The organism is Pseudomonas folii (assembly GCF_014357575.1).
Classification (GTDB): Bacteria; Pseudomonadota; Gammaproteobacteria; order Pseudomonadales; family Pseudomonadaceae; genus Aquipseudomonas; species Aquipseudomonas folii.
This window is the reverse complement of the sequence record NZ_JACONW010000023.1, coordinates 1-52,509: the sequence shown is the minus strand read 5'-3', so window position 1 is coordinate 52,509 and position 52,509 is coordinate 1. Positions and strand designations below refer to the sequence as shown.

46 protein-coding genes and 1 pseudogene are annotated in these 52,509 nt (G+C 57.4%); 25 read left to right on the top strand and 22 right to left on the bottom strand.

The window, feature by feature from the left end:
• Window positions 1–152: 152 nt before the first annotated feature.
• Complete coding sequence (pvdQ, locus tag H8S59_RS07580; protein WP_187521006.1) at window positions 153–2,486, bottom strand: bifunctional acylase PvdQ; 2,334 nt, start codon at window positions 2,484–2,486, stop codon at window positions 153–155.
• A 223-nt stretch (window positions 2,487–2,709) separates the two neighbouring features.
• On the opposite strand from pvdQ, the gene H8S59_RS07575 reads away from it, so the two are divergent.
• The gene (locus H8S59_RS07575; RefSeq protein WP_095095742.1) at window positions 2,710–3,099 is read left to right on the top strand and encodes a Fe2+/Zn2+ uptake regulation protein; all 390 of its coding nucleotides are present in this window, start codon (window positions 2,710–2,712) and stop codon (window positions 3,097–3,099) included.
• Between the two features lie 35 nt (window positions 3,100–3,134).
• On the opposite strand, the gene H8S59_RS07570 is transcribed toward H8S59_RS07575, so the two are convergent.
• Complete coding sequence (locus H8S59_RS07570; RefSeq protein WP_095096077.1) at window positions 3,135–3,323, bottom strand: hypothetical protein; 189 nt, start codon at window positions 3,321–3,323, stop codon at window positions 3,135–3,137.
• Window positions 3,324–3,567: 244 nt separating this feature from the next.
• On the opposite strand from H8S59_RS07570, the gene H8S59_RS07565 reads away from it, so the two are divergent.
• Window positions 3,568–5,376 (top strand): monovalent cation:proton antiporter-2 (CPA2) family protein, encoded by a 1,809-nt coding sequence (locus tag H8S59_RS07565; protein ID WP_187521005.1) that lies wholly within the window; start codon window positions 3,568–3,570, stop codon window positions 5,374–5,376.
• A gap of 220 nt (window positions 5,377–5,596) precedes the next feature.
• Here the strand turns inward: H8S59_RS07565 and H8S59_RS07560 are convergent, their stop codons facing one another.
• The 3 genes from H8S59_RS07560 to moaB all read right to left on the bottom strand — a co-directional run bounded on the left by H8S59_RS07560 (window position 5,597) and on the right by moaB (window position 8,372).
• A complete protein-coding gene (locus tag H8S59_RS07560; protein ID WP_187521004.1) occupies window positions 5,597–6,523 on the bottom strand; it encodes a glycosyltransferase family 2 protein in 927 nt (308 codons plus the stop codon).
• A gap of 99 nt (window positions 6,524–6,622) precedes the next feature.
• Complete coding sequence (locus H8S59_RS07555; RefSeq protein WP_187521003.1) at window positions 6,623–7,825, bottom strand: molybdopterin molybdotransferase MoeA; 1,203 nt, start codon at window positions 7,823–7,825, stop codon at window positions 6,623–6,625.
• 7 nt (window positions 7,826–7,832) lie between these two features.
• Entirely contained in the window at window positions 7,833–8,372 is a 540-nt protein-coding gene (gene moaB, locus H8S59_RS07550) for a molybdenum cofactor biosynthesis protein B (protein ID WP_027898187.1), read from the bottom strand.
• A gap of 77 nt (window positions 8,373–8,449) precedes the next feature.
• On the opposite strand from moaB, the gene mobA reads away from it, so the two are divergent.
• Window positions 8,450–9,043 (top strand): molybdenum cofactor guanylyltransferase MobA, encoded by a 594-nt coding sequence (gene mobA / locus H8S59_RS07545; protein WP_187521002.1) that lies wholly within the window; start codon window positions 8,450–8,452, stop codon window positions 9,041–9,043.
• A gap of 96 nt (window positions 9,044–9,139) precedes the next feature.
• Window positions 9,140–9,364, top strand: a complete 225-nt coding sequence (locus tag H8S59_RS07540; protein ID WP_027898189.1) for a YgdI/YgdR family lipoprotein — start codon at window positions 9,140–9,142, stop codon at window positions 9,362–9,364.
• Window positions 9,365–9,433: 69 nt separating this feature from the next.
• On the opposite strand, the gene H8S59_RS07535 is transcribed toward H8S59_RS07540, so the two are convergent.
• The 5 genes from H8S59_RS07535 to H8S59_RS07515 form a co-directional block, all read right to left on the bottom strand.
• Window positions 9,434–10,324 carry a pseudouridine synthase gene (locus H8S59_RS07535; RefSeq protein ID WP_187521001.1) on the bottom strand — a complete coding sequence of 297 codons (891 nt, stop codon included), beginning with the start codon at window positions 10,322–10,324 and terminating at the stop codon, window positions 9,434–9,436.
• Between the two features lie 82 nt (window positions 10,325–10,406).
• Window positions 10,407–10,928, bottom strand: coding sequence for a superoxide dismutase family protein (gene sodC, locus H8S59_RS07530; protein WP_187521011.1), 522 nt, complete (start codon window positions 10,926–10,928; stop codon window positions 10,407–10,409).
• Window positions 10,929–11,233: 305 nt separating this feature from the next.
• A complete protein-coding gene (locus tag H8S59_RS07525; protein ID WP_095095721.1) occupies window positions 11,234–11,470 on the bottom strand; it encodes a glutaredoxin family protein in 237 nt (78 codons plus the stop codon).
• Window positions 11,471–11,546: 76 nt separating this feature from the next.
• A complete protein-coding gene (locus H8S59_RS07520; RefSeq protein WP_343073044.1) occupies window positions 11,547–12,173 on the bottom strand; it encodes a hypothetical protein in 627 nt (208 codons plus the stop codon).
• A 34-nt stretch (window positions 12,174–12,207) separates the two neighbouring features.
• Window positions 12,208–13,299 (bottom strand): acyltransferase family protein, encoded by a 1,092-nt coding sequence (locus H8S59_RS07515; protein ID WP_187521009.1) that lies wholly within the window; start codon window positions 13,297–13,299, stop codon window positions 12,208–12,210.
• 464 nt (window positions 13,300–13,763) lie between these two features.
• On the opposite strand from H8S59_RS07515, the gene H8S59_RS07510 reads away from it, so the two are divergent.
• The 8 genes from H8S59_RS07510 (at window position 13,764) to H8S59_RS07475 (ending at window position 22,883) form a co-directional block, all read left to right on the top strand.
• Window positions 13,764–14,078 (top strand): ElaB/YgaM/YqjD family protein, encoded by a 315-nt coding sequence (locus H8S59_RS07510; RefSeq protein WP_187521000.1) that lies wholly within the window; start codon window positions 13,764–13,766, stop codon window positions 14,076–14,078.
• A gap of 5 nt (window positions 14,079–14,083) precedes the next feature.
• Window positions 14,084–14,476 carry a phage holin family protein gene (locus H8S59_RS07505; RefSeq protein ID WP_187520999.1) on the top strand — a complete coding sequence of 131 codons (393 nt, stop codon included), beginning with the start codon at window positions 14,084–14,086 and terminating at the stop codon, window positions 14,474–14,476.
• Window positions 14,473–14,811 carry a hypothetical protein gene (locus tag H8S59_RS07500; RefSeq protein WP_095095712.1) on the top strand — a complete coding sequence of 113 codons (339 nt, stop codon included), beginning with the start codon at window positions 14,473–14,475 and terminating at the stop codon, window positions 14,809–14,811. The genes H8S59_RS07505 and H8S59_RS07500 overlap by 4 nt, the downstream gene beginning before the upstream one ends.
• 176 nt (window positions 14,812–14,987) lie before the next feature.
• Window positions 14,988–16,145: an EAL domain-containing protein gene (locus H8S59_RS07495; RefSeq protein WP_095095709.1), complete on the top strand. Its 1,158-nt coding sequence runs from the start codon at window positions 14,988–14,990 to the stop codon at window positions 16,143–16,145.
• A gap of 62 nt (window positions 16,146–16,207) precedes the next feature.
• The gene (locus tag H8S59_RS07490; RefSeq protein ID WP_095095706.1) at window positions 16,208–17,539 is read left to right on the top strand and encodes a deoxyguanosinetriphosphate triphosphohydrolase; all 1,332 of its coding nucleotides are present in this window, start codon (window positions 16,208–16,210) and stop codon (window positions 17,537–17,539) included.
• A 324-nt stretch (window positions 17,540–17,863) separates the two neighbouring features.
• On the top strand, window positions 17,864–18,262 hold the full coding sequence (locus tag H8S59_RS07485; RefSeq protein WP_187521008.1) for a response regulator: 399 nt from the start codon (window positions 17,864–17,866) through the stop codon (window positions 18,260–18,262).
• A gap of 335 nt (window positions 18,263–18,597) precedes the next feature.
• Window positions 18,598–19,224: a response regulator transcription factor gene (locus H8S59_RS07480; protein ID WP_176469880.1), complete on the top strand. Its 627-nt coding sequence runs from the start codon at window positions 18,598–18,600 to the stop codon at window positions 19,222–19,224.
• Between the two features lie 8 nt (window positions 19,225–19,232).
• Entirely contained in the window at window positions 19,233–22,883 is a 3,651-nt protein-coding gene (locus H8S59_RS07475; protein WP_187520998.1) for a transporter substrate-binding domain-containing protein, read from the top strand.
• 43 nt (window positions 22,884–22,926) lie between these two features.
• On the opposite strand, the gene H8S59_RS07470 is transcribed toward H8S59_RS07475, so the two are convergent.
• A complete protein-coding gene (locus tag H8S59_RS07470; protein WP_027898748.1) occupies window positions 22,927–23,271 on the bottom strand; it encodes a YggL family protein in 345 nt (114 codons plus the stop codon).
• Here H8S59_RS07470 and H8S59_RS07465 point away from each other — a divergent pair.
• On the top strand, window positions 23,264–23,503 hold the full coding sequence (locus H8S59_RS07465) for a hypothetical protein (protein WP_187520997.1): 240 nt from the start codon (window positions 23,264–23,266) through the stop codon (window positions 23,501–23,503). The genes H8S59_RS07470 and H8S59_RS07465 overlap by 8 nt on opposite strands.
• Before the next feature lie 87 nt (window positions 23,504–23,590).
• Window positions 23,591–25,057 carry a D-alanyl-D-alanine carboxypeptidase/D-alanyl-D-alanine endopeptidase gene (gene dacB, locus H8S59_RS07460; protein WP_095095698.1) on the top strand — a complete coding sequence of 489 codons (1,467 nt, stop codon included), beginning with the start codon at window positions 23,591–23,593 and terminating at the stop codon, window positions 25,055–25,057.
• 169 nt (window positions 25,058–25,226) lie between these two features.
• Here the strand turns inward: dacB and H8S59_RS07455 are convergent, their stop codons facing one another.
• Together H8S59_RS07455 and rlmKL are read right to left on the bottom strand one after the other, a co-directional pair.
• On the bottom strand, window positions 25,227–27,638 hold the full coding sequence (locus tag H8S59_RS07455) for a sensor domain-containing diguanylate cyclase (protein ID WP_187521007.1): 2,412 nt from the start codon (window positions 27,636–27,638) through the stop codon (window positions 25,227–25,229).
• Between the two features lie 151 nt (window positions 27,639–27,789).
• Window positions 27,790–30,060 (bottom strand): bifunctional 23S rRNA (guanine(2069)-N(7))-methyltransferase RlmK/23S rRNA (guanine(2445)-N(2))-methyltransferase RlmL, encoded by a 2,271-nt coding sequence (rlmKL, locus tag H8S59_RS07450; protein ID WP_187520996.1) that lies wholly within the window; start codon window positions 30,058–30,060, stop codon window positions 27,790–27,792.
• Window positions 30,061–30,132: 72 nt separating this feature from the next.
• Between rlmKL and H8S59_RS07445 the strand changes: the two genes are divergently transcribed.
• Complete coding sequence (locus H8S59_RS07445) at window positions 30,133–30,387, top strand: hypothetical protein (RefSeq protein ID WP_187520995.1); 255 nt, start codon at window positions 30,133–30,135, stop codon at window positions 30,385–30,387.
• 240 nt (window positions 30,388–30,627) lie between these two features.
• A complete protein-coding gene (rmf, locus tag H8S59_RS07440) occupies window positions 30,628–30,843 on the top strand; it encodes a ribosome modulation factor (protein ID WP_002553055.1) in 216 nt (71 codons plus the stop codon).
• Window positions 30,844–30,961: 118 nt separating this feature from the next.
• Here the strand turns inward: rmf and H8S59_RS07435 are convergent, their stop codons facing one another.
• Window positions 30,962–31,987 carry a quinone-dependent dihydroorotate dehydrogenase gene (locus H8S59_RS07435; RefSeq protein ID WP_187520994.1) on the bottom strand — a complete coding sequence of 342 codons (1,026 nt, stop codon included), beginning with the start codon at window positions 31,985–31,987 and terminating at the stop codon, window positions 30,962–30,964.
• 1,177 nt (window positions 31,988–33,164) lie between these two features.
• On the opposite strand from H8S59_RS07435, the gene H8S59_RS07430 reads away from it, so the two are divergent.
• The 7 genes and pseudogenes from H8S59_RS07430 to cobA all read left to right on the top strand — a co-directional run bounded on the left by H8S59_RS07430 (window position 33,165) and on the right by cobA (window position 43,314).
• The gene (locus H8S59_RS07430) at window positions 33,165–34,373 is read left to right on the top strand and encodes a CmpA/NrtA family ABC transporter substrate-binding protein (RefSeq protein WP_187520993.1); all 1,209 of its coding nucleotides are present in this window, start codon (window positions 33,165–33,167) and stop codon (window positions 34,371–34,373) included.
• Window positions 34,374–34,386: 13 nt separating this feature from the next.
• Complete coding sequence (locus tag H8S59_RS07425) at window positions 34,387–34,962, top strand: ANTAR domain-containing response regulator (protein WP_027902728.1); 576 nt, start codon at window positions 34,387–34,389, stop codon at window positions 34,960–34,962.
• 418 nt (window positions 34,963–35,380) lie between these two features.
• Window positions 35,381–36,592, top strand: coding sequence for a nitrate/nitrite transporter (locus H8S59_RS07420; protein WP_095095682.1), 1,212 nt, complete (start codon window positions 35,381–35,383; stop codon window positions 36,590–36,592).
• Window positions 36,593–36,600: 8 nt separating this feature from the next.
• Window positions 36,601–38,259 (top strand): bifunctional protein-serine/threonine kinase/phosphatase, encoded by a 1,659-nt coding sequence (locus H8S59_RS07415; RefSeq protein ID WP_187520992.1) that lies wholly within the window; start codon window positions 36,601–36,603, stop codon window positions 38,257–38,259.
• A gap of 333 nt (window positions 38,260–38,592) precedes the next feature.
• Window positions 38,593–39,792: pseudogene (locus H8S59_RS07410) on the top strand (NAD(P)/FAD-dependent oxidoreductase); the annotation flags it as partial.
• Between the two features lie 29 nt (window positions 39,793–39,821).
• Entirely contained in the window at window positions 39,822–42,551 is a 2,730-nt protein-coding gene (locus H8S59_RS07405) for a nitrate reductase (RefSeq protein WP_187520990.1), read from the top strand.
• Between the two features lie 13 nt (window positions 42,552–42,564).
• Window positions 42,565–43,314, top strand: a complete 750-nt coding sequence (gene cobA / locus H8S59_RS07400; RefSeq protein ID WP_187520989.1) for a uroporphyrinogen-III C-methyltransferase — start codon at window positions 42,565–42,567, stop codon at window positions 43,312–43,314.
• Between the two features lie 78 nt (window positions 43,315–43,392).
• Here the strand turns inward: cobA and H8S59_RS07395 are convergent, their stop codons facing one another.
• From H8S59_RS07395 to ppsA, 8 genes are all read right to left on the bottom strand, one after another.
• Window positions 43,393–44,427, bottom strand: coding sequence for an OmpA family protein (locus tag H8S59_RS07395; protein ID WP_095095667.1), 1,035 nt, complete (start codon window positions 44,425–44,427; stop codon window positions 43,393–43,395).
• A gap of 106 nt (window positions 44,428–44,533) precedes the next feature.
• Window positions 44,534–45,124 carry an RNA polymerase sigma factor SigX gene (gene sigX / locus H8S59_RS07390; RefSeq protein WP_027902735.1) on the bottom strand — a complete coding sequence of 197 codons (591 nt, stop codon included), beginning with the start codon at window positions 45,122–45,124 and terminating at the stop codon, window positions 44,534–44,536.
• A gap of 86 nt (window positions 45,125–45,210) precedes the next feature.
• A complete protein-coding gene (locus tag H8S59_RS07385) occupies window positions 45,211–46,035 on the bottom strand; it encodes a mechanosensitive ion channel family protein (protein WP_095095664.1) in 825 nt (274 codons plus the stop codon).
• A gap of 2 nt (window positions 46,036–46,037) precedes the next feature.
• Entirely contained in the window at window positions 46,038–46,286 is a 249-nt protein-coding gene (locus tag H8S59_RS07380; protein WP_095095661.1) for a CrfX protein, read from the bottom strand.
• A gap of 87 nt (window positions 46,287–46,373) precedes the next feature.
• Complete coding sequence (locus H8S59_RS07375; protein ID WP_187520988.1) at window positions 46,374–47,369, bottom strand: zinc transporter ZntB; 996 nt, start codon at window positions 47,367–47,369, stop codon at window positions 46,374–46,376.
• Between the two features lie 11 nt (window positions 47,370–47,380).
• Window positions 47,381–47,869, bottom strand: a complete 489-nt coding sequence (rraA, locus tag H8S59_RS07370) for a ribonuclease E activity regulator RraA (RefSeq protein ID WP_187520987.1) — start codon at window positions 47,867–47,869, stop codon at window positions 47,381–47,383.
• Between the two features lie 174 nt (window positions 47,870–48,043).
• Entirely contained in the window at window positions 48,044–49,036 is a 993-nt protein-coding gene (locus H8S59_RS07365; RefSeq protein WP_187520986.1) for an alpha/beta fold hydrolase, read from the bottom strand.
• Window positions 49,037–49,133: 97 nt separating this feature from the next.
• Window positions 49,134–51,509, bottom strand: a complete 2,376-nt coding sequence (gene ppsA / locus H8S59_RS07360) for a phosphoenolpyruvate synthase (RefSeq protein ID WP_095095650.1) — start codon at window positions 51,507–51,509, stop codon at window positions 49,134–49,136.
• On the opposite strand from ppsA, the gene H8S59_RS27150 reads away from it, so the two are divergent.
• The gene (locus tag H8S59_RS27150; RefSeq protein WP_343073043.1) at window positions 51,456–51,665 is read left to right on the top strand and encodes a hypothetical protein; all 210 of its coding nucleotides are present in this window, start codon (window positions 51,456–51,458) and stop codon (window positions 51,663–51,665) included. The two genes, ppsA and H8S59_RS27150, sit on opposite strands and share 54 nt — an antisense overlap.
• Window positions 51,666–51,704: 39 nt before the next feature.
• Window positions 51,705–52,509, top strand: an 805-nt coding sequence (gene ppsR, locus H8S59_RS07355) for a posphoenolpyruvate synthetase regulatory kinase/phosphorylase PpsR (protein WP_187520985.1), incomplete at its 3' end; no start/stop codon positions are given.

The following is a 52,509-nucleotide window of genomic DNA, read 5'->3' as shown; positions in this document are numbered from 1 at the left end:
TATGCTGGCCTGCAAGCTGGTCCCACGACTTCACTCCAATATCCAGGATTGCGCAGGTCGTGTGGGAGCTGAGCCTGGTCTGGGCAGCATTCAGACAATAAGGCTGGCTGCGATCCAAAGCAGATCGCGCTCAGCCTTACTCCTCCCTGAGATTATTTCTGCCCTTCCTTGATCACCTGCAACCGATAAGCCGGATCAGCCTGGATCTGCTGCTCGGTGAACGGCAACACAGCCCATTGTTTTCTGGAGAACGCCTCAGTCTGATCCCGACGATACGGCGACTCGGGGCGGGTTGATTCCGAAGGCGCCAGCAAGCCTTGAGCATGGGGGCCACGCTCATCGAAACTCACGACTTGCAAATAACTGCTGCCGCTGACCACTTCACGCTTGCCGTCACCACGCGGGACGGTCTGCATCGCGTTGTACACGCCCAAGATGCCCAGGCCACCATGAATCGGCGTCTGTTGCGTGCCCGCAGTTGAAACCTGAATATCCCCCCACCGACTGTCTGCCGTCAGCCCCGCCTTGCTCAATTGCTCCGCCGATTCCAGTATTGCCGCGTGCAACGCTTCGGTTACGCCCGCCTGCTGCACGTCCAGGCCGCGTGGCGTATGGATCGGATTGGCCGGATCAAATGCGATACGCCAGGCATTCGGCACACTTTGCAGCGCCTTGGCGATGTTCTGAAAATGCACGTAGCCTACGCCAGCGTCCAGATTGGCGCTGCGGTCCCACTGACTCATGCTCGTACAAACACTTTTGACTGTCGCGACGTCAGCACCCGAATACCCGGCGCAGTATTGCAGCAGGTCATCCAGCAGCCCGCCCGCCTCGGCCATGTACACTCGGTTATCCATGACCATCGCCTGCAAGTCGGCAAGGGTAACTTTGCCAGCCTGTTGCAGGCTGGCCAGTCGATCCACCGCAAAGCGCGTGCGCGGGCCCAGTGGCTGGGCGTCACGACTGATCAGCGGCGAGAACCCCGTCAACGGCTGCGCCGGGTTGGTCATCCACGCCGAGTCATTGGAATTCTGCAGGTAGTCGCTGCGGCTCAGTGCTGGCAACGCCGACACCGGGAAGATACCGGCCTGCGCCGCTGTCGGGTCGTTATCCCAGGCGCAGGCACTGCGGGAGCCGTCGAGCACAATCATCTCCAGCCCGGCAGCAGGATCGCTGCATTGGGCGAGCTTCTGCTCGCTGACATTCGGGACGACTGAATAGTTGGTGTAAAGCGTCTGCCCCTGATCATCGACCGCAAGGGTGTTGACCCAGGGGATGCCCTGTATTTTCTGCAACGCACCTTTTAGATCAGCGAGACTTCCGGCGCGGTTCATCGCGTACCACTGCTGTATGACCCGGTCATTGCCCAGATTTGCATCACGCAGGCTGTAAGCATATTCGTGATTCCAGTCCAGCTTGCCCGGCCATTGCACCACCGGACCGAACTCGGACTGATAGATCTCACGGGATTGCTGTTGCGGCTTGCCATCCTTGTCAGCCAGCGTAACGCTGACGGTGGCCTTCTTCAGCGGTCGGGACTGACCGTCAACGATATAACGCGTGGCATTCCCGGGATCGAGCTTGAGGCGGTACAACGTAAAGTGTTTCGAGGTATCCACCGTATGGGTCCAGGCCAGATGCTGGCTGAAACCGATATTGATCAGCGGCAAACCAGGCAGCGCAGCGCCCATCACGTCGAGTTTGCCGGGGATGGTCAGGTGCATCTGATAAAAACGCATGCCGCCGACCCACGGGAAATGCGGATTGGCCAGCAGCATGCCCCGCCCGTTATCCGACCGGTCACGTCCGATCGCCACCGCGTTGCTGCCTCGCTCGAGCGCAAAATCCTGATCATGGGCAGCGGCACTGGCGAATGACATCGAATCTATCGAGCGACTCGCAACACTGGCGGCAGGCGGCGCTGCGGCTGCCAGCGCCTCAGCAAAGCGCCCAACGCCGCCTTCTACCAACAAGCGACGGGTGAGCCTGACCTGATCCTCGACAGTGATCGGGCGTAGCCACTGCGCCTGCAGGCATTCACCCTGGGTGCCGGCCTCCCGTGTTTCCGCGAGGAACCGGTTGTAACCCGCGACGTACCCTTCAACCAATTGGCGGACCTGTGGCGTCTGGGCCTTCCAGAATTCGGCCACGGCCTCGGGCGTGTTCAGCCAGTTGAAAAACACATCGCTGGCCATGTTGTTGCGTTTTTCGAAGGTCTGTTGCTCAGGACCAAAGTAACGTGAGCGCTCGCCGTTGACGGTGACCACTTCATTGGCCAACAGGCAGAGATTGTCCTGTGCGTACGCATAACCGATGCCATAACCAAGGCCGCGCTCGTTCTGTGCGCGAATGTGCGGCACGCCAAAGGTGGTCCTGCGGACTTCGGCGCTGGCCTGTTGCGCGGGCAACTGCGCATGGGCGCTGACACTCAGGCCGAACAACAATCCGGAAATACATAACGTCGGTACGCGCTTGAAAATGATCACTCTGACTCCTGATGACTGGCTTACAGACACGCACAGCCGAGAGGGGCTGTCGCTCACTTAGAGACGAAGAACGACGGGGAAATTTAGTGCGCAGCGCGCTGCCGGGCAGCCGTCGAAGCGATGACCGGTAAAGTTTTTTTCGAAAACGATTGAGGATTTGCAGCGCTCATACGTCTTACTCAGTGAGGCAAGCATTTTTTAGAGCCTGAAAAGGAATTTGCGCATGTTGAATCGTCAAGCCACCACCACCCGAACGATGCTGCGCCAGTCAGCCATTGCAGCGCAGGCGCAGGCGCCTGCCACTGATACAGAGCGCCAGGGCAACGAACCTATCAGGAAGTTGCTCAAAAGCTTTGGTCTGCGGACCAGCCTGGTCCGGTTGAAAGTCCTGGATGCACTGCTCCAGGCCACCAGCGAAGGCCAGCCTCTGGGCGTACGTGGTGTGCACAGTCAAATGCTCAAGCTGGATATCCCGCTGTCCTTTCTGAGCGTGCGGGAGGTGCTTAAACGCCTCTGCGATGAAGGCGTTATTTTTCTCAATCCGGATAAAAGCTACAGCCTGCATCCTCAGGCCATGGAACAACTCAACGAACCGGGCAAGTCGACGCAATGAAATGACGGCCCGGCGGTGATCCGGGCCGAAAGCCGTCAGCGCTTGACCTTGCGACGTATCACGCCGTTGATGACCACAACCAGAATGGCAACGGCGATAGCGATGTACTGGAAAGTCTTCTCGCTGATGACGCCGCTGGCCTGCAACTGTGAGAGGCCCAGCATGACCGCCAGTACTACAAGGGCAATCAGCAGCGAATAAATCAAACGTTGTTTATTGGTCATTGCAGGGTTCCTGAAATCTTCATGGACAGCATTCGTTGCGCACGAATGCGCGCCCATCTTACGCTGATGTGCCAAGCCTGACATCGGCATCCTCCATGCACCCTCCGCGTCATGCCTTCCTCAGCATTGCTTTAAAGCCCATGCCAGAGCACATCCGGACAACGCCGGTTACAATTCGCGTGGTTTAATAGCGCCCTTTCAAGGCCGTCCATTCGGTCTCTTCGTGTTTAGCAAGGAGTCAACCATGCCCCATGAAGGCAGCCTGTTGCAGGCCGCAGTCGTGTTCCTGTTCGCCGCGGTTCTGACCGTGCCACTGGCCAAGCGGCTTCAACTGGGCGCCGTGATCGGTTACCTGTTCGCTGGTGTGATCATCGGCCCATCGGTACTGGGGTTAATCGGCAATCCCGAAAGCGTGAGCCATATTTCTGAACTTGGCGTTGTGCTGTTGCTGTTCATCATCGGCCTCGAACTTTCGCCCAAGCGTCTATGGGTGATGCGCAAAGCTGTGTTCGGCGTCGGCATGGCGCAGGTATTGTTGACCGGGCTGGTCATCGGCGTCTTGGCCCTGCTCGCTTTCGGCCAGCCACTGAATACCGCCGTTGTGCTGGGACTGGGCCTGGCACTGTCGTCCACCGCCTTCGGTCTGCAAAGCCTGGCCGAGCGCAAGGAACTGAACAGCCCTCACGGCCGGCTGGCGTTTGCCATTCTGCTGTTCCAGGACATCGCCGCTATCCCGCTGATTGCCATGGTGCCGCTGCTTGCCGGTACTGACGACAAACTCAGCGCCAGCGATGGCCTGACTCACGGCCTGGAAGTTCTGGGCGTCATTGCGATTGTGGTGGTAGGTGGTCGCTATTTGCTGCGTCCGGTATTCCGCATCGTGGCCAAGACCAAAATCCAGGAAGTGTCCACGGCCACCGCTTTGCTGGTAGTTATCGGCACTGCATGGCTGATGGATCTGGTCGGCGTGTCCATGGCACTGGGGGCTTTCCTTGCCGGACTGCTGCTGGCCGACTCGGAGTACCGCCACGAGCTGGAATCGCAGATCGAACCGTTCAAAGGCCTTTTGCTTGGGCTGTTCTTCATGAGCGTGGGCATGGGTGCCAATCTCGGATTGTTGCTCAGCGAACCCCTGGTCGTGCTGGGGCTGACACTGCTACTGATCTTCATCAAATTGCCGATGCTGTTTATTGTCGGGCGCCTGGCGGGAGGATTAGGCAAAGAAAGCGCGCTACGACTGGGCATCGTGCTCGCTGCGGGTGGTGAGTTCGCCTTTGTAGTGTTCAAGATCGGCAGTGATCAGGGCCTGTTCGACGCTCAGTTATACGACACGCTGGTACTGACCATCACGCTGTCCATGGCCCTGACACCGCTGTTGCTACTGGGCATAGCCCGTTGGCTCAAACCCAAGCCAGTCACTGTGGAAGTCCCGGACGAGTACCGGGACATCAGCACCGACGCGCCGCGCGTCGTTATCGCGGGCATGGGTCGCATGGGCCAGATTGTTGCGCGGATTCTGCGCGCCCAGAACATCCCTTTTGTCGCCCTGGATACCGCCGTGGAATCCATCGAGTTTTCGCGCAGTTTCGGTAATGTTCCGGTGTTCTACGGCGATCCGTTGCGCCCGGAAATCCTTCGCGCAGCAAAGGTTGAACAGGCAGAGTTTTTCATCATTGCGACGGATGATCCTGATATCAACATCAAGACTGCCGAGCTGGTTAACAAGCTGTACCCGAACATCAAGATCATTGCCCGCGCTCGCAACCGGCAGCATGTTCACCGTCTGATCGATGTCGGCGCGCAGGCAGTTCGGGAAACCTTCTATTCCAGTCTGGAAATGAGTCGGCAGACCCTGATCGGCCTGGGCTTGACCCAGACTCAGGCGGATGCACGTATCAGTCGCTTCAAACGCCACGATGAGCAGGTTCTGGCAGCGCAGCATCTGGTGTATGACGACGCAGCGAAGGTACTACAGACGGCCCGGGAAGCCAGGAAAGAACTGGCACAGTTGTTCGAGGCGGATAGACAGGAAGAGGAAGCCGGGAAGGATTGATAGGGCTGGCATCCGAAGGTCAGGTCTGCCTGTAACATCCTCTTCGCGGACGAGCACCGTTCCCACAGGATCATTGATGACATGGGAGCGGCCGGACAGCGTTCCGTTTCAGACGGGAAGGCGGTATTTCTGCAGATGAAGATTCAGCGTCTGTCCCGGCCTCTTCCCGGCTAAAGCGGTCCCACGTCGTGTACTGGCGCATGGACGCAACAACCCACCGCTAGCCAAACGGCCCATCCCAATACCGGCCATGCATGCCCAGCTTTTTCTTGAGACGCTTCGGCAGATGTTTTTCCTGTTTGCTGAGTTTGTAAGCCATCAGCTTTGCAGCATTGCGAATGAACGAAAGCGGCCAGAGCAGGAAGCGCCGAGGTCCGAGGAATTTGAGTTCTGACTTGACGTAGCGCATCCCCTCTCCACCGACGCCGCCGAACGTGGCGTAGATCCAGGCTTCCCGCGACTGGAACACACCGATATCGAAGTAGCGCCGAAACTCCTCCCAAATCGTGTAGTTATGGGAATGCCGACACACTGCGGAGCCTTCATAAGCAACTTTCCAGCCTCCCATCAGCATTTTCGCCGTGACGTACATGTCTTCGGACAAGATCACATGCTGGGGAAAGCCACCAATATCCAGCAAGGCGTCACGGCGGTAGGCCGCAAACGAGTTGGACATGAACGGTGTCTTGATACCCAGGACAGGCGCATCGTCCAGCGTCTTGATCTGCGACACCGGCGGGTAATTGAACAAGCGGGCATGCTGGGCCAGCAGGCTGGCGTCTTTATGGGGTAACTGGCGCCCACAGACGGCACCGACTTTCGGGTCGGCGAAAGGCAGCAGTATGTTGGCGATGGCCTGCACATCCTCGACGTACGCGTCCTGTGTCATATAGACGTAGACGTCGTAATCAGGGTTGAACTCAACCATCATTTGCCGCGTGCCGCCGTGGTTGAATTCCTTGCTGTCAATGCGGGTCACGTTCGCGCAACGCGAACGAGCCAACTCAAGCGTTCCATCGCTGGAGCTTGAGTCAACGATCAGGGTGTCGAAAACAGCGGTCTGGGTTGCCAGAGAATCCAGCAATCGCTCCAGGTCTTTTCGACCGTTATAAGTAGGGATGACACAAGCCACTCTCAAAGACGGCATAACAAAACTCCAGGGCGAAACCGAAATGCCCAACTTGTCAGCGTTTTTGAGGGTAGCTCATGCCTCGCGGATAGACCATCCGGACTGGTAAAAACCCACTCAGCCGAGCACTTCACTCAAAGGAATGAAGTTGACCCAGTCGTCCTCGGCGACGGTGCTGCCTTCGCGAACCTCAATCAAGCCATCAGCCCAGGCCGCACTGCGCAGCACACCAGAACTCTGGTTTTTGTAAAACACCGCCCGCCCCTGCTCCAGCCTGCCGCGTAAATACTCACGTCGGTTGCCCGGTTTGGTCCAGGCGAAACCTGCCGGTACTGGAAACTGCAGCGGCGTGACATCGACCACACCTTGGCGGCGCAACAGATATGGACGGGCCAACAGGGCGAAAGTAACCAGAGTCGATGCAGGATTACCCGGCAGGCCGATCACCGGAACACCGCGAAAATGCCCGAACGTCAGCGGCTTTCCGGGCTTGATAGCCAGTTTCCACAGCGACAATTCGCCCTCTTCGCGCAATGCGCGCCCGAGGAAGTCAGCCTCCCCTACCGAAACGCCGCCAGTCGACAGGATCAAGTCCACGTCGTTGAGCGCACCCAATGCCGTACGGGTCTTCTCCAGGTCATCGGGCAGAATCCCGGCGTCCACCACGTCGCACTCCAGCCTTTTCAGCCAACTGCACAACAACACGCGGTTGCTGTTGTAGATCTGCCCCGGCCCCAACGGCTGACCCGGTTCGATCAGTTCATCCCCCGTCGAGAGCACAGCAACCCGAACGCGCCTTATCACTTGCAACTCCGCCAGCCCCAGCGAAGCCGTCAGCCCCAGTTCGATAGGCCCCAGGCGCGTGCCTGCAGCAAGGACCTTGTCACCTGTACGGGTTTCCTGGCCTTGGGGGCGGATGTTCTGGCCCATCTGTAGAGGCTCGGTAAAGCCCACGCGCTGATCGGGAAAGACTTCAGCGTTTTCCTGCATCTCGACACAATCGGCCCCCGCAGGAACCGGTGCGCCGGTGAAAATCCGCGCGCAGGTACCGGGTGCCAACGGCTCCGGCGCCTGGCCAGCGAAAATACGCTGACTGACGACCAGCGGCTCACCTTTCCAGTCCGCCAGACTCAAGGCATAACCGTCCATGGCGCTGTTGGGCCAGGGTGGCAGGTCAAGCGTTGCAATCATGTCCCGGGCCAGCACGCGACCTTGTGCCTGCGCCAGCGGCACGGTCTCGGACTCCGTCACGGGCGCGGCTTCAGCCATTTCCAGCAAGCGTGCCAACGCCTGTTCGACCGGCATCAAGGGTTTGTTCATCGCTGTCTTATCCACGTGTTGCGCAAGGCTCGGCTTGCTTCAAATGCGGCACGAAGTTGCAGGGACGAAAACGGTTGTCCAATTGCTGGGCGAGAATGCCGTCCCAACCGGTACGCACCGCGTTGGTAGAGCCCGGCAGGCAGCAGACCAGCGTGCCATTGGCCAGACCGGCAAGGGCCCTGGACTGAATAGTGGAGGTGCCGATATCAGGAACGGATATCTGGCGGAACAATTCACCGAAGCCATCGACCTGCTTATCCAGCAGGCAAGCCACGGCTTCCGGCGTGCTGTCACGGCCGGTGAAACCTGTGCCGCCGGTAATCAACACCACCTGCACTTCATCATCGGCAATCCAGCCAGCGACCTTCGCGCGGATCTTGTACAAGTCATCCTTGAGCAGAACGCGCTCGATCAGGCTGTGACCGGCCTCAGTGAGACGATCGACAAACATCTGACCGGATGTATCGGTTTCTCGGGTGCGTGTGTCACTGACCGTCAAAACGGCAATATTCAGCGGTACGAAGGGAGTGTCAGCCTTGGCTTTCATCGCTCTATCCAGTTGTAGAGAAAACAGGCCGGTGTTATATCACAGCACCCCATTCCACTGCTTCGGTCGAGTCGTTCATGCCAGATGCCATCACCCTTCCCCCCTGTTCCATCCTGCTGTTGGCCGGTGGTCAGGGTCAGCGTATGGGTGGACGGGACAAAGGTCTGATTCTCTGGAACGGTGAGCCGCTGATCCAGCATTTACACCGGCTGACCCGCCCGCTGACGGATGACTTGCTGATCTCCTGCAATCGCAACCTGGAGCAATACGCGAATTATGCCGATCGACTGGTGCAGGATGGCAACGATGAATTTCATGGACCGTTCGCCGGTATCCGCGCCGCTCTGCCCCTGGCGCGCCATGCGCATCTGCTGATCCTGCCCTGCGACGTGCCCTTGATTGACCACTCATTGCTGCAGGAACTGCGGGAGACCGCATTCAGGCATCCTCGCCAGCCAGTGATGGTGCGCAGCGGCGAGCACTGGCAACCCTTGCTCTGCGTGGTTCCGACTTGCCACCTACAGGCCTTCGAAGCCGCGTGGCAAAGCGGAGAACGCAGCCCGCGCAAGGTGATGGAGAGACTGAATGCTGTTGCCGTTCAGTGTGAAACCGATGATCCCCGTCTCGCCAATCTCAATACCCCGGACTTGCTGAACCAGACCACAGGCTAGGGTAAGCCCTGGGCTGTGATTAATATTGTTTGAACTTGCTGCAAGCAGATACGTCTTAAACGTCAGTTAACCAAGAATCGATCAGGAGACACCGTAATGAAACAACGGACCCTTCCCGCTGCCTTTTTGCTCGCACTGGGCCTGGCATCCCTCGCAGGCTGTGCATCGCCGACCGTGATCACTCTGACCGATGGCCGGGAAATCCAGGCTGTCGACACGCCGAAGTATGATGAAGATTCGGGCTTCTACGAGTTCAAGCAACTCGACGGTAAAGAAACCCGCGTCAACAAAGATCAGGTGCGTACTGTCAAGGATCTGTAACTCAGAGCCCGACGCAGCAGACGTAAAAAAACCCGCCCAGTGCGGGTTTTTTATTGGCTGACGACCGAGTTACCATTCCAGATGAATTTCACTCTCGAACCGCCGCTGCTGGCGGGTTACCGGGTCGACAAAACGCAGGCTTTGAGCGAGTAATTTCAACGGCCTGGCGTAGTCATCTACCGCATCCTTGAGCACGTTCGGGTAGAACGGATCATTGCAGATGCCTGCCCCCAAAGCGGCCATGTGCACGCGCAACTGATGTTTCTTGCCCGTGACCGGATACAGCGCGTAACGCCAGAGGTCCCCGTTGCGCTCACAGACCTCCATGGCGGTTTCTGTATTGCTGACGCCCTCGCCTTCCTGCATGCGAAAAAACGGCTCGCCATCAATCAATCGACTTTTGTGCACTCTGGGAAACTCGACACCTGGCAACGCGGGCGCAATGGCCTCGTAGCGCTTGTCGATCTGCCGGGTCGGGAACAATGATTGATACGCCGAGCGCGTTTGTTTGCTGGCCGAGAACAGCACCAGCCCGGCTGTATGTCGATCAATACGGTGCAATGGCACCAGGTCAGGATTATCCAGGCGACGGATCAAACGGCGCAGCAGCGTCTGTTCGACGTATTCGCCAGCGGGTGTCACCGGCAGGAAATGTGGCTTGTCGGCAACCACCAGATGTTCATCGGAATAAAGAATCGACTCATGCACCGGGATTGGCGTTTCATTGGGCACTTCGCGAAAGTAGTGAATCCGCAGCCCTTCCCGATAGGCCAGATCCGCCCCGACAGGTTTACCGTTGGCATCCAGCACACGCCCCCGGGCAATACGGTCAAGCCACTGTTCACGGCTGATTGCGCTGAAATGCGCGCACAGACAATCGAGCACAGTGAGCCACTTCCCTGGCGGCAGGTAGAGGGTGCTGGCCTGGCTGTTGGCAGCGGAAAAAGCAGACTCGGACATACGCGGGCTCGTGGGAGACTCTTGGGTGAATAGCGCAGCATTATCACCCAAGAGCCTTGCAACGGCTAATCGACTGACCGTTTCAGATCACGCCGCAAGCAGCCCGATCACCGCCACCGCCCAAAGGCTTGGGCATGTCGGAATGGTTATCCGCGCCTGCGTGAACCATCAACGCATGACCTTTTACATCCTTCAGTTTTTTCAGACGTGGCGCGAGGACCGGGTAGTTGGCCATGCCGTCTTCTGTGACGTAGATAGCCGGAAGGTCACCCAAGTGACCGTTGGCATAAGGCCCGAGGTGTTTGCCGGTCTTTTTCGGGTCCCAGTGGCCACCTGCAGCTTGAGCGGCGATTTTTACGCCGTCTTTCTCGGCGGGTTCACAGCTCGGGTTTTCATGGATGTGGAAGCCATGAACACCGGCTGGCAACGAGGTCAGGTTGGGAGTGAAAAGAAGGCCATATTCAGTTTCGGTGATAATGACTTCGCCAATCGGCTTCGCCGCCTCCGTCGCACTCACGAGATTCATCGGTACAGACGCCGATTCGGCGAATGCCGTGTTCAGGGAAAAAGCGCCTACAAGGCCAAGCCAGAGATAAGATTTCATCATTCGTCCATTTGCTGAGAAAAGTGCAAGGCAGTCCAAAAAAAGCCTGCCGGGATGAAGGTCGTACCTGATCTTGTACCAGCTTGACGGCAAATTAGTTCCGCGGAATGTGTGTACGGGTGTTTACCTGCCCTTGTCGCGGCCAGGCCTCGCTTATTAGATGCGTTATCCAAATATTGGCAATGGCGTGGGACCGGCTTTAGCCGGGAAGAGGACGGGACAGTCATTACATTGTCGTCGTCAGGAACGCCGACTTCCCGGCTAAAGCCGGTCCCACGTCGTGAACTGCCCCACAAGCTCAACACCTACAACAGAAAACTGACCACCTGCTCCGCACTGAACGGCCAGTCCAGTTCCTCGCCGGTATCGACACGACGCAACACCGGAATGCGCAGACCATAGGTTTCGAACAACCGCTCGCTCTCAGCGATATCCACCAGTTCCACCAGTAATCCGTGCTCCACCAACGGCATTAATTCGGCTTCGGCGACCTCACACAGATGGCACCCCAACGTGCCAAACAACTGACATTCAGGAGGCATACCCACGACCCTCGGCGCAGAAAATGAACGATTATCTTAGGCCTGCCAAAGATAGTCGTCGAGATGAACCGGCAGATCAGAGCGGCTCCCCGGGTACCCGCCATTCCGGTGCTTTGTAGACTTGCCCCGCACCGGAAATCCGCATTGAAATACGATCCAGAATCGACTCCGCAGTGTATTTGGGCGTCGTCGCATTGAAGGCGATGAACAACAAGCCGATCACCACGGCTGCCGAAGGAATCCGGCCCGGCTGGAAATTTTCCAGACCCAACAGAAAAAAGCCTGCCGCCAATGAGCCCAGCAAGGCACCAGCAATCGCTTCAGGCAACGGATGAATGAACGGCGCAACGCAGTAGATACTGAACAGCCACCCCACGGTCAGACCAAACGCGGCAGCAGGCCAACTCAATACCGGATGCACCTGCCGGGCGAGCAGACTCAAGCCCACCGTGAGCACCAGACACGTGTTCATCGCATGGCCGCTCAGCACATAAACCCCGAGACTTTCCAGCGCCACGCCCCAGCCTTTGAAGAGGATTTTACTGACGGCCACGATCGAGTAGACCGCAAAAACAGTGGCCATCCACAGCAGCGCCGAGCGACGCGAGCGGGTCAGCCAGAGCCAACCGGTGATGACGATTGCAGCGGGCAGCATGACCGTAATGCCGCCATACGGGGTGAGTGAAGCAAGGTGTATATCCAACGGTGACTCCAGACACGTAGCACGCCGCCAAATCTTACTGCGCACGCTCCAGGCCAGATGAGCGCGCTCGAAAGTATTTACGGGCAAACGCATTGGCCCGATCCAGCACCGGCTTCTCGAAACAGCGATAACCGACCCAGCCGTAACATAACACCGCACTCATCATCAGTGCTGCGAAGAAAATGTTGTCCATCAGCGTCCCCGGCCAACCGCCCAGCAATTGCCAGATACGCCCGATAACCCCTAACACCAGCAGATGGGACAAGTAGACGGTGTAAGACATGTCGCCGATCAATACCAGTCCCTTGGGCGTGGACAGGTGTTTACGCCGTTCCAACAATGCCAGCGTGAACACGAGCAAGCCAAACACCAGACCCACCACCAGCATCCGCACCAAACCATGACCTTCAAACAATCCGTACAGGCCGATCAGGGGAGTACCCAGCAGCAATGCCCCCGCCAATAAGCCCCAGACCGCAAAGTCGGGAATACGAACGCTGTGTCGGCTGTAAAATAACAGCGCCAGTAGCGCTCCAGCGATGAACTCCAGCGCATAAGGATGCAGAACCACTGCCAGCACAGGCGAGTACGCCTGCCAGTCCTCCAGCATGTTGAACGCCAGTAACACCAGTGCCCAGACTGCCAGCAGCCACGGGAGGTAGCGCTCCTTGAAAAACAGCAGGACGCTGAACACCAGATAGAACCACAACTCAAACACCAGCGACCACGCCACCATGACCAATAGAACCTTGTCACTGGGCAGCAACAAAAAAGACAGCCACAGGTTGGACTCTCCATGACCACTGTTGACCATCCCTGGCTGAAGCAGATAAACCGCCAGCGTGATGAAAAAATACAGCCAGTAGGTCGGATAAATACGCGAGACGCGATTGAACAGGAATCGTCGGCTTTCAACGCCACTCTGAAAACGTCCCCGGCTGACGATGACCATCACGAAACCGCTGATGACGAAAAACAGATCGACCCCTAACTGAAAGAAATCCAGCCAGCCAGGCAAGAGCCTGTCGCCCCCCGAATACTTCAATTCAACAGCCGTCATATGGAAAAGCACTACGCCCAGCACTGCCAGGCCCCTCAGCCCTTGAAGGGAATACAGCCGCTCCATGTCACTCTCCAGCCCATGCCCGAGCGCCAACCGCGGCGTCAGTACTTCCATGAATTTACCGAGGCTCAATCGCCTGAATCAGCAGGCCTTGAGACGTGCAAAGTCATCAGAATAATGACCTGACGGCACTCCACGATTCAGCATCGGGTTACAGCATAGCCAAGTCTCGCGTGGTTGAGGTCGTCGCGTCGCAGCTATTGCGATAATCCAGGCGATGCAAGCCTGCCGGTATGCGCACCGAGACAGAGACGGAAAAATAATGGAAACTCCTGACGCAGCGCTGCAGCGGTATAAGCAAACCAGTACCGCCCTTGTGCGCTCCTGATGAGCGCACAGCGAAAGACAGCGCACCAACACACCGCAAAACGCCTTGCAGGCCCATCCAACGATTTCATGCGGCATTGGAGTGAACCTTCAGCAACGCCCTGTACTCGAAACCCCATACGTACTTAATGGAGAGAAAAATGGCACGCCAAACAGCACAGAACGCCCAGGAAATATTGATGGCTGACTTTCAGGTACTGGTTGCCGACACGGAGAAGCTCCTGGAACACACCGCTTCACTGGCAGGCGCTCAGGCTGACGAATTACGCAGCCAGATCAACGAGAGCCTGGTGCGAGCCCGCGAAACCCTGAAAATCACTGAAGAATCGCTTCGCGAGCGCGGCAAGGCTGCCGTGGTTGCGACTGAAGATTACGTCCAGACAAATCCATGGCAATCAGTCGGCATTGCTGCCGGCGTTGGTTTCCTGATTGGTCTGCTGGCTACAAGGCGCTAACGACTATGGCTCTGGGAACTGAATCCGGTCCGGCATCAGACCAGACCTCATCATCGCCACGGCGACTGGGTGCGGCGGTCCTTGGGCTGCTGCACAGTCATGTCGAACTGTTCGGCATCGAATTGCAGGAACAGAAAGCCCGTACGTTGAGCCTGCTGTTGTTCGCAGGCCTCGCACTGGTGTTTGGCCTGCTTCTGCTGACCGGCTTGTCGGCATTACTGCTCATCGTGTTGTGGGACAGTTATCGTCTGGCTGGCATCGTTGGTCTGTGCGTCTTCTACACGCTGTGCGCGCTGTTCTGCGCGCTGCGCCTCAAAGCTGCCATTTTCGACGAATCGTCGCCGTTCAATGCGACCCTCGAAGAACTGGCCAATGACCGTGAGCGATTGATGCGATGAGCCTGCCTGAATCCCACCAGAAACATTCCCGTCGGGAATTGCGCAAAGCACTGGTTCGCCTGCGCATGGAAATGCACCGCCAGGAAATACGCCAGGAGTCGACGAATCTGATGCAGCCACTGCGTCGGGTTCGGGGCATGACCACTGACTGGCAAGGCGCATTGGGCATCAAACATGCGCCGTTATGGGGTGTGGGGGTAGTCTCGCTGCTCGGATTTCTGGGCGGCAAGGGTGCTAAAGGTTCACGCCCTGGCGGGTTGACTCGTATCGTCAAGCTCGGTGTAAGTCTGCTTCCGATTATTCGGCTGGCTTTGGGTTCTTCCCGAAAACCCTAATGGCAATTGGCTGCGTTCTTGCAAGCAGCACTCCCCCATCAGGTTGAATCGACGGCTTCGGGTCCTACTGAAGCCGTCGATTTCGTTGTGGGATACGTTCCTGAAAGCCGTTTCAACAGTCCCTTTTCAACCGCCGCGTTATTGCCGTTAACTGCCGAGTTTACTGAGGAGGCCATGTGATCGATGGGCAACCCCTTGCCTGCTTTCAGCCGTTCATTGATACCGCTACTGGCCGTATTGCTGGTGTTGAAGCATTGGGCCGTGTTCTCCAGAATGACGGCCAGCTCAAATCTGTCGGCCCGTTGTTCGCCGACCCGCGAATACCTGCTGCAGCATTACGTCGACTGGATCGTATTATCCGGGACAACGCGCTGAGTCGACTTCACCAGGCTCCTGATGACTGGTTCCTGAGCCTGAACATTTCGCCCCGCTGGATATCTCGCCTGCGCCCCGGCCAACCGCTGCCCAGCCTCAAGCAACTGCAACGAAATGGCGTCGATCCAAAACGCATCGTTTTTGAAATCACTGAACTCGAGGGCAACAGCCAGCGGCTTGCAGAAGTCGTGGGCCGCTATCGCGACGCAGGCGCACGAATTGCCATTGATGATTTCGGTGCAGGCTACTCCCAGCTGGATCGGGTGCTTGCACTGCAACCTGACATTCTCAAGCTGGACATGCGCTTGTTTCAAGCCGCCGCGAAAGGAGGACCCAGCAGCGATATCGTCAAGGCACTGGCCCAGATGGCAGAGAAAACCGGTTGCTGGATTATCGCGGAAGGTGTCGAAACCGAGGCCGAACTGCATTTCGCCCTTGAATGCGGCGCACGCTATGTACAGGGTTTTCTATTCGCCCGGGGCGAGCAGGCATTCTTCGACCCGGATGCGTTCGTCGAACAATTCGCCCGGCTGCGCGACTGCTATGTGCAGAAAAAACTGGCAGAGCGGGCGCTGGTGATGGATCTTCGCCAGCAACTGACGTCATTGATGGCGATTCTGCAACGATGGGATCAGCATGCGCTCGACCGACTGCCGCAACTGCACGATTACCCGTGGTTGCTTCGCTTTTACCAGTGCGATCGGCATGGCACCCAGCTCACGCCCAATCTGGAGTGGCGCAATGGTGAATGGCATTCTGACGCAACTTACATTGGCCATAACTGGTCATGGCGTCCCTACTTCTACCACTTGCTCGCAGAAGGCTGGCATGAACGTCGCCTGATCCTGTCCAACACCTATCGCGACGCTACAACCAATCAGTACTGCCTGACCGCCGGGCAGTTTTTCGACAACGACCAACGCATACTCCTGATTGATGTCGATGCAGTTGGTTTTTAACCCCTTGCAGCCGACGCATCGAACCCGGAAGCTAGGCAGTCTTTACCGACGGAGTGAACGCCTTGGATTGGCAAACCCTGCTCAACCGCGAGCGACTTGGCAAAACCCTGCACAGCCCTGAAGAACTGGGACGCAGTCCTTTTCACAAGGACCACGACCGGATCATCTTTTCCGGTGCTTTTCGCCGCCTCGGGCGCAAGACCCAGGTGCACCCAGTTTCGAGCAATGATCACATTCATACGCGTCTGACCCACTCACTGGAAGTCAGCTGTGTAGGCCGCTCATTGGGTATGCGTGTCGGTGAAACCCTGCGTAGCGCCCTCCCCGACTGGTGCGACCCAAGTGATCTGGGGATGGTTGTGCAATCAGCCTGCCTGGCTCACGACATTGGCAATCCGCCTTTCGGTCATTCTGGCGAAGATGCGATTCGCAACTGGTTCAATCAGGCAGCAGGCCGCGGCTGGCTGGATGCAATGAGCGAGGTCGAGCGGAACGACTTTCTCAATTTCGAAGGTAACGCCCAAGGCTTTCGGGTGCTGACTCAACTGGAATACCACCAGTTCGACGGTGGTACACGGCTGACCTACGCAACCCTCGGCACGTATCTGAAATATCCCTGGACGGCGCGCCACGCCGATTCTCTGGGCTACAAGAAACACAAATTCGGCTGCTACCAGAGCGAGCTGCCGATTCTGGAGCAAATCGCCCAGAAGCTGGGCTTGCCGCAACTTGAAGAGCAACGCTGGGCACGGCATCCATTGGTGTATCTGATGGAAGCTGCGGACGATATCTGTTACGCGCTGATCGACCTGGAAGACGGTCTGGAAATGGATCTGCTTGAGTATGCAGAGGTGGAATCGCTGCTTCTCGGGCTGGTGGGCGATGATTTGCCTGATACCTACCGCCAGTTGGGTCCTGATGATTCGCGCCGGCGCAAGCTGGCCATCCTGCGTGGCAAAGCCATTGAGCATCTGACCAATGCTGCGGCGCGGGCCTTCGTCGAACAACAGGACGCGCTGCTGGCCGGCACCCTCAGCGGTGATCTGGTCGAGCACATGCATGGCCCGGCCAAGCGCTGCGTGCTGAGTGCCAAGGACATGGCACGCAAGAAAATATTCCAGGACAAGCGCAAGACCCTGCATGAAATCGGTGCCTACACAACACTGGAAATTCTGCTCAATGCCTTCTGCGGCGCTGCACTCGAGCAGTTTGGTGGGCGCACGCCATCTTTCAAGCATCGTCGAATCCTGGACCTGCTAGGCAACAGTGCTCCCGACCCTAAAGCGCCTCTGCATGCCTCCTTCCTGCGCATGATCGACTTCATCGCCGGTATGACCGACAGCTACGCCAGTGAAATGGCCCGGGAGATGACCGGCCGCTCCAGTCCGATGTAAAGGTCGAAGGCTGCCGTCCTGTGCCTGCAAGGACTGGACGGCAGCAGGGCTGTCTGCCGGTAACATCCGCAGCGGCGTCGACGGTACAGATGGACCACGACAGACCTACCCAATACGACTTAAAACTTCAGACGCCTCCTACAGCCTTTTAGGATTCGTCTTATCGCAAGCCCTTCGTGCCTGCCAGATACTCCCGCCCCTTTAGCAGCCACCACTGGCCGCCTCCACTTACCCGCCCACGGGGCCTTGTCGATGCTGCCCGTCGCCGCAGCTTTGCGTCGATTCAGCATCCGGGCTGGCCGTCAACACCTGCCGGACTTCCTGATGTTCAAACACAAATTACGCATTTTGCTGGTGGAAGATCACCCCTTCCAACTGATCGCCACACAAATCATCCTGAACAACCAGGGCTACTTTCTGCTGACGCCTGCCTTGACTGCTGCAGAGGCCATGCAAGCCATAGAACGAACCCCTCAGCCTTATGATCTGCTGATTTGCGACCAGCGCCTGCCAGATGGCGCAGGACTCGACGTTATAGAACAGGCTTTCCGGATGGGAATGGCCCGTTACGCCATTGTCCTCAGCGGGCTGGATAACGCCCAACTGCGGGCCATCGAACAACTGGCGGTTCAGCGCGGGGTTCCCTTGCTGGGCTGCCTTGGCAAACCGCTACACGGTGCTGACCTTGCCCAACTGCTGGGCACCTGCTTCGAGGAAAGCTGAACCACTGAAACACGCCAGGGAAAAACCATTGCCCATCAACAAACCCTCCCGTGCTGTAGTGAACTACGCTAGTACAACTACCGAAAGCGTATAAACAACGTGTAGGGTAATTCCCAGTCGCAATAAACAACATAAACAAAGCCCTCCGTTCAGCCGAGTAAATCCGCCGCCGTTTTAAACATCGCGCATCAAAAAAACAGGCTCCTGCGTGCTCCAATACTCTAATTACTGTAGGAACTTTCCTATATGCCACCTATGGCAGGGTCTCTTCATGTGCCTGCCTGAACATCTGAGCTAAGGTGCGCCCTTTCCTCGCATCTTGTATGGATAGAATTATGAACTCAGTTTTTATCATCGATGACCATCCGGTTATTCGCCTTGCCGTTAGAATGCTTCTGGAAAATGAAAACTACGAAGTCGTGGGCGAAACCGATAACGGTGTGGATGCCATGCAAATGGTCCGCGAATGCATGCCGGACCTGATCATCCTCGACATCAGCATCCCCAAGCTGGATGGCTTGGAAGTACTGGCCCGCTTCAACTCGATGGGGCTTGATTCAAAAATTCTGGTCCTGACCTCTCAGACACCGAGTCTGTTTGCGATTCGCTGCATGCAGTCGGGCGCGGCGGGATATGTGTGCAAACAGGAAGATCTCAGTGAATTACTCAGTTCGGTGAAAGCGGTATTATCCGGCTACAATTACTTCCCGAGCCAGGCGCTGACTCCACCCCATGGGGAAAACGGTCAACCCAGCGAAATAGAGCTGTTCAAGTTAGTCAATGATCGCGAATTGATGGTATTGCAGTTGTTCGCCCAAGGCAGAACGAATAAGGAAATTGCCAAGGGCATGTTTCTCAGCAACAAGACAGTCAGCACTTACAAAACACGCCTGATGCAGAAACTCAGGGTCAAAACCCTGGTTGAACTAATCGAGATGGCAAAACGCAACGCGCTAGTGTGAGGAACAGGATGTCCAGGCGCTTTAAGTACTACTTGATCCTGACCATGGGCGTTTGCCTGAGTCTGGGGTGTCATGCCGCTTTCGCTGCAGCCGAACTCTACACCCTGCTGGGCCGCTCCAGCATCGGGCATATGGAGCTGCAACTGGACAAGACCCAATGGCAGTGGGTACGCAATAAACGTGAGCTGATTCTGGGGACGTCGGCTCCCGACTATCCACCGTTCGACATGACACTGACCGGACGCGACTACGAAGGGTTTACCGCCGACTACGCAAATATCATTTCCAGGGCGCTGGACCTGCCGGTCAAGGTTCTGCGCTTCGAATCCAGGCAGGCGGCTATTGCCGCCCTTGGCACCGGGCAGATCGACTTGCTGGGCAGCGCCAACGGGTTCGAGGCGAAAGACCGGAATATCAAGCTCTCTACCCCCTATGCGGTGGATCAGCCGGTGCTGGTCACCCGCACCGGTGAGACCCGCGCGCTTACTGATGGCCTGGCTGAAATGCGCCTGAGCATGGTCTACCACTACCTGCCACCGGAGGAAATCCAGAAGCTCTACCCCAACGCAGCACTGAAAACCTATCCGTCATTTCAAAGCGCGATCAATGCCGTTGCATTCAACCAGGCAGACGTCTTTCTTGGAGACACCATTTCTACCCAATACATGATCAACAAGGGCTACCTCAACAACATCCAGATGGCCAATTTCGGTAGACACGAACCCGACGGCTTCAGTTTTGCGGTCGCTGGCGAAAACAATCAGTTGCTGGACATCATCAACCGCACGCTCAAGGCTATTCCGGTCGAAGAGCGCATCGCGATTTCCAGACGCTGGGGTGCCAGCGACTTGATGCTGACCGACCAGAAGCTGCAATTGACTCACCGGGAGGAGCGCTGGATCGAACAGCATCCGAACGTCCGGGTCGTTATCAACGAATCATACGCGCCACTGACATTCTTTGATGCCAGCGGCAATTTTCGTGGCATAACTGCCGACCTGCTTGAACTGGTGCGCCTGCGCACCGGTTTGCGTTTCGAGATTACCCGGGCGCCAACCATGGCCGATATGATGAATCAGGTCAGTCAAGGCCAGGCGGACCTGATCAGCGCCCTGATTCCCAGTGAGGAAAGGGAAGATCAATTCAGTTTCAGTCGGCCTTATCTGGATAACTCGTTCGTGCTGGTCACCCGCAAATGGCCTGAGAACTCGATCAACCTTGAGCAATTGAGTGGCAAGCGGATCGCTATCACGTTGGGTAGCCCGATCCTGCCTTTCCTGCGGCGTGAGTTTCCCACGGTAGTCCCCATCGAAGTCGACAACCCCTTTCAGACCCTGGAGATGCTGGCTCAAGGCAGGGTCGAAGCGGCGATCACCTCCCTGGTGAGCGCCAACTATTTCCTGAACTCGGGGATATTTGAAAATCGACTACAAATAACCACGACGGTTGGCGAAAAACCTGCGCTTATCGCAATGGCCACCTCACGAAAAGCCACTGAATTAATCAGCATTCTCGACAAGGCGCTGTCTAGCATCGCACCGCAGGAACTCGCCGCGATCAACAACCGCTGGCGCTCCTTTACTCCATCTGGCGGCAACTGGCAGGAATACCAGCGACAGATTTACCAGATCGTGTTGGGAGCAGGCCTGTTGTTACTTGGCTCTCTGGCCTGGAACGCTTACATGAGGCGCCAGATCAAACAACGCGAGCAGGCCGAGCGGGCTTTGAGCGATCAGTTCGAATTCATGAGGGCACTGGTCAATGGCAGCCCCCACCCTATTTATGTGCGTGACCGTGAAGGCCTGCTGCGCATGTGCAATGACAGCTACCTGAAGGCATTTGACGCGCAACGTGAAGATGTCCTCGACAAAAGCGTGACCGAGGGCGTTCTGAGCAATGTCTTCGAGGCCAAGGAATTCGCCAGCGACTATCAACTGGTCATGGCGACCAACAACCCCATGATTCTCGACCGCACATTGCAGATCGGAGAACGGCAACTGACGATCTACCACTGGATTCTGCCATTCCGGGACTCCCTGGGAGAAGTAAAGGGCATCATTGGTGGCTGGATCGATATCAGTGAACGCCGGCAACTGATCGAAGACCTGCGCTCGGCCAAGGATCAGGCCGATAACGCCAACCGCGCGAAAAGCACCTTCCTGGCCACCATGAGTCACGAAATACGCACGCCAATGAATGCTGTGATCGGCATGCTCGAACTGGCGCTCAAACGTGCCGATCAAGGCCATATGGACCGCCCTGCCGTCGAGGTTGCCTACAGCTCGGCGAAGGATCTGCTGGAACTGATCGGTGACATTCTCGACATCGCTCGCATTGAATCCGGACGGCTGACCTTGAGCCCGGAACGCGCCAACCTGCGTCAGTTGGTCGAGTCCGTCGTACGAGTATTTGACGGTCTGGCCCGGCAAAAAAGCCTCAGCCTGTTGCTGGATCTGGACAGCGGCATCAACACCGACGTGCTGATCGATCCGTTGCGCTTCAAGCAGATCCTCTCAAACCTGATCAGTAACGCCATCAAGTTCACGGAAAAAGGCCAGGTCAGAATCACCTTGCAAGCCGAAACCGGCACCGATCCGCGACAGTTGCAACTGCACGTCAGTATCCAGGACACCGGCATCGGTATCAGCGAGAAGGATCTGCAACGCTTGTTCGAACCCTTTGCGCAGGCTGACGACAATGGTCAACAGGCGCGCACTGGAGCGGGTCTGGGGCTGGTGATCTGCCGCAGCCTGTGCGAAATGATGGGCGGCACCCTTGATTTGAGCAGTGAGCAGGGTAAAGGCACGCAGGTTCACATGACCTTCAACCTGACCACGCTGGAGCCTTTGGCAACCCTGACGGAGCAATCTGAACCCCCTGTAATGGCTAACGCCACGCTGAATATTCTGGTGGTGGACGATCACCCGGCCAACTCCCTGTTGCTTTGCCAGCAACTGGAGTTTCTCGGGCATCGCTGCGCAGTGGCAGAACAGGGCAAGCAAGGGCTGCAGCTTTGGCTGGATGGCTATTTCGATGTGGTCGTGACCGACTGCAACATGCCCATCATGAACGGTTATGACCTGACACGGGCGATCCGCAGCCAGGAGCAGAAAACCGGCCAGCAGCGCTGTGCGATATGGGGCTTTACCGCCAATGCCCAACCGGAAGAAACCCAACGCTGTCGTGAGGCAGGCATGGACGATTGCCTGTTCAAACCTATCAGCCTTACTTCTCTGAGCGAGCGACTTGGCAGCGTCCATCCCCGCGGGGACGCATTGATCGAAGACGAGCAGATCTCCCCCGTAAAACCACAACCGGCGTTCGACATGGCCAGTATCAGTGCCCTCACTGGTGAGCGCCCGGAAATGATTCGGCGCCTGCTCGAACAACTCCTGCGCAGCAACGAGGAAGATCGTCAGCAGTTGACGGCGTTGCTAGCGGCCGAAGATCAATACGAGTTGTGCCAGCTTGCGCACCGGATCAAAGGGGCGGCGCGGATCATTCGAGCAAACCGAGTCATTGAAACGTGCGAAGCCTTGGAGGATTCGTGCCAGAAGACAACGTCAGAACAAGTGATCAAGGATCGTCAGCAGGACATGGAAGTTGCCATGCTCGATCTGGAGCAGGCTTTGCGAGACGCTCTGAACAGAGCCGTGTAAAGAAGGGAATAAAGCGGCGGGCCTGAAGCCCGCCGCTGAAACATCAAGCTACCGAATTGATCGGTGTTTCCGGGTGCCAGGCATCCATCAACGGGCTGACTTCAACCTTGGTCAGCTCGCTACGGCCCTTGAGCCATGCTTCAACGACTGCGCGCTGCTCTTCGTTGACGGAACCACGTTTTGCAAGGCAAACCAGACCGAAGTCATCACCGCCAACATAGTCCAGACCATTGGCGTCCATGGCTTCAGTCAGAAAAGCGTTGAGGAATGCGTCGATCGCCTCTTCATCCAGGTCTTCCTTGAAGTCCAGGTTCAGCTCAAAACCCAACTCCTGGAATTCATCCACGCAGAGTTTTTTGCGCAGACGACGGGAACGATTAGTGGCCATTGGAACAATCCTCTTGAGTAATATCGGGGCGCACTTTATCAGTTTGGGAAGGCAAATGCCCATAAAACCGGCACAGCGCGATAATGCCTGCAACGTTAATGGCGTGCTGATTATGAATGGCGATGACAAAAATACTTTATCCAGACACCTTGGCGGGGCCCAAGTCGCCTACGTTTGGGGCATAATGCCGCTCAATTCGGACGTATTACATATTGTTAGCGAAACTGTTTGAATCACTTGTATTCACGTCAGCTGTATTTTTGTCGAGGGAATTCATCCATGCCCTCTCGTGTCCCGTCTTTGTTGTAGGGGTTACTGAATGATCAAATCATTGCGTCCATTGTTTTTTGCCACCCTTCTTTTGCCACTGGCTTTGCCCATTCAAGCCGCGCCGGTCAACACTTCGCTCCCCCCCAAGGTTCAGCAGGCACTCAAAGCCAGCAAACTGGGCAATGACGCATTGTCGCTGGTGATGCTGCCTCTCAATGGTCAAGGCACCCCGACCGTGTTCAATGCCGACGTCTCCGTGAACCCGGCATCGACCATGAAGCTGGTCACCACCTATGCAGCACTGGAAATACTGGGCCCGACCCACCAGTGGAAAACCGAATTCTTCACCGACGGTACGCTTAACAATGGCGTACTGCGCGGCAATCTGTACCTCAAGGGCGGCGGCGACCCCAAGCTGAACATGGAGAAGCTCTGGCTGTTGATGCGCGATCTGCGGGCCAATGGCGTGCAACAGGTGACCGGTGACCTGGTGCTTGATCGCAGCCACTTCGTGCAACCGCAACTGCCGGTGTTCGATGATGACGGCAACGACAGAAACAAGCCGTTCCTGGTCAAACCCGACTCGCTGATGGTCAACCTCAAGGCGCTGCGCTTCATCACCCGTAACGACGGCGGCAAGGTAATGGTGTCGGTGGAACCGCCGATTGCGACCATTCGTGTCGATAATCAGGTCAAAGCCATCGCGTCCAAACAATGCGGTGACGTTCGTTACAACCCGGTCACGCAGCCGGATGGCACAGTCAATGTCACCGTCACTGGCCAGCTTGGTGATGGCTGCAACTCACAGACTTACCTGTCGCTGCTTGACCACCCGACTTACGCAGCGGGTGCCGTTCGTGCGATCTGGCAGGAGCTGGGTGGCACCATTCTGGGCAAGGACCGCGTAGACGTGGTACCGGGCAGCGCGAAATTGCTGGCCAGGGCTTTCTCGCCGGATCTGGTTGAAGTCATTCGTGACATCAACAAGTTCAGCAACAACACCATGGCCCAGCAACTGTTCCTGAGCCTGGGTTCAGAGTTCCGTAATGATGCAGACGGTGACGATGCCAAGGCAGCACAGCGGGTCGTTCGCCAGTGGCTGGCGAAGAAAGGCATCACTGCGCCGCATCTGGTCATGGAAAATGGCTCGGGACTGTCTCGGGATGAACGGGTCAGCGCTCGGGAAATGGCCATCCTTTTGCAAGCGGCCTGGAAAAGCCCCTACGCAGCAGAGTTCATGAGCTCAATGCCACTGGCAGGCATGGACGGCACGATGCGCAAGCGCCTCAAACGCACCCCGCTATTGGGTGAAGCACACATCAAGACCGGCACCCTGAACAACGTCCGCGCCATCGCTGGCTTCAGCCGTGACAGCAACGGCAATACCTGGGCCGTGGTCGCCATTCTCAACGATCCACGTCCATGGGGCGCGTCTTCGGTGCTTGATGAAGTCCTGGTCGAGTTGTATCGCCAGCCGAAACTGGGTGACAACACTGTGTCCATACGGCAGCAGTGATGGATTTCAGTAAATGACTTTGTAGGAGCGCACGAGCACCGCGAGGCCGCGATGGCGGTGTATCAGGCAGATCGCTATCGCTGCCTCGCGGTGCTCGTGAGCTCCTACAGGGAAATGCATTCCAGCTCAGATAGCTGTGTGCCGGCAACTGCAAGCCAGTCACCTCCACTCAAACACTCACCTCCCCCTGTTTCTCACCCTCCACCCGATCCCGTCCAGCCTGCTTGGCGGCATAAACGCCGGAGTCGGCGCGCAGTAACAGCGCATCGGCACTCTCACCCTCGCGCCAGCTCGCCACCCCGAAACTGGCAGTGACCAGACCGACGCCATCCACCGGCTGGCTGCGCAAAACGTTCCATAGCTGGATCGCCAGCTCATGCGCTGCGAATGCAGTGCTACCCGGGCAAAGCACCATGAACTCTTCACCGCCCAGACGACAGAACACGTCGCTGCGGCGCAAACGGGTAGTGATTCGTTGGCAAATCGCCTGCAGCACGGTATCCCCAACCGCATGACCATACTCATCGTTGACGCGCTTGAAATGATCAATGTCCAGCATGATCAATGACAAAGCCCCGCCGTGACGATTGACCCTCGCCAACTCAGCGCTAAAGCGTTCCTGGAAATAGCGTCGGTTGAAGGCACCGGTCAGTACGTCAGTGACTGACATCTCGCGCAACTCTTCTTCCACGCGTTTCATGTCAGTGATCTCGGAAAGGAATCCATGCCAGACCACTGCCCCGCCAGACTGAGCCTCCGGCATGGCATGGCTGTGTACCCAGCGCAGTCCATGCCCCGGAACATTGAGTCGATACTCGTCCTGCCAAGGTGTCATGTGTTGCGCGGAAGCGAGCATGGATTCCTTCACACGTCGCGCATCCAGTGGATCGACACGGGCAAATACCGATTTGAAATCGAGCAGCATCTGCTCACGGGTCATGCCATGCAGTTCGCACATGCCGTCGTTGATGTAGTTGAATCGTGACTCGCCGCTGGCATCAATCTGAAACTGATAAATCCCCCCAGGCACGTGTGCGCTGATTTTCTTCAATAACATGTCACGTGCGGCCAGCGCTTCGTAAACCAGTTTGCGCTCAGTGACATCGATACAGACCGCCAGATATCCCACCCACTGCTCATGCTCGTTGCGCACCGCGGTCAACAGCATATTGACCACCAGCGAACTGCCGTCATGCCGAATGAACGTCCACTCGTGGGACTTGTGAGGGGCGGCGTCGGCGGCCTCGACGAAAATAGCCTGACCGGCCGTGACCTGATAGCCATACACCTGACTCAGATGTTGAGCATGCTCTTCCAGTTCGGCTGGCACCTGCAGGTCTTTGAGCTGGAGTTGGCCCAGCACTTCGTCCTCTTGATAGCCCAGCATCTTCTGGGCACCAACATTGAACGTGCCGATGACGCCGTTAAGATCCGTCGCAATAATCGCAACATCGGTGGCAGCGTTCAGCACGTTACTGAGTTGCCCATGAGCACCGCGCAATTGTCGCTCGCGCACGCGTAGTTCAGCCGTGCGCTCGTCCACCAGACGCAAGGCACGCTGACGCTGACTGATCAGGTTGTACAGCAAGGCACTCAACAGCAGACTCAGCAACCCGCCCATGAGAATCACGCTGCCCACCAGCGACTGATTACTTGTCATGAACGCCGCGGTCGGCCGAATCTCCAGCAGGTAGTCACGATTGGCCAGCCCCAGCAAGGTACTGACGCGTATGTCGTCAGAGGCTGCAGGGATGGGTGATTGATAAAGCAGTTGTGGTTCGACTGGCGATCCGAGATCGCTCATGGTTACGGTCAGATTATCCTGAGACGGTAGCCCCTCGGTCATCAGCTTGCTGAGGCTGATGACCGCCATGACGTAACCGCTGACATCTGCGACTTCGCCCACTGGATTGGCGTTGGAGGACATAACCGGTGCCAGCAGCAATACCCCGCTGGAGTTGCCTGGCTCCAGCCCCACCAGGTCCATGCGCGGTGTCGCGACCATCGCACCCAGCTTGCCCGCCAGCTCAACAGCGCTACGGCGCACGCTTTCGGAGCCGATATCAAAGCCCAAGGGCAAAGGCTCAGTACTGCGCGAACGGGTGAACAGGACCGGGAAATAATCAGACCGGGCGTTTGCAGGCTCAAGCGCGCCTCCTTGAGTCGCCTCACGTATCGAAAAACCCGTTAACCCCTCGGCAACGGCCTGCCGTTCAAACTGGCGACGCTGAGCATTCGTCACTTTCGGCGCCCACGAGTAAGCCTCGGTGCCGATCAATAGAGGATCGGCGAAACCGTTGAATTCAGTTCGGGTGACGTCACTAGAGAACATGAAGAAACGACGCAAGCTGTCCAGGCGATAAACCTGGCCGTCGAGCCGTTCCTGAATGCGACTGAAGCGCTCATTGGCCAACAGATCGAAACGCTGACGCAATTGATGTTCATAGAATTCGGAGTTGGCGAATGCCAGCACAGCAGTCAGTGCGGCGCCCACCAGAAAGGCGTATGCCGCAACGACCCACGCAGAGGCCTGCTCATTGATAAAGCCGAGAATCCTGGGACGAATCTGACTCGTAGGCATCATTCGACACTCGCAACGCCACAGCATAGAGACGCGTCACGCTGGCTGTAGCTCACTTATAGCTATTAGCCAGTATTTTGCCTAGCCTGACTCGGCACCGATTGCACATCGACCCATCACAAATGCGAACGGATCGATGTGCACCGGCCCATTATCTGGCTGTGATTTTCCACGCCTTATGGATTTTGCTGTTACGGGCGAAGTCAGGATCAATGGTCTGAGCGGTGATTTCTTCCACGGCATAACGCTGTGCAAGATTCTCGTCGAGGACAAACTTGCGGAAGTTATTCGAGAAATACAGCACGCCGCCCGGCGCAAGACGCGCCATGGCCAGATCCAGCAATTGCACCTGATCGCGTTGCACGTCGAAAACCCCTTCCATGCGCTTGGAGTTGGAGAAGGTCGGCGGGTCAATGAAGATCAGGTCGTACTCTTCACGACAGGCGTCCAGCCAGGCCATCACATCGCCCTGCTCCAGACGGTTCTTGTCGGAGAAACCGTTCAGCGACAGATTACGCCGCGCCCAGTCCAGATATGTCCGGGACAAGTCGACACTGGTGGTGCTGCGCGCGCCGCCTTTTGCTGCATGGACGCTGGCCGTCGCCGTGTACGAGAACAGGTTGAGGAAGCGTTTACCCTGAGCCTCGCGCTGGATACGCATGCGCATGGCGCGGTGATCCAGGAACAGGCCGGTGTCCAGATAATCCGTCAGGTTGACCAGCAGCTTGACGCCGCCTTCATTGACCTCGACGAACTGCCCTTGCGCACTTTGACGCTCGTACTGCCTGGTGCCACTCTGGCGCTCGCGGCGCTTGATGATCACGCGGCTCTTGTCGACATTCAGCGCCTGGGGGATGGCCGCCAACGCATCGAACAGTCGGGCCGAGGCCTTTTCCGGATCAATGGACTTCGGCGCGGCATATTCCTGAACGTGAACCCAGTCCTGATACAGATCGATCGCCAGCGAATATTCAGGCATGTCGGCGTCATACACGCGGTAGCAATCGATGCCTTCGCGACGTACCCACTTGCCCAGCAGCTTGAGGTTTTTCTGCAAACGGTTGGCAAACATCTGCCCGCCTTCGCTCAAGCGCGGCTGCTCGACCACCACTGGAGCCGGTTTGATAGGATTGCCGTTCTTGTTGTACTTCTCGTATTTGCCTGGAGTCACCAGAGGGCTGGTGTCTTCCGGCTCCACGTGCTCGCGCTCAACCTGACGCTGTTCGGCAGTACGCCGTTCGCCGGTCACGAACTGGTCCGGCAGCACTTTGATCAGCAGCAGCTTGCACGGCAAGGCACCGTTCCAGAAAGCGTATTGCTTGTGACTGCGAATGCCCATGCGCTTGCCCAGATCCGGAGCGCCGGTGAATACCGCGGCTTCCCAGTTCAGACAGGCCTGACGTAAACGCTCACCCAGGTTCTGGTAGAGATAAAGCAGGCTGGCTTCGTCGCCCAGTCGCTCGCCGTACGGAGGGTTACAGATCACCAGACCTTTCTGGTTCTGGTCAGGACGCGGCTCGAATGTCGCCACTTCGCCCTGGTAAATCTTGATCCATTCGCTGAGACCGGCACGCTCCACGTTGTTGCGTCCCGGCTGAATCAGGCGCGGGTCCGCTTCGTAGCCGCGAATCCACAGCGGTGGCTTGGCCAACCCTGCTGCAGCGCGCTCCAGCGCCTCGTCGTGCAGCTTGCGCCACAGGGCTGGCACGTGACCGAGCCACGCGGAAAAACCCCAGCGTTCGCGCTTGAGGTTTGGCGCGATGTCGGCAGCAATCATCGCCGCCTCAACCAGAAACGTACCTACGCCGCACATCGGGTCAGCCAGCGCGCCGCCCTCAGCCGCGATGCGCGGCCAGCCTGCACGAATCAGAATCGCCGCCGCGAGGTTTTCCTTTAAAGGTGCAGCGCCCTGCTGCAAGCGATAACCACGCTGGTGCAGGCTGTGGCCAGACAGGTCCAGGGACAGAATCGCTTCGCCCCGGTCCAGACGCAAATGCACGCGCAGATCAGGGTTCAGCTTGTCCACTGAAGGACGCGAACCGTCGGGCATGCGCAACTTGTCGACGATGGCATCCTTGACCTTCAAGGCGCCGAAATGGGTGTTGTCGATGCCCGACCCGTGGCCGCTGAACTCAACCGCCAGCGAGCCGTCCGGTTCCAGGTGATCGTGCCAGTCAACGTGCAATACGCCGTTGTACAGGTCTTCGGCGTCCTTCATCGGGAAGCGCTTGAGAACCAGCAACACGCGGTTGGCTAAACGCGACCAGAGGCAAAGCCGGTAAGCAGTCTCCATGTCGGCACTGCCGCGAATGGCTGAAGTATGTTCACGGGTTTCCTCGAGGCCCAGCGCAGTGGCTTCCTCGGCAAGCAGCCCTTCCAGGCCTTTAGGACAAGTGAGGAAAAGTTCGTAACGGTCCGACATGAGTATTCCAGGGCGTAAGCCATAAGCGGCGGGCAACGCATTGCCCGACCAGATTTAAAACAGGCGTCTTTCTTGGAGAACGCCTGCGCGGCACACAATTTGTGCCAGACCACCTCGAACCAATCGGGTTATCAAGGCAGTCATCCCCAGACCATCATGGCCAAGGGACATTTAAAAACCACTATTCAGCACGACAACCGTCGCAATAAAAAGTCACATCGCGACCCTTCGTCGATTCAGGTCTACTTGCAACAGGCCATCATCTGCGGTTGCGAAACAGTTGCAACATTTCTTGCAAGCCTTGCCAGTTCAGGGCTGCCGAAATAATCAACTTTGAAACAGCTGCCTGCTTATGTTCCAGTTATTACAAATATGACGTGCTTATGACAAAACGATCATTCACAGCACCCGATCCATTGGTTAGAAATCACCACAGGTTGTCACCGCAATGGTGAGAACACTCAAGCCCGCGACGCCGGCAGCGGGTACCAACGGCAGAAAATTTTCTGCCCGACCTCGACATGAGGTCTCAGGGACATAACAGTCAACAAACGAGGGCAACACCCTATGAGAAGACTTAAGCGTGATCCGTTGGAAAGAGCATTTTTACGCGGATATCAGTACGGCGTTCATGGTAAATCCCGTGAGCTTTGCCCTTTTACTCTACCGTCGGTGCGCCAAGCCTGGATCAATGGCTGGCGAGAAGGACGTGGCGACAACTGGGACGGTATGACCGGCACTGCGGGAATCCACAGACTCAACGAACTTCACGCGGTCGGATAACCAGGTAACTTCCGATCAGTCCATCAAATCTCTGAAATCGTGTCAAAACCAGAAGCGTCCCATCCGGGCGCCGGGCGCAAGCCCAAGGGGTTCCTTAAGGGAGCCCCTTTTTTTGCCCTCAGTATTTGCGCATCGCGGCGATCGCATCCACCGACTGGCGAATCAACGCCGGGCCTTTATAGATGAAGCCGGAGTAGATCTGGACCAGGCTGGCGCCAGCAGCGATTTTCTCAGCCGCGTGCTTGCCTTCGGTGATACCGCCCGCGGCAATGATTGGCATCCGCCCAGCCAGTTCGCCAGCCAGTACCTTGACCGTATGGGTGCTCTTCTCACGCACTGGAGCACCGGACAGACCGCCCGCCTCGTCACCATGGGGCAAGCCTTCGACGCCGACGCGGCTCAGGGTGGTGTTGGTCGCGATTACCGCATCCATCCCTGACTCGATCAGCGCCGCGGCGACCAGCACGGTTTCTTCATCGGTCATGTCCGGCGCGATCTTGATGGCCAGCGGCACGCGCTTGCCATGCAATTGGGTCAGCGCTTCCTGACGAACACGCAACGCTTCAAGCAACTGCTTGAGCGAGTCACCGAACTGCAGGCTGCGCAGGCCCGGAGTGTTGGGCGAACTGACGTTGACCGTCACATAGCTGGCGTGGGCGTACACCTTGTCCAGACAGATCAGGTAGTCGTCCACCGCGCGCTCGACCGGCGTGTCGAAGTTCTTGCCGATGTTGATACCCAGAATGCCTTTGTAGCTGGCGGCCTGAACCCGACTCACCAGGTTATCAACGCCCAGGTTATTGAAGCCCATGCGGTTGATGATCGCTTCAGCCTGCGGCAGACGGAAAATCCGCGGCTTGGGATTGCCCGGCTGAGGACGCGGCGTCACAGTACCGATTTCAACGAAGCCGAAACCCAGTTGGGCAAAGCCGTCGATGGCCGCGCCGTTTTTGTCCAGACCGGCAGCAAGCCCGACCGGATTGGGAAAATCCAGGCCCATGACGTTCACCGGCAGACGCGCCGGGGCCTTGCTTAACAAGCCATTGATGCCCAATCGTCCACCAGCGCCAATCAGATCAAGCGACAGGTCGTGGGAGGTTTCCGGGGAGAGTTTGAACAGTAACTGGCGGGCCAGGTTATACATGGGCGGGCGCGGCTCGTAAGAAGCTGAATTCAGGGCGGCGATTATAGACGTCTGAGCGATTGCGTGCGAGGCATGCCTGCAGGCTTTTGCATGAACTGATTGATTGTGATGCTGTGATTGGCATAGGTATCTACACAGCTTTCAAGTCGTGTACATATCCATTTTTGCGGTAATGGCTGATATTGGTTGCGCTTTTACAGCGCCTCACTTTTGATAGATCCGGAAGCCGGCCCAGACAAAAGTAACCAAAGCGCTCTTGCCCCACCACTTGGTGCCTCGCTGTCGCTCGGCATACCCGTAATCCGACATTGCTGCGTGGGGCCGCCGCCACCGGCCATCCATGGCCTAAGGCGGCTAAACCGGCATCCCTGCCGGTTTGCCCCACGCAGCAATATCGAATTCCGGCCGGCGTGGTTTAACGGGGCGCCTAAGATCAAAATCAAAAGCAGATCAAGAGCAGATCAAGAGCATCGGTTTCACCCCGGACCGGTAGGAGCGAACTTGTTCGCGAGACGTCACCACAGCCAACGCATTCGTTGCCTGACACTCCGCTTCGCAGCCTTCGGCAGCTCCTACAGAATGTCGGCAAACCCAAGAAAACAGGTCGGCTGTCAGGCCGCCGCGCTTTTGATTTTGATCTGAGGCGCCCCGTTAAACCACGCTGGCCGCCCCCTGATCCTGAACCGTGGGCAACCCGGCAAGGATGCCGGGTTAGCCGCATTGGGCCATGGATGGCCCGTTGCGGCGGTCCACGGTTCAGGATCTGCGGGCGGGTACACCGAGCGACAGCGAGGTGCCGAGTGGTGGGGCAAGAGCGTTTTGGTTACTTTTGTCTGGGCCGGCTTCCGGATCTATCAAAAGTGACGCGCTGTAAAAGCGCAACCAGTATCAGCCCTGACCACGGTAACGGATATGTACACAAGAACTGCTACATCCCCTGACAAAATAAGTGTAGATACCCAAGATCAGGTGAGCACGACACTGGCATATCGCTTGCTTGGCTCAGGCTAATAGCAGCGTGCCAATGGCGGCCCGATGCATCGACAATGGCGTCGTTCCGTCTTTGCTTTTCTGGCGAAGGATTGAACGACGCTTTTTTTATGAAAGATTTCTGCCAGCCTGGACCGGACGCGCCCGCTCCACCCGCAGTTGTCATGGCAGAGGACAGATGACACTTATGAACGATCCCACACGAAATCCGTTGGCCTGGGTAGCTGGCAGCGATGCGCCAGAGATGAACAGCCTGGATATCGGCTTCATGCCGCTGTCCGACAGCGCCTCGATAGTCGTCGCTGCGACGCAAGGCTTCGCGCAACCCTATGGTCTGAGCCTGAACCTCAAGCGCCAGCCGTCCTGGGCGAGTTTGCGGGACAAACTGGTCAGCGGCGAATTACACGCGGCCCATTGCCTGTATGGATTGATCTATGCGGTGCAGTTGGGTATTGGCGGAAGCGCGGCTACCGACATGGCCGTACTCATGGGGCTGAACCAGAATGGTCAGAGCATCAACTTGTCGAGCTCGTTGCAAGACGCTGGCGTGATCACTCCTGAGGCACTGGATCAGCAAGTGCACCAAAGCGGGACAAAGCTGACTTTCGCGCAGACCTTCCCTACCGGCAATCACGCCATGTGGCTTTATTACTGGCTGGCGAGCCAGGGCATTCATCCCCTGCAGGACGTGACCAGTGTGGTTGTTCCGCCGCCACGCATGGTCGAGCACCTGCAGGCTGGTCGCATTGATGGTTTCTGCGTGGGTGAACCCTGGGGCGCCAGCGCCGTGGATCAGCAACTGGGCTTCACCTTCGCCACCACTCAGGCAATCTGGCCCAACCACCCGGAAAAGGTGCTGGGCTGCACCCGTGAATTCGTTGAACAGTATCCCAACACCGCACGGGCACTGGTCATGGCTGTTCTGGAAGCCAGTCGCTTCATCGAATCCAGTGACGAGAATCGGCGCAGCACCGCGCAGTTGCTCAGCGGCGCGGATTATCTGGATGCACCTGCCAGTTATATCGAACCCCGCTTGCTCGGTGACTATCGCGACGGGTTGGGCAACCAATGGCACGACCACCATGCTCTGCGCTTTCACGGCAATGGCGAAGTCAATTTGCCTTACCTGTCCGACGGCATGTGGTTCATGACGCAGTTCCGTCGCTGGGGTTTGCTGCGTGAAGATCCGGACTACCTCAATGTCGCCAAAGGCGTACACCAACTGGCGCTCTATCGTCAGGCCGCCGAGGCGCTGGACATACCGGTTCCGACGGCCATGATGCGCAGCAGCCAGTTGATCGATGGCAAGGTCTGGGACGGCTCCGACCCGGCTGGCTACGCCCGCAGCTTCAAGCTTCACGCCATGGCCAATGCGGCCGCCGCCCTGACGCAATGAGGAGCTGACGATTATGTTGCGTATCCTCTTGATCAACGACACGGCAAAAAAAGTCGGCCGCCTGAAAGCCGCGCTGAGCGAAGCGGGCTTTGAAGTGATCGACGAATCCGGACTGATTATTGACTTGCCCGCCCGGGTTGAAGCGCTTCGCCCGGATGTCATCCTGATCGACACTGAATCCCCCGGCCGCGATGTCATGGAGCAGGTCGTGATGGTCAGTCGCGACCAACCTCGCCCTATCGTGATGTTTACCGATGAACATGATCCGGGGGTGATGCGTCAGGCCATCAAGTCCGGCGTCAGTGCGTATATCGTCGAGGGCATTCACGCCCAGCGCCTGCAGCCAATCCTTGATGTGGCCATGGCCCGTTTTGAGAGCGATCAGGCCTTGCGTGCCCAACTTCAGGCACGGGACCAGCAACTGGCCGAACGCAAACGCATCGAGCTGGCCAAGGGTTTGCTGATGAAAATGAAGGAGTGCAAAGAAGAAGAGGCCTACACCCTGATGCGCCGCCAGGCCATGAGCAAACAGCAGAAGCTGATTCAGGTGGCGGAGCAGATTATCGCGATGAGTGAATTGTTGGGGTGAATCGTTGATTTTTTGGATTTGTGGGAGCAGAGGTTGGTCTGGGCGGCATTCCGACTATCAGGCTGGACGCTATTCACTTAGACCGCGTACACCTTATCGCGGCCAAGCCCGGCTCCCACATGGGAATGCATTACAAAATGAGGTGAATCGTACGATTTTCCAGATGGCCCAGCTTTTGCTAGTTAATCAACACAGGTAACCAACGGCGGTTGCCCCACTTTACGACAAAGACGTCGCACACCTCTTTCGCCAAGGCGAATCGGGTTGCGGCGTTTTTGCGTTTTGGCCCCAGTGATCGGGGTCGGTGGTGCTGCCGAGGTCGTGGACGCCCACCTGCAAGTCTTTACAGCTTCAAGCCCCTGTGTTTCGGGTCCGTGTCCGAAACGACAGATCTCCCTTTTTGCAGATGAGGTGTTCAATGAATACAAGCTTCTGGAAGGCCGGCCACAAACCGACCCTGTTCGCCGCCTTTCTGTATTTCGATCTGAGCTTCATGGTCTGGTACCTGCTCGGTCCGATGGCGGTGCAAATTGCGACAGACCTGCAACTGACCACTCAACAACGCGGCCTGATGGTGGCAACGCCGATTCTGGCAGGCGCCCTGCTGCGCTTTGTGATGGGGATTGTGGCGGACCAACTGTCGCCGAAAACCGCCGGGATCATCGGTCAGGTCATCGTTATCCTGGCGCTGTTCACTGCCTGGAATCTGGGCATCCATACCTACGAGCAAGCGCTGTTGCTGGGCGTATTCCTCGGCGTAGCCGGTGCATCGTTCGCCGTCGCGCTGCCGCTGGCTTCCCAGTGGTATCCAGCAGAGCATCAAGGCAAAGCGATGGGCATTGCCGGTGCGGGCAACTCAGGTACCGTGCTAGCCGCGTTGATTGCTCCGGTACTGGCTGCGGCGTTTGGCTGGAGCAACGTGTTCGGTTTTGCGGTCATCCCGCTGGTCCTGACCCTGATCGCGTTTTCGCTGATGGCACGTAATGCGCCGGAGCGGGCGAAACCCAAGTCCATGGGCGACTACCTCAAGGCGCTGGGTGATCGTGACAGCTGGTGGTTCATGTTTTTCTACAGCGTCACCTTTGGCGGCTTCATTGGTCTGGCCAGCGCCCTGCCCGGCTACTTCAACGACCAATACGGGCTGAGCCCGGTCACTGCCGGTTACTACACCGCGGCCTGCGTATTCGGTGGCAGCCTGATGCGCCCACTGGGCGGCGCACTGGCCGACCGTTTTGGCGGTATCCGCACCCTGGCAGGCATGTACGCGGTGGCTGCTATCTGCATCGCGGCCGTTGGTTTCAACCTGCCCAGTTCCTGGGCAGCACTGGCCTTGTTTGTCGCAGCGATGCTCGGTCTGGGTGCCGGTAATGGCGCAGTTTTCCAACTGGTGCCACAACGCTTTCGCAAGGAAATTGGCGTCATGACCGGCTTGATCGGCATGGCTGGTGGTATCGGTGGTTTCCTGCTCGCGGCAGGTCTGGGCTCGATCAAGCAACACACCGGCGACTATCAGATGGGCCTTTGGTTGTTCGCGTTTCTTGGCGTGCTGGCATGGTTCGGCCTGCTTAACGTCAAGCGCCGCTGGAGAACCACCTGGGGTTCGGCAGCCGTCACCGCTGCTCGCGTCTGAGTCACTTGATGAGCTTGCAACTGAGCCTTGCTCAATTCAGTGCCAGTGGGCCGCGGGCGGAGAATCAGGACGCCATACGCCTGGTCACTCCGGCCCCGGCCCTTGCCGCCAGCAAGGGCTATCTGTTTGCCCTGGCGGATGGCGTCAGTCAGTGCGCTGATGGCGCTCTCGCAGCGCAATCAACCTTGCAGGCCCTGGCACTGGATTACTACTCGACGCCTGAAACCTGGGGCGTCGCCCAATCCCTTGACCGCCTGCTGCTGGCGCAAAATCGATGGTTGCAAGCCAACGGCTTGCTGACCACGCTGAGCGCGCTGGTGCTGCGTGGCAGGCGTTTCACCCTGGCTCACGTCGGCGATTGCCGCGTCTATCGCTGGCACAGCGGAGAGCTGCAACGCATCAGTGAAGACCACGTCTGGGAACAGCCCGACATGCAGCACGTGCTCAAACGCGCGCTGGGGCTGGATCAATATGTAGTCATGGATTACCTGGACGGCGAGTTGCGCGAGGGCGAACGCCTGCTGTTGCTCAGCGATGGGGTCTGGGCAACGCTGGGTGATGCCAGCATTCGCTCGATTCTCGCCGAACAGGAGGACCTGGATCGCGCCGTGCAGACGCTGGTCAGCGCCGCCCATCTCGCAGGCAGTCAGGATAACGCCAGCGCTGTATTGATTCGCGTCGATGCGCTGGGTCAGGATGACCTTGGCGACGCACTCATTCAGCTTCAACAATGGCCGCTGCCGCCATTACTGAAACCTGGACAACTTTTCGAAGGCTGGCAGATTCAAGGTCTGCTGGCTGAGTCTCGCCAGTCATTGCTGTATCGGGTCAACGATGCGCAAAACCAGCGCTGGCTGCTGAAAACCCTTCCTGGCAATCGCCATGACGAGCCCGGCGCAGGCCAGGGATTACTACTGGAAGAATGGTTTTTACGCCGGGTTGCGGGGCGGTTCTTTCCTGAAATCCATTCCGCACCTGATCGCCAGCACCTGTATTACGTGATGCGCGAGCATCCAGGGCGCAGCCTGGCACAATCATTCACCGAGCACGGCCCGATGTCCGTGGCGCAATGGCTGAGCCATGCCACGCAGCTGTTGCGTGCCGTGGGTTTGCTGCATCGGCGCAACATCATCCACCGGGACATCAAACCGGAAAACCTGCTGCTCGAAGATGACGGCGAGTTGCGCCTGCTGGACTTTGGTCTCGCCTACTGTCCCGGCCTTTCCACGCTGACGCCGGGCGAGTTGCCGGGCACGCCAAGCTTTATTGCACCTGAAGCGTTCAATAGCGACGAGCCCACCCCCCGCCAGGATCTTTACGCGGTGGGCGTCACCCTCTATTACCTGCTCACCGGGCATTATCCGTACGGCGAGATTGAGGCATTCCAGCATCGGCGCTTCGGCACGCCCACGCCTGCCAGCCGCTATCGACCAGACCTTCCCGACTGGCTGGATCACAACTTGAGCGTGGCACTGCAGGCCGATCCGCAACTGCGCTATGAAACCGCAGAACAGTGGTTGCTGGAGCTGGAACAGGCCGAACACCGGCCCATGGTTAAACGTGCACAGCCGCTGCTGGAGCGTGAACCGCTGAAAGTCTGGCGCACAGTGGCGCTGGTTTCGTTGCTGGTGAATTTAGTGGGGATTGTCTGGTTGATGCGTCATTGACGCCACGCCCTGCAATAGTGCACTGCGCACTTGATTGGACCTGTTGGAGCGAGGCTTGCCCGCGAACGGACACCACGGTCGAAAGATATTCCGCATTACCGTTCTTCGCGGGCAAGCCTCGCTCCAACAAATCGATTTAGACGCGCTATCTGGCACAACCCCTGCATATCTCTCCTCAAGCAACTCACATCGCTACAGCTTTCAAAGACGAAGGCTGAGCTTCCCGAGAGAACGGGACCGGACAAAGGCGTCCTCGCTAGTTATCTAGCGGGACGCCTTTTTTGTTTGTGCAGAATTTGTCGAGCACCCTCTCGCGGGCTTCTCGGAGGCAAGATGAGAAAACTCAAACTGGTAATGATTGGCAACGGCATGGCCGGGGTTCGAACCCTTGAAGAGCTGCTGAAACTCAGTGACGAACTCTACGACATCACCGTATTCGGCGCCGAACCGCACCCCAATTACAACCGCATCATGCTGTCCCCAGTGCTGGCCGGTGAGCAGAAATTCGAAGACATCGTGCTCAACGATCTGGAATGGTACTTGAGCAACAACATTCGACTGCTGCTCAACCGCAGGGTGGTGAAAATCGACCGTGCGAAACGCCAGGTGATCGCCGACGACGGCACCGTCGCGCATTACGATCGCCTGCTGATTGCCACAGGCTCGACCCCCTTCATGCCACCCATGCCTGGCAGCACCCTCGGCGGCGTGATCGGTTACCGCGACATCGCCGACACCCGCATCATGATTCACACTGCCAAAACCCGAAAACATGCAGTAGTCATCGGTGGCGGCCTGCTCGGCCTGGAAGCGGCCAACGGCCTGAAGATGCGCGGCATGGACGTAACTGTGGTCCACATCGGCAAATGGCTGCTGGAACGTCAACTGGATAAAACCGCCGGGCAATTGCTGCAAGCCGCACTGGAAGCTCGTGGCTTGCACTTTCGCCTGAACGAGCAGACCGAAGCGCTGCAGGACAACGGCAAAGGCGCGGTGAAAGCCGTGCAGTTCAAAAATGGTGATGTGATCCCCGCTGATCTGGTGGTCATGGCGGCGGGCATCCGCCCGGCGACCGAACTGGCAGAAATGGCTGGTTTGCCTTGCAATCGAGGGATTCTGGTCAACGACACTTTGCAAACCTACGACCCGCGCATTTATGCCATTGGCGAATGCGCCAGCCATCGCGGTACAGCCTACGGTCTTGTAGCACCGCTGTTCGAACAAGCCAAAGTCTGCGCCAATCATCTCGCGCAACTGGGCTTCGCTCGCTACAAGGGCTCTGTCACTTCGACGAAGTTGAAAGTGACCGGCATTGACCTGTTTTCCGCAGGGGACTTCATGGGCGGTGAAGACGCCGAAACCATTACCCTGCTAGACCCCATCAGCGGGCGCTATAAAAAACTGGTGATTAGAAACGACGTGCTGGTGGGCGCCTGTTTGTACGGCGACACCACTGACGGCGGCTGGTACATGCGTCTGATCCGCAGTGGCCAAACTATCAACACCTTGCGTGACCAACTGATGTTCGGCGAAACCGTCACGCCGCAAACGGACATTGCGCTATGCGCCTGACCAGCATTCCCGTGCCTGCGACGCAAACCACCGCGTCCACCTGCTGCTATTGCGGAGTCGGCTGCGGTGTATTGATCGAACATGACGGGCGCAACATCATCGGCGTTAGCGGTGATCCCGGGCACCCGGCCAACTTTGGCAAGCTGTGCAGCAAGGGTTCGACCTTGCACCTGACGGGCGACCTCAGCGCCAGGGCGCTGTACCCGGAACTGCGCCTGAGCAAAAGTCTTTCGCGAGCGGAAACGGATTGGGATACCGCTCTGGATCACGCCGCCAACGTGTTTGCCGAAACCATTCGCGAACACGGGCCTGACAGCGTTGCGTTCTATATCTCAGGGCAATTGCTGACCGAGGATTATTACGCGTTCAACAAGCTCGCCCGGGCGCTAGTGGGTACTAACAACATCGACAGCAACTCGCGCCTTTGCATGTCCTCCGCGGTGGTCGGCTACAAGCGCAGCCTGGGTGCGGACGCTCCGCCCTGTAACTATGAAGATATCGAGCTCAGCGATTGCGTGATGATCGTCGGCAGCAACATGGCCTACGCGCACCCGATCCTTTTTCGTCGCCTGGAAGAGGCGAAAAGCCAACGCCCGGACATGAAAATCATCGTTATTGATCCACGCCGTACCGATACCTGCGATCTGGCGGACATACATCTGGCGATCACCCCCGGAACTGATGTGGCGCTGTTTCACGGCATCCTGCACTTGTTGCTCCGGGAAGGCCAGGTCGATCAGGATTTCATTGATCAGCACACCGAAGGCTACACCGAACTGAAAAGCCTGGTGCACCACTACACACCGCAAATGGTCGCGCAGACCTGCGGCATCTCGCGTCAGCAACTGCACGACTGCGCGCAATGGATCGGTCAGGCACCGAGTTTTCTGTCGTTGTGGTGCATGGGCTTGAACCAGTCCACTGCGGGCAGTGCCAAGAACAGTGCATTGATAAACCTCCATCTGGCCACCGGACAAATCGGCCGTCCCGGCGCAGGGCCTTTTTCCCTGACCGGCCAGCCCAATGCCATGGGTGGCCGCGAAACCGGCAGCCTTTCGAACCTCCTGCCCGGCCACCGGGAAGCGGCCAATCCCGAACATCGTGCTGAAGTGGCGCGATACTGGGGGATCGATAAACTGCCGGCGACACCGGGCTTATCCGCCATCGAACTGTTCGAGCAGATGCAGAACGGCCAAATCAAAGCCGTGTGGATCGCCTGCACCAACCCGGCTCAATCGCTGCCTGATCAGACTCGAGTTCGCGAAGCTTTGAACACCTGCCCTTTCGTGGTTCTGCAGGAAGCTTTTCGCACAACGGAAACCGCACGTTTTGCCGACCTGCTGCTGCCCGCTGCGAGCTGGGGCGAAAAAGAAGGCACGGTCACCAACTCCGAAAGACGAATTTCTCACGTGCGCAAGGCGATTGCTGCGCCCGGCGAAGCACGTCCGGACTGGGCAATCACAGTTGATTTCGCCCAACGCCTCCAGGCTCGGCTACAGCCTGAAGCAAAGGCGCTTTTTGATTTCCAGCAGCCTCAGGCACTGTTCGACGAATACAAGCTTTTGACTAAAGGCCGCGATCTGGACTTGTCTGGTATCAGCTACGGCCTCATCGACCAGCATGGCCCGCAACAATGGCCATTCCCCGAGGGAGCTGCCAATGGCACGCCACGTCTGTATCTGGATAGCCAATTTCCAACGACAACAGGCAGAGCCCGATTCATCAGCGAACCGTACAGCGCACCAAAAGAGCTGCGCGACAGTCGATTCCCACTGACGCTGAATACCGGCCGCCTGCGTGATCAATGGCATGGCATGAGTCGCACGGGCACCGCAGCGCGCCTGTTCGGCCATGTCAGCGAAGCGGTATTGAGCCTGCACCCGGAAGACCTGCATCGCCATCGACTGCAATCCGGTGACCTGGTCAGTCTTGAGAGCCGACGCGGCAGCGTGATTGTGCCGGTAGCCAGCGATGATGGATTGCAGGCGGGTCATGCCTTCCTGCCGATGCACTGGGGTGATCGTTTTCTCAAAGGCGGCGTGAATCTCCTGACACAGCCAGCCTATGACCCGATCTCTAAACAGCCCGAACTGAAGCATTCTGGTGTACGCGTCGACAAGGTCGAGCTGCCGTGGCGGCTGTTTGTGCTTATCGAAGGGGACGTACAGCTCCGACTGGATGCGTTGCGCTCACTGTGTGACGAATTTCCCTACACCAGCTTGAGTCTTGCTGGACGGGAGCGCCCTGCCCTGACCTTGCGTGCGGCCAGCAGCGAAGCGCCTGCTCAAGAACTGCTTGATCGGATTGACCGGTTGCTGGGTCTGGATCACGGCCCGGTGCTGGCTTATGACGATCCTCGTCGAGGCATCAGCAAACGCATTCGTCTGGATCAAGGTCGGGTCACCGCGGTCCGTCTCGGCGGGGAAACTCTCGCCTGGGACTGGTTGCAAAGCCTTTGGCTGGACGGACAGGAGATCGACGACGAGCTACGCCGCTGGTTGCTTGCGCCGATCAGCAGCGCTCCCGGTTCGGGCACAAGTAAATCAACCCGCAGCAAAACGTTGTGCAACTGCATGAACGTCAGTGAAAACGCCGTGTGCGACGCCATCGGCAAAGGTCTGGATCTGGGTCAACTGAAGGCACAACTGGGCTGCGGCACTATGTGCGGCTCCTGTGTGCCGGAAATAAAACGACTGCTGACGGCCGTCGCGATCAATTAATGAGGTGTACAGCATGAGTGCAAAAGTCTGGCTGGTCGGCGCAGGTCCCGGAGATCCCGAGCTACTAACCCTCAAGGCCGTGCGTGCATTGCGCGAAGCCGACGTTGTACTGATCGACGATCTGGTCAACAGCGCGGTGCTGGAGCATAGCCCCACTGCTCGCGTGATAGCCGTCGGCAAACGAGGTGGCTGTCGCTCGACACCCCAGGCGTTCATCCATCGCCTGATGCTGCGTTATGTGCGCCAAGGCAAGTGCGTGGTGCGCCTTAAAGGTGGAGACCCGTGCATATTCGGCCGCGGCGGCGAAGAAGCTGATTGGCTGCGTGCCCATGGGGTCGAGGTGGAATTGGTCAATGGCATTACCGCTGGCCTGGCAGGTGCGACGCAATGCGGGATATCGCTGACGCTGCGGGGTGTCAGTCGCGGCGTGACACTGGTGACCGCGCACACTCAAGATGACAGCACCTTGAACTGGCAAGCACTGGCTCAAGGAGGGACAACGCTAGTGGTGTATATGGGCGTAGCAAAACTGGCGGAAATCCGTGACAGCCTGATCACTGGCGGCATGGCTTTGAGTATGCCAGTGGCAATGATAGAAAACGCTTCGCTGCCTCAGCAACGGGAATGCCGGAGCTCACTGGCAGACATGCAACAGGACGCCGCATTATTCAAGCTGAAGAGTCCGGCCGTTCTGGTGATTGGCGAAGTGGCAGCAGTAACAGAGATGGATTTGTTGCAACTGACAGAAAACAAAACGGCCTGAGCTTTCCCCTCAAATCGCAGGCAAAGAAAAGCCCGGCCTAAGCCGGGCTCTTCTATTGAAGCGAGTAAAGCAGGCTAATTACTTAGCTTGTGCTTCAACTTCAGCTTCTACGCGACGGTTAACAGCGCGGCCAGCGTCAGTTGCGTTGTCAGCAACTGGACGGGATTCGCCATAACCAACCGAGTTTACGCGGCTAGCGCCAACACCGTACTGGTTAACCAGAACCTGTTTAACGGCGTTTGCACGACGCTCAGACAGTTTTTGGTTGTAAGCGTCAGGACCGACGGAGTCAGTGTGACCTTCAACAGTGGTGGTGGTTTGTGGGTACTGTTGCATGAAGTCAGCGAGGTTCTTGATGTCGCCGTAGCTGTTAGGCTTGACTACGGATTTGTCGAAATCGAACTTCACGTCCAGCTCAACACGAACCACTTCGGCAACTGCTGGGCAGCCATCAGCGTCAACAGTTACGTTGGCTGGGGTGTCCGGGCACTTGTCGACGTTGTCGCACACGCCGTCGTTGTCGCTGTCGGAGCACACTTCAGCTACTGGAGCCGGTGCTGCTTCAACTTTCTTGGAGCCGCCACCGAAGTTTACGCCGATACCGACGCTAGGAGCCCACTCGGTGTCGCCTTGGTCGATGTTGTACTGAGCTTCAACGCCAGCACGGGCATAGAAGTTGTCAGTGAAGTAAAGCTTGGCACCGCCGCCGATGTTGGCGAAGGTAGAACCGTTACGGCCGCTACGAGCGTCTTGACCGATGCTTTGATCAGAGAAACCAGCCGAAACGTACGGACGCAGCATGTCGCCCGGGTTGTTGAAGTGGTACAGAGCGTCAAGGGCGGTGTTCGAGCCTTTGATGTTCTTACCGCTGTCGCTGCGAACGTTGTGAACTTCGTCGTAACCCAGACGTACTTCTACGTCGTCGGTCAGGAAGTAACCAATCGAGCCGCCGAACAGGTTGCCGTCGTTTTTAAAGTTACGGGCGCTGTCGTAGTACTCTTTCTTGGCGAAGCCTTCGATTTCGACTGCGCCTTGGCCTTGTGCCAGAGCGCCGAAAGATGCCGCGGCAACAATAGTACCAATGGCCAAGCCCAAGGTGTTTTTCAGTTTCATCCGTTAAATCCCCATCTGGTGATTGTAAAGCAGTCCCACTATAAGGGGACAACTCATCGGCAAGTCTATCAGAACTTGCCTGGTTGTTAGAGATATTTGCATCGCCTTAAGTTTCGGTAATGCCTGCAAATTTCTCACGTAATTTATCCAAAGCCCGCTTGTAGCGCATTTTCGTTGCGCTCAAGCCCATGTGCATGATGTCTGCAATCTCCTGGAATTCAAGTTCTGCAACAAATCGCAGCACCAGAATCTCCCGATCGATCGGGTTCACATGCACAAGCCAGCGATCGAGTCCGCCCCGTTCTTCAGGTTTGGGCGTCTTTTCTTCCGACGCTTCCTCAAGTGGATCCAGACTCAAAGCGTCCATCAAGCGACGCTTACGCCGTTCCTTCCTGTACTGAGTGATGCACTCGTTGTAGGTGATGCTGTACAGCCATGTTTTGAATTTCGATTTACCCTCAAAATTCTTCAAGCCATACAACACCTTAAGCATCACCTCCTGACAGACATCATCTGCGTCGCGATCGTTCCCTAAATAACGTGCACAGACGTTAAAAAGTGTCCGTTGGTAGCGACGCATCAACTCTTCGTAAGCCCTCGTCACATGAAACAATTCGACGTGGGCGCGCGCGACTAGCTCCTCATCAGAGAGCTCGCTCGGGTCGTAGCGCATCGATAGCGGTTGAGGGTTATTCAAAACAAATCGTGCCGACAGTCAGGTCAATGGCCGCCACTGCCCTTGGAGCGGCAATTTGTGGCGGCATAGAGTAGCAGGTTAGCCGCTTAACGGCTGCTCACTCGCTGCTCCAGAAGGACGCGGTTGGACAATGAAACCAACTCCCCGTCGTCTGTCAGCAGCGTGGTTTTCACCGTACCGATCTCTTCGATCTGCCCTTCGACATCACCAATCCGCACCTCTTGCCCTACCTGATACAGCTCCCGCACATAAATCCCTGCCAGTATTTGGCCAGCAAGCTCACGACTTCCCAACCCCATGGCCAGCGCAATTGCCAGACCAACGGTAATCAAAACGATCACAATCACGTGATTGAGCAGGTCGGTTTTGACCTCCAACTGACTGATCGCCACCGAAATACTGATGATGATGACCAGACCCTGGGTGATTCTACCCAGGCCTGCGGCGTAATCCAGCCCTACTCCCTCGGCAGCGCCTCGCACCAGGCCGTTGACCAGTTGCGCCAGCAGCACACCAACCAGAAGCACCAGCGCAGCACCAAATACCTTCGGCAAATACCCTGTCAACATGTCCAGCGTCGCGGAAACCCGCTCCAGCCCCAGCGACCCAGCCGCTGTCACCAGGAAGGTCAACAACACAAACCAGTAAACAATTTTCCCGATCAGGGTAGAAATGGGCACCTGAACGCCAGCACGGCTGATCAGCTTGGTCAGGCCAGTGCCTGCCATCAAGCGATCCAGACCGACTTTGGCGAGCAGCTTGGACAGCAAGGTTTCGAGCAGCTTGGCGACAACAAAACCGAGCAACACGACGACCAGAGCGCCCAGCAGGTTCGGGATGAAAATTGCAACCTTGGTCCACAATGCAGTCATTGCGGCAACCAGACTCTGAGTCCAGAGATCCAATTCCATGTTCAATCAGCCTTGTCGACAGGATGAGCGGTAGAATTCTTTTTACGTGAAACCGGTGCAACATGGGACGAACCGTTGTTCAAAGCGATCATCATCGCTTCAGTCCAACGGCCCATCAGACTGAACAACACACCCGCGCCTACCTGGCGATTGGCGGTCTTCAGTACGCGACCAAGGCATGCATCATCATCCCGGCTGGAAGATGAAGATTTGAGCATGTCGCGCAATGATTCTTCAAACGGATCGTGCATAGGCACCTCTCGTAACGTCCAGTGAAGACGCATGCCGATTCGGACGAGTCACAAATCAGTCCCTGGACGCACGTCAAAAACTTAACACTAAACCCAGCGCAAGCGCCGGAACAACCACCACTGCCCTAAAGCCAGGGCGATGATCAATGCGCAGGCGACCAGAAAGCCGTAAGGGCTGTCAGAGCCGGGAATCCCGCCTACGTTTATACCCAACAAGCCCGTCAGGAAGCTCATGGGCAGAAAAATCCCGGTGATGATGCCAAAGCGGTACATCGTGTGATTCATGCGTTCTCGCAAACGCCGGTCTTCGGATTCAAGCACCAGCCCCACTCGTTCGCGGGTCAATTCAAGCTCTTCGAGATAACGCGTCAGGCTGTTGTTCAGCTCGTTCCAGTAATCAGCGTCATCATCTACGAACCACGGCAGCTTGCTGCGACTGAGCTGGCCGTAAATTTCCCGCTGCGGAGAGAGAAAACGCCGCAACCCTGCAGCCCGGCGACGAATATGCAGCATTTTGCCATGATCAGGGTTGTACCGTTCGTCGGCATCTATCTTTTCTTCCTCTTCATCCACCGATTCGGTGAGGTCACCCACCAGTGCCTGAACCTTGTCGGTCAGGTATTGGGCGAGATAAAGGATCAGTTCGGACGCGGATTTAGGGCCCTTGCCTTCGTTCAGTTGTTCAATCAGCTCGTCCGTGGCGCGCAATGGTCGCAAGCGCAAGGAAATGACTTGCTGGGCCGCCGCGAAGATCCGGACCGAGACCATGTCTTCCGGCTCAGCCCCCGGATTGAGATTGACCCCACGCAGAAACAGCAGCAGTTTTTCATCCGGCAATGGCAGCAAGCGCGGCCGGGTGTTTTCTTCGAGCAACAAGTCGCAAGCGAACTCGCTCAAACCGCTGGCGGTGCGCAGCCATGTGTGAGTTTGCGGATGACCACGGTCCCAATGCAGCCATACACTTTCGTGCGGCTGCAGTTGCAGGCATTCCAGTTCGGTCCGAGCAATGAAACGTGCCCCGCCTTTACCGTCCAAAACGAGGGCATGAACCAGCCCCCACTGCGCATTTGTTTCGTCGAACATTAATACTTCGCTTATTCGGGCATTTTCAGAGGCGACGGTGAAACGATCACGCCATTATTGTCGGCATACACGTATTCCCCTGGACGAAACGTGACCCCGGCGAAGGTCACAACCACGCTCAGGTCACCAATACCGCGCTTATTCGTTTTCAGTGGGTGACTGGCGAGCGCCTGGACTCCCAGATCAGTTTGCGCCAACACGTCCACGTCGCGGATGCAGCCGTAGATCACCATACCCTGCCAGCCATTGCGTGCGGCTTTCTCGGCAATCATGTCACCGAGTAGTGCGCAACGTAGCGATCCACCGCCGTCGACCACCAGCACCTTGCCCTTCCCGTCCAGCTCGGCCTGCTCCTTGACCAGCGAGTTGTCCTCAAAACATTTGACGGTCACGATTTCACCGCCAAATGAGTCACGTCCACCGAAGTTGCTGAACATCGGCTCAAGCACCTGAACAAGGTCCGGATAAGCGTCGCACAGGTCGGGAGTGAGGTAATGCATGGTGGTACTCCTGTCAGTGAAAGATCAGCGTCTCATGATGTGTCTGCCTATGAACCGTAGCTCATAAGATCAAAACGTATCCAGCGTCGCGACCTTTAACTGACGTGACCTATAACTCAACTGCATTTCGCATCGTATCTCATCGCAATCTGCGCCCAGTGTAATACGCCGACGTCACTCGCCAACCGCCATCGGCGTTTGTGACAGCTCCTGTACAGCCACGCAGCCTTCGTTCAGCCATTCGGTAACCAGCGGCCAGACCTCGCGCTGGGCGGCTTTACTGACCAGCATCTGTACGTGATCGAAGTCTTGCGAGAAGCCCTGTTCACGCCCCAGACAAAGAAATTTGCGCTGTTGCGAGCCAATCTGATCAAAGAGTTTGCGGCAGGCCCAGACCGGGTCCTGGTGGTCGCCAACGGCGGCAACCGCAAGCACCGGAACTTCAACACTCGGCAAACCGGCCCACCAGTCGGTCTCGCGATCACCGAATCGCCCGAACATCCCGTGCCAGCGCATGCTTTCCAGCACCAGCCCGACAGGCTCGTCCTCTGGACCACGTTTGAAACGCGGGCCGGAGATGTGATCAAAAGGCTTCAACAGCAAACGCCCCGCCCACTGCACAGGCGGAATCTTCAGCGGCCAGTAATCGCGACTGACCTGGCTGCCGAACAAGGCAACAGAGGCTGCCCCGGATGGGCCGAGATACTCCCCGCCCAGCGCGGCCGCAAGGGTGGTGCCGCCCAGGGAGTGGCCGATCCAGTGCGGAATCTGCCCGCTCAGCTCACGCACAAATGCCGCAATGGCGGGCACGTCATAGCGGGCGTAATCAGCAACACGATTTGAACGATAGGCCTGGTTACGCGCCGACAGGCCGTGCCCACGCATTTCCGGGATCCATACATCGAAACCGGCTCGCGCAAGATATGCACCCAGGCCAATGCCTTTAGGGGAATACCAGAAGCGTCGGTTGGAAAAGCTGCCGTGCATCAGAATGACCGGCACACCGCGAACATCAGGCTGCGCGACCAGACCCAGCCGGGTCACGGCAATTTCGACGCTGTAATCGGGACTGTTGGCGGGCTTGAGGCGGTAAACGTCTTCGATCAGATCGCCACAACGCTCTGCGCTGATCAAAGCCACAGGAAAAAGAGTGCTGCTGCTTTGCATATTGCTCAAACAATCAAAGGTCGGTGTGAAAACCGTCCGTGGTAAACGTAAAAAAGCCCCGGCTCACGGAGATGAACCGGGGCTTCACTCAATCAAATCAGACCGGGGCCTGAGCCTCAGCCAGGAAGAACCAGGTTTCCAGCACGGAATCCGGGTTCAACGAAACGCTCTCAATGCCCTGATCCATCAACCAGCGGGCAAGGTCCGGATGGTCCGATGGGCCTTGACCGCAGATGCCGATGTACTTGCCAGCCTTGTTACAGGCCTGGATGGCGTTGGACAGCAGCTTCTTCACTGCCGGGTTACGCTCATCAAACAGATGGGCGATGACCCCCGAGTCACGATCCAGCCCCAGTGTCAGCTGGGTCAAATCGTTGGAACCGATGGAGAAGCCGTCGAAGTACTCGAGGAACTCTTCGGCCAGAATCGCATTGGACGGCAGTTCGCACATCATGATCACGCGCAGGCCGTTTTCGCCGCGTTTCAGACCGTTCTCGGCCAGCAGATCAATGACCTGACTGGCTTCACCCAGCGTACGCACGAACGGCACCATGATCTCGACATTGGTCAGGCCCATTTCCTCACGCACACGCTTGAGGGCACGGCATTCCAGCTCGAAACAGTCGCGGAAATTTTCGCTGATGTAGCGGGAAGCGCCACGGAAACCCAGCATCGGGTTTTCTTCTTCCGGCTCGTACATCTTGCCGCCGATCAGGTTGGCGTACTCGTTGGACTTGAAGTCCGAGAGGCGCACGATGACCTTTTTCGGGGTGAATGCAGCGGCCAGGGTGCTGATGCCTTCCACCAGTTTCTCGACGTAGAAACCAACCGGATCATCGTAACCGGCGATGCGTTTGTCGACGCTGTCCTTGATGTCCTGAGGCAGGCTGTCGTAGTTGAGCAGCGCCTTGGGGTGCACGCCGATCATGCGGTTGATGATGAATTCCAGACGTGCCAGCCCCACACCCGCGTTGGGCAGTTGGGCGAAGTCGAATGCACGATCCGGGTTACCGACGTTCATCATGATCTTGAACGGCAGTTCAGGCATGGCATCGACCGAGTTGGTCTTGATGTCGAAGCCCAGCTCGCCTTCGAAGATGTAACCGGTGTCGCCTTCCGCGCAGGAAACCGTGACGCCCTGACCGTCCTGCAACAGTTGCGTGGCATTACCACAACCCACGACCGCCGGAATGCCCAGCTCACGGGCGATGATCGCCGCGTGGCAGGTGCGGCCGCCCCGGTTGGTGACGATGGCGCTGGCGCGCTTCATGACCGGCTCCCAGTCCGGATCGGTCATGTCGGAGACCAGAACGTCGCCGGGCTGGACCTTGTCCATTTCCGAAACGTCCCTGATGATACGAACCTTGCCTGCGCCGATGCGCTGACCAATGGCTCGCCCCTCTACAAGCACCGTGCCGGTTTCCTTGAGCAGGTAGCGCTCCATGACATTAGCCTGGGCGCGGCTTTTCACGGTTTCCGGGCGCGCCTGAACGATGTACAGCTTGCCGTCATCGCCATCTTTGGCCCACTCGATATCCATCGGTGCCTTGTAGTGCTTCTCGATGATCATCGCCTGTTTAGCGAGCTCTGCGACTTCCTCGTCAGTCAGGCAGAAACGCGCGCGATCAGCAGGCTCGACGTCCACGGTTTTCACCGAACGCCCCGCCTTGGCTTCTTCGCCATAGATCATCTTGATGGCCTTGCTGCCCAGATTGCGGCGCAGGATGGCCGGACGACCTGCTGCCAGGGTGCCCTTGTGCACATAGAATTCGTCAGGGTTGACCGCGCCCTGCACCACCGTTTCACCCAGGCCGTAAGCGCCGGTGATAAACACCACGTCGCGGAAGCCGGATTCGGTATCCAGGGTAAACATCACGCCTGCCGTACCGGTTTCGGAGCGCACCATGCGCTGCACGCCCGCAGACAAGGCCACCAGCTTGTGATCGAAGCCCTGGTGAACACGGTAGGAAATGGCCCGGTCGTTGAACAGCGAGGCAAACACTTCCTTGGCCGCACGGATGACGTTTTCAACGCCGCGGATATTAAGGAAGGTTTCCTGCTGCCCGGCAAAGGACGCATCAGGAAGGTCTTCAGCGGTGGCGGAAGAACGCACGGCAACGGCGAGATTCGGGTTGCCTGCCGACAGTTCGGCAAAGGCAGTGCGGATTTCGGCGTTGAGCTTTTCGGGGAACTCGGCTTCCATGATCCACTGACGAATCTGCGCACCGGTTCTGGCCAGCGCGTTGACGTCGTCGACATCCAGAGCGTCCAGAGCTGCGTGGATCTGATCGTTCAGACCACTCAGCTCAAGGAAATCACGGTAGGCCTGGGCCGTAGTGGCGAAGCCACCGGGCACCGAAACGCCAGCACCGGCAAGGTTGCTGATCATTTCGCCGAGGGATGCGTTCTTGCCTCCCACATGCTCCACATCATGGACGCCGAGCTTATCGAGGGAAACTACGTACTCTACCAAGGTGATCTCTCCACTAACTGTGTTGTTGTTGGGAAAAGCTCAGTCTGGGTCGCCCCGCTACCGCGAGGCCCCGAACGCATTCTGGCCTGGCCTCAAGCCGAAACCTGGAAAAAAGTTGTGAATGCCAACCACTCGGGCCCGCAAGCGCGCCTATGATATCCAACAATCGTCACCAGCTTAAGGCCAAAGGCGCAAATGAAACGATCTGCTTTTTTTATCTCCGACGGCACCGGGATTACCGCTGAAACCCTTGGCCAAAGCCTGTTAGCGCAATTTGAGAACATTACGTTCAACAAGTTCACCAGGCCCTATATCGACAGCGTCGAGAAAGCGCGGGCGATGGTACAACAAATCAACAATGCCGCCGACAAGGACGATGTCCGCCCGATCATCTTCGACACCATCGTCAATCAGGACATCCGCGAGATCCTGGCGACGTCCAATGGCTTCATGATCGACATCTTTTCGACCTTCCTGGCACCGCTGGAACAAGAGCTTAGTTCACACTCCTCCTACTCGGTGGGCAAATCGCACTCCATCGGCCACAACTCCAATTACATGGAGCGGATTGAGGCAGTGAACTTCGCGCTGGACAACGACGACGGCGCCCGCACGCATTATTATGACAAGGCCGACATCATTCTGGTGGGCGTGTCGCGCTGCGGCAAAACCCCAACCTGCTTGTACATGGCCATGCAATTCGGCATTCGCGCCGCCAACTACCCGCTCACCGAAGACGATATGGAACGCCTGCAGCTGCCAAATGCGCTGAAGGAGCACCGTAGCAAATTATTCGGCCTGACCATTGATCCAGATCGCCTGACCGCGATTCGCCACGAACGCAAACCCAATAGCCGCTATTCCAGCTATGCCCAGTGTGAGTTCGAGGTGCGTGAAGTGGAAAGCCTGTTCCGCCGGGAAAACATCCCGAACATCAACTCCACCCATTTCTCGGTGGAAGAAATCTCCGCCAAGGTACTGGTGGAGAAAGGGGTTGAAC

What these genes read in the sequence shown, in the direction of transcription:
- H8S59_RS07575 (WP_095095742.1), top strand. Translation starts at nt 2,710, where the DNA reads ATGTTGAATCGTCAAGCCACCACCACCCGAACGATGCTGCGCCAGTCA.
- H8S59_RS07570 (WP_095096077.1), bottom strand. Translation starts at nt 3,323, where the DNA reads ATGACCAATAAACAACGTTTGATTTATTCGCTGCTGATTGCCCTTGTA.
- H8S59_RS07565 (WP_187521005.1), top strand. Translation starts at nt 3,568, where the DNA reads ATGCCCCATGAAGGCAGCCTGTTGCAGGCCGCAGTCGTGTTCCTGTTC.
- H8S59_RS07560 (WP_187521004.1), bottom strand. Translation starts at nt 6,523, where the DNA reads ATGCCGTCTTTGAGAGTGGCTTGTGTCATCCCTACTTATAACGGTCGA.
- H8S59_RS07555 (WP_187521003.1), bottom strand. Translation starts at nt 7,825, where the DNA reads ATGAACAAACCCTTGATGCCGGTCGAACAGGCGTTGGCACGCTTGCTG.
- moaB (WP_027898187.1), bottom strand. Translation starts at nt 8,372, where the DNA reads ATGAAAGCCAAGGCTGACACTCCCTTCGTACCGCTGAATATTGCCGTT.
- mobA (WP_187521002.1), top strand. Translation starts at nt 8,450, where the DNA reads ATGCCAGATGCCATCACCCTTCCCCCCTGTTCCATCCTGCTGTTGGCC.
- H8S59_RS07540 (WP_027898189.1), top strand. Translation starts at nt 9,140, where the DNA reads ATGAAACAACGGACCCTTCCCGCTGCCTTTTTGCTCGCACTGGGCCTG.
- H8S59_RS07535 (WP_187521001.1), bottom strand. Translation starts at nt 10,324, where the DNA reads ATGTCCGAGTCTGCTTTTTCCGCTGCCAACAGCCAGGCCAGCACCCTC.
- sodC (WP_187521011.1), bottom strand. Translation starts at nt 10,928, where the DNA reads ATGAAATCTTATCTCTGGCTTGGCCTTGTAGGCGCTTTTTCCCTGAAC.
- H8S59_RS07525 (WP_095095721.1), bottom strand. Translation starts at nt 11,470, where the DNA reads ATGCCTCCTGAATGTCAGTTGTTTGGCACGTTGGGGTGCCATCTGTGT.
- H8S59_RS07515 (WP_187521009.1), bottom strand. Translation starts at nt 13,299, where the DNA reads ATGGAGCGGCTGTATTCCCTTCAAGGGCTGAGGGGCCTGGCAGTGCTG.
- H8S59_RS07510 (WP_187521000.1), top strand. Translation starts at nt 13,764, where the DNA reads ATGGCACGCCAAACAGCACAGAACGCCCAGGAAATATTGATGGCTGAC.
- H8S59_RS07505 (WP_187520999.1), top strand. Translation starts at nt 14,084, where the DNA reads ATGGCTCTGGGAACTGAATCCGGTCCGGCATCAGACCAGACCTCATCA.
- H8S59_RS07500 (WP_095095712.1), top strand. Translation starts at nt 14,473, where the DNA reads ATGAGCCTGCCTGAATCCCACCAGAAACATTCCCGTCGGGAATTGCGC.
- H8S59_RS07485 (WP_187521008.1), top strand. Translation starts at nt 17,864, where the DNA reads ATGTTCAAACACAAATTACGCATTTTGCTGGTGGAAGATCACCCCTTC.
- H8S59_RS07480 (WP_176469880.1), top strand. Translation starts at nt 18,598, where the DNA reads ATGAACTCAGTTTTTATCATCGATGACCATCCGGTTATTCGCCTTGCC.
- H8S59_RS07475 (WP_187520998.1), top strand. Translation starts at nt 19,233, where the DNA reads ATGTCCAGGCGCTTTAAGTACTACTTGATCCTGACCATGGGCGTTTGC.
- H8S59_RS07470 (WP_027898748.1), bottom strand. Translation starts at nt 23,271, where the DNA reads ATGGCCACTAATCGTTCCCGTCGTCTGCGCAAAAAACTCTGCGTGGAT.
- dacB (WP_095095698.1), top strand. Translation starts at nt 23,591, where the DNA reads ATGATCAAATCATTGCGTCCATTGTTTTTTGCCACCCTTCTTTTGCCA.
- H8S59_RS07455 (WP_187521007.1), bottom strand. Translation starts at nt 27,638, where the DNA reads ATGCCTACGAGTCAGATTCGTCCCAGGATTCTCGGCTTTATCAATGAG.
- rlmKL (WP_187520996.1), bottom strand. Translation starts at nt 30,060, where the DNA reads ATGTCGGACCGTTACGAACTTTTCCTCACTTGTCCTAAAGGCCTGGAA.
- rmf (WP_002553055.1), top strand. Translation starts at nt 30,628, where the DNA reads ATGAGAAGACTTAAGCGTGATCCGTTGGAAAGAGCATTTTTACGCGGA.
- H8S59_RS07435 (WP_187520994.1), bottom strand. Translation starts at nt 31,987, where the DNA reads ATGTATAACCTGGCCCGCCAGTTACTGTTCAAACTCTCCCCGGAAACC.
- H8S59_RS07430 (WP_187520993.1), top strand. Translation starts at nt 33,165, where the DNA reads ATGAACGATCCCACACGAAATCCGTTGGCCTGGGTAGCTGGCAGCGAT.
- H8S59_RS07425 (WP_027902728.1), top strand. Translation starts at nt 34,387, where the DNA reads ATGTTGCGTATCCTCTTGATCAACGACACGGCAAAAAAAGTCGGCCGC.
- H8S59_RS07420 (WP_095095682.1), top strand. Translation starts at nt 35,381, where the DNA reads ATGAATACAAGCTTCTGGAAGGCCGGCCACAAACCGACCCTGTTCGCC.
- H8S59_RS07415 (WP_187520992.1), top strand. Translation starts at nt 36,601, where the DNA reads ATGAGCTTGCAACTGAGCCTTGCTCAATTCAGTGCCAGTGGGCCGCGG.
- H8S59_RS07405 (WP_187520990.1), top strand. Translation starts at nt 39,822, where the DNA reads ATGCGCCTGACCAGCATTCCCGTGCCTGCGACGCAAACCACCGCGTCC.
- cobA (WP_187520989.1), top strand. Translation starts at nt 42,565, where the DNA reads ATGAGTGCAAAAGTCTGGCTGGTCGGCGCAGGTCCCGGAGATCCCGAG.
- H8S59_RS07395 (WP_095095667.1), bottom strand. Translation starts at nt 44,427, where the DNA reads ATGAAACTGAAAAACACCTTGGGCTTGGCCATTGGTACTATTGTTGCC.
- H8S59_RS07385 (WP_095095664.1), bottom strand. Translation starts at nt 46,035, where the DNA reads ATGGAATTGGATCTCTGGACTCAGAGTCTGGTTGCCGCAATGACTGCA.
- H8S59_RS07380 (WP_095095661.1), bottom strand. Translation starts at nt 46,286, where the DNA reads ATGCACGATCCGTTTGAAGAATCATTGCGCGACATGCTCAAATCTTCA.
- H8S59_RS07375 (WP_187520988.1), bottom strand. Translation starts at nt 47,369, where the DNA reads ATGTTCGACGAAACAAATGCGCAGTGGGGGCTGGTTCATGCCCTCGTT.
- rraA (WP_187520987.1), bottom strand. Translation starts at nt 47,869, where the DNA reads ATGCATTACCTCACTCCCGACCTGTGCGACGCTTATCCGGACCTTGTT.
- H8S59_RS07365 (WP_187520986.1), bottom strand. Translation starts at nt 49,036, where the DNA reads ATGCAAAGCAGCAGCACTCTTTTTCCTGTGGCTTTGATCAGCGCAGAG.
- H8S59_RS27150 (WP_343073043.1), top strand. Translation starts at nt 51,456, where the DNA reads ATGCTCCACATCATGGACGCCGAGCTTATCGAGGGAAACTACGTACTC.